General features: G+C 64.1%; 56 protein-coding genes (1 of these 56 only partly in view). 22 read left to right on the top strand and 34 right to left on the bottom strand.

Going from position 1 to position 57,671, the window contains the following annotated elements; genetic code table 11:
- Positions 1-277: 277 nt before the first annotated feature.
- Together H977_RS0122960 and H977_RS0122950 are read left to right on the top strand one after the other, a co-directional pair.
- Positions 278-1,570 (top strand): MFS transporter, encoded by a 1,293-nt coding sequence (locus H977_RS0122960; protein WP_029110064.1) that lies wholly within the window; start codon positions 278-280, stop codon positions 1,568-1,570.
- An 886-nt stretch (positions 1,571-2,456) separates the two neighbouring features.
- The gene (locus H977_RS0122950) at positions 2,457-3,833 is read left to right on the top strand and encodes a wax ester/triacylglycerol synthase family O-acyltransferase (protein ID WP_081681813.1); all 1,377 of its coding nucleotides are present in this window, start codon (positions 2,457-2,459) and stop codon (positions 3,831-3,833) included.
- Between the two features lie 129 nt (positions 3,834-3,962).
- Here the strand turns inward: H977_RS0122950 and H977_RS35395 are convergent, their stop codons facing one another.
- A complete protein-coding gene (locus H977_RS35395) occupies positions 3,963-4,136 on the bottom strand; it encodes an HAD family hydrolase (protein ID WP_155946782.1) in 174 nt (57 codons plus the stop codon).
- 289 nt (positions 4,137-4,425) lie between these two features.
- Between H977_RS35395 and H977_RS0122940 the strand changes: the two genes are divergently transcribed.
- Positions 4,426-5,337, top strand: coding sequence for an SDR family NAD(P)-dependent oxidoreductase (locus H977_RS0122940; RefSeq protein WP_036476908.1), 912 nt, complete (start codon positions 4,426-4,428; stop codon positions 5,335-5,337).
- 221 nt (positions 5,338-5,558) lie between these two features.
- Here the strand turns inward: H977_RS0122940 and H977_RS33745 are convergent, their stop codons facing one another.
- Positions 5,559-6,353, bottom strand: coding sequence for an Emopamil-binding protein (locus H977_RS33745; RefSeq protein ID WP_196808306.1), 795 nt, complete (start codon positions 6,351-6,353; stop codon positions 5,559-5,561).
- A 250-nt stretch (positions 6,354-6,603) separates the two neighbouring features.
- On the opposite strand from H977_RS33745, the gene H977_RS0122930 reads away from it, so the two are divergent.
- The 6 genes from H977_RS0122930 to H977_RS33740 all read left to right on the top strand — a co-directional run bounded on the left by H977_RS0122930 (position 6,604) and on the right by H977_RS33740 (position 13,455).
- Positions 6,604-7,983 (top strand): cytochrome P450, encoded by a 1,380-nt coding sequence (locus H977_RS0122930; protein WP_353588923.1) that lies wholly within the window; start codon positions 6,604-6,606, stop codon positions 7,981-7,983.
- Positions 7,984-7,987: 4 nt separating this feature from the next.
- On the top strand, positions 7,988-8,890 hold the full coding sequence (locus H977_RS0122925; RefSeq protein WP_081681810.1) for a Coq4 family protein: 903 nt from the start codon (positions 7,988-7,990) through the stop codon (positions 8,888-8,890).
- Positions 8,891-9,050: 160 nt separating this feature from the next.
- Entirely contained in the window at positions 9,051-10,199 is a 1,149-nt protein-coding gene (locus H977_RS0122920) for a 3-ketosteroid-9-alpha-monooxygenase, oxygenase component (protein WP_029110059.1), read from the top strand.
- Complete coding sequence (locus H977_RS35390; RefSeq protein ID WP_155946780.1) at positions 10,192-10,347, top strand: hypothetical protein; 156 nt, start codon at positions 10,192-10,194, stop codon at positions 10,345-10,347. Before H977_RS0122920 ends, H977_RS35390 begins: the two co-directional genes overlap by 8 nt.
- A gap of 26 nt (positions 10,348-10,373) precedes the next feature.
- Positions 10,374-12,602 (top strand): MMPL family transporter, encoded by a 2,229-nt coding sequence (locus H977_RS0122910; protein WP_029110058.1) that lies wholly within the window; start codon positions 10,374-10,376, stop codon positions 12,600-12,602.
- Positions 12,603-12,609: 7 nt separating this feature from the next.
- Positions 12,610-13,455, top strand: a complete 846-nt coding sequence (locus H977_RS33740; RefSeq protein ID WP_286162673.1) for a phthiotriol/phenolphthiotriol dimycocerosates methyltransferase — start codon at positions 12,610-12,612, stop codon at positions 13,453-13,455.
- A gap of 37 nt (positions 13,456-13,492) precedes the next feature.
- On the opposite strand, the gene H977_RS36085 is transcribed toward H977_RS33740, so the two are convergent.
- From H977_RS36085 to H977_RS0122895, 3 genes are all read right to left on the bottom strand, one after another.
- The gene (locus H977_RS36085) at positions 13,493-14,062 is read right to left on the bottom strand and encodes a cytochrome P450 (protein WP_051289012.1); all 570 of its coding nucleotides are present in this window, start codon (positions 14,060-14,062) and stop codon (positions 13,493-13,495) included.
- Entirely contained in the window at positions 14,062-14,856 is a 795-nt protein-coding gene (locus H977_RS36080; RefSeq protein WP_196808305.1) for a cytochrome P450, read from the bottom strand. The genes H977_RS36085 and H977_RS36080 overlap by 1 nt, the downstream gene beginning before the upstream one ends.
- 110 nt (positions 14,857-14,966) lie before the next feature.
- Positions 14,967-16,187 carry a low temperature requirement protein A gene (locus H977_RS0122895; RefSeq protein ID WP_081681809.1) on the bottom strand — a complete coding sequence of 407 codons (1,221 nt, stop codon included), beginning with the start codon at positions 16,185-16,187 and terminating at the stop codon, positions 14,967-14,969.
- Positions 16,188-16,390: 203 nt separating this feature from the next.
- Between H977_RS0122895 and H977_RS0122890 the strand changes: the two genes are divergently transcribed.
- Positions 16,391-16,978: an AfsR/SARP family transcriptional regulator gene (locus H977_RS0122890; RefSeq protein WP_029110056.1), complete on the top strand. Its 588-nt coding sequence runs from the start codon at positions 16,391-16,393 to the stop codon at positions 16,976-16,978.
- 151 nt (positions 16,979-17,129) lie between these two features.
- Here H977_RS0122890 and H977_RS0122885 read toward each other — a convergent pair whose 3' ends face one another.
- The 5 genes from H977_RS0122885 to H977_RS0122865 all read right to left on the bottom strand — a co-directional run bounded on the left by H977_RS0122885 (position 17,130) and on the right by H977_RS0122865 (position 23,186).
- Positions 17,130-17,789, bottom strand: coding sequence for a twin-arginine translocation pathway signal (locus tag H977_RS0122885; protein ID WP_155946791.1), 660 nt, complete (start codon positions 17,787-17,789; stop codon positions 17,130-17,132).
- A 2-nt stretch (positions 17,790-17,791) separates the two neighbouring features.
- Positions 17,792-18,712: an Rv1363c family protein gene (locus H977_RS0122880; RefSeq protein WP_029110054.1), complete on the bottom strand. Its 921-nt coding sequence runs from the start codon at positions 18,710-18,712 to the stop codon at positions 17,792-17,794.
- Positions 18,713-18,855: 143 nt separating this feature from the next.
- Positions 18,856-20,361 (bottom strand): FadD3 family acyl-CoA ligase, encoded by a 1,506-nt coding sequence (locus H977_RS0122875; protein WP_081681808.1) that lies wholly within the window; start codon positions 20,359-20,361, stop codon positions 18,856-18,858.
- 13 nt (positions 20,362-20,374) lie between these two features.
- Positions 20,375-21,565: an amidohydrolase family protein gene (locus H977_RS0122870; RefSeq protein ID WP_029110052.1), complete on the bottom strand. Its 1,191-nt coding sequence runs from the start codon at positions 21,563-21,565 to the stop codon at positions 20,375-20,377.
- A gap of 79 nt (positions 21,566-21,644) precedes the next feature.
- The gene (locus tag H977_RS0122865) at positions 21,645-23,186 is read right to left on the bottom strand and encodes an AMP-binding protein (RefSeq protein WP_029110051.1); all 1,542 of its coding nucleotides are present in this window, start codon (positions 23,184-23,186) and stop codon (positions 21,645-21,647) included.
- Positions 23,187-23,244: 58 nt separating this feature from the next.
- Here H977_RS0122865 and H977_RS0122860 point away from each other — a divergent pair, with 58 nt between their 5' ends.
- A complete protein-coding gene (locus tag H977_RS0122860; RefSeq protein ID WP_029110050.1) occupies positions 23,245-23,961 on the top strand; it encodes an enoyl-CoA hydratase/isomerase family protein in 717 nt (238 codons plus the stop codon).
- A gap of 107 nt (positions 23,962-24,068) precedes the next feature.
- Here H977_RS0122860 and H977_RS0122855 read toward each other — a convergent pair whose 3' ends face one another.
- A complete protein-coding gene (locus H977_RS0122855) occupies positions 24,069-24,599 on the bottom strand; it encodes a VOC family protein (RefSeq protein WP_029110049.1) in 531 nt (176 codons plus the stop codon).
- Between the two features lie 99 nt (positions 24,600-24,698).
- Between H977_RS0122855 and H977_RS0122850 the strand changes: the two genes are divergently transcribed.
- Together H977_RS0122850 and H977_RS0122845 are read left to right on the top strand one after the other, a co-directional pair.
- Complete coding sequence (locus H977_RS0122850) at positions 24,699-25,130, top strand: OB-fold domain-containing protein (protein WP_155946779.1); 432 nt, start codon at positions 24,699-24,701, stop codon at positions 25,128-25,130.
- Positions 25,131-25,144: 14 nt separating this feature from the next.
- Complete coding sequence (locus H977_RS0122845; protein WP_029110047.1) at positions 25,145-26,290, top strand: thiolase family protein; 1,146 nt, start codon at positions 25,145-25,147, stop codon at positions 26,288-26,290.
- Between the two features lie 174 nt (positions 26,291-26,464).
- On the opposite strand, the gene H977_RS0122840 is transcribed toward H977_RS0122845, so the two are convergent.
- Positions 26,465-27,070, bottom strand: coding sequence for a TetR/AcrR family transcriptional regulator (locus H977_RS0122840; protein WP_029110046.1), 606 nt, complete (start codon positions 27,068-27,070; stop codon positions 26,465-26,467).
- 190 nt (positions 27,071-27,260) lie between these two features.
- Between H977_RS0122840 and H977_RS0122835 the strand changes: the two genes are divergently transcribed.
- The 3 genes from H977_RS0122835 (at position 27,261) to H977_RS0122825 (ending at position 29,646) form a co-directional block, all read left to right on the top strand.
- On the top strand, positions 27,261-28,553 hold the full coding sequence (locus H977_RS0122835; RefSeq protein WP_029110045.1) for a cytochrome P450: 1,293 nt from the start codon (positions 27,261-27,263) through the stop codon (positions 28,551-28,553).
- A gap of 172 nt (positions 28,554-28,725) precedes the next feature.
- Positions 28,726-29,199 (top strand): hypothetical protein, encoded by a 474-nt coding sequence (locus H977_RS0122830; RefSeq protein WP_029110044.1) that lies wholly within the window; start codon positions 28,726-28,728, stop codon positions 29,197-29,199.
- Between the two features lie 3 nt (positions 29,200-29,202).
- Positions 29,203-29,646 carry an Rv2576c family protein gene (locus tag H977_RS0122825; RefSeq protein WP_051289009.1) on the top strand — a complete coding sequence of 148 codons (444 nt, stop codon included), beginning with the start codon at positions 29,203-29,205 and terminating at the stop codon, positions 29,644-29,646.
- A gap of 81 nt (positions 29,647-29,727) precedes the next feature.
- Here H977_RS0122825 and H977_RS0122820 read toward each other — a convergent pair whose 3' ends face one another.
- Positions 29,728-30,099 carry a hypothetical protein gene (locus tag H977_RS0122820; RefSeq protein WP_036476895.1) on the bottom strand — a complete coding sequence of 124 codons (372 nt, stop codon included), beginning with the start codon at positions 30,097-30,099 and terminating at the stop codon, positions 29,728-29,730.
- 212 nt (positions 30,100-30,311) lie between these two features.
- Here H977_RS0122820 and H977_RS0122815 point away from each other — a divergent pair, with 212 nt between their 5' ends.
- Positions 30,312-30,821, top strand: a complete 510-nt coding sequence (locus H977_RS0122815; RefSeq protein ID WP_036476820.1) for an Rv2253/PknI dimerization domain-containing protein — start codon at positions 30,312-30,314, stop codon at positions 30,819-30,821.
- A gap of 102 nt (positions 30,822-30,923) precedes the next feature.
- Here the strand turns inward: H977_RS0122815 and H977_RS0122810 are convergent, their stop codons facing one another.
- The 11 genes from H977_RS0122810 to H977_RS0122760 all read right to left on the bottom strand — a co-directional run bounded on the left by H977_RS0122810 (position 30,924) and on the right by H977_RS0122760 (position 43,839).
- The gene (locus tag H977_RS0122810; protein WP_029110040.1) at positions 30,924-32,669 is read right to left on the bottom strand and encodes an MCE family protein; all 1,746 of its coding nucleotides are present in this window, start codon (positions 32,667-32,669) and stop codon (positions 30,924-30,926) included.
- Positions 32,669-34,063, bottom strand: coding sequence for an MCE family protein (locus H977_RS0122805; RefSeq protein ID WP_029110039.1), 1,395 nt, complete (start codon positions 34,061-34,063; stop codon positions 32,669-32,671). The genes H977_RS0122810 and H977_RS0122805 overlap by 1 nt, the downstream gene beginning before the upstream one ends.
- Positions 34,060-35,535: an MCE family protein gene (locus H977_RS0122800; protein ID WP_029110038.1), complete on the bottom strand. Its 1,476-nt coding sequence runs from the start codon at positions 35,533-35,535 to the stop codon at positions 34,060-34,062. The genes H977_RS0122805 and H977_RS0122800 overlap by 4 nt, the downstream gene beginning before the upstream one ends.
- Entirely contained in the window at positions 35,535-36,617 is a 1,083-nt protein-coding gene (locus H977_RS0122795; RefSeq protein ID WP_029110037.1) for an MCE family protein, read from the bottom strand. Before H977_RS0122795 ends, H977_RS0122800 begins: the two co-directional genes overlap by 1 nt.
- Entirely contained in the window at positions 36,617-37,642 is a 1,026-nt protein-coding gene (locus H977_RS0122790; protein WP_029110036.1) for an MCE family protein, read from the bottom strand. Before H977_RS0122790 ends, H977_RS0122795 begins: the two co-directional genes overlap by 1 nt.
- Positions 37,639-38,916, bottom strand: a complete 1,278-nt coding sequence (locus H977_RS0122785; RefSeq protein WP_029110035.1) for an MCE family protein — start codon at positions 38,914-38,916, stop codon at positions 37,639-37,641. Before H977_RS0122785 ends, H977_RS0122790 begins: the two co-directional genes overlap by 4 nt.
- 10 nt (positions 38,917-38,926) lie before the next feature.
- Positions 38,927-39,784 (bottom strand): MlaE family ABC transporter permease, encoded by an 858-nt coding sequence (locus H977_RS0122780; RefSeq protein ID WP_029110034.1) that lies wholly within the window; start codon positions 39,782-39,784, stop codon positions 38,927-38,929.
- Positions 39,785-39,797: 13 nt separating this feature from the next.
- The gene (locus tag H977_RS0122775) at positions 39,798-40,592 is read right to left on the bottom strand and encodes an MlaE family ABC transporter permease (protein WP_029110033.1); all 795 of its coding nucleotides are present in this window, start codon (positions 40,590-40,592) and stop codon (positions 39,798-39,800) included.
- Positions 40,593-40,718: 126 nt separating this feature from the next.
- Positions 40,719-40,874: a hypothetical protein gene (locus H977_RS35385; protein WP_155946778.1), complete on the bottom strand. Its 156-nt coding sequence runs from the start codon at positions 40,872-40,874 to the stop codon at positions 40,719-40,721.
- Positions 40,875-41,155: 281 nt separating this feature from the next.
- Positions 41,156-42,370, bottom strand: coding sequence for a CaiB/BaiF CoA transferase family protein (locus H977_RS0122765; RefSeq protein WP_036476815.1), 1,215 nt, complete (start codon positions 42,368-42,370; stop codon positions 41,156-41,158).
- The gene (locus H977_RS0122760; RefSeq protein ID WP_029110031.1) at positions 42,367-43,839 is read right to left on the bottom strand and encodes an aldehyde dehydrogenase family protein; all 1,473 of its coding nucleotides are present in this window, start codon (positions 43,837-43,839) and stop codon (positions 42,367-42,369) included. The genes H977_RS0122765 and H977_RS0122760 overlap by 4 nt, the downstream gene beginning before the upstream one ends.
- A 266-nt stretch (positions 43,840-44,105) precedes the next feature.
- Here H977_RS0122760 and H977_RS0122755 point away from each other — a divergent pair, with 266 nt between their 5' ends.
- The 5 genes from H977_RS0122755 (at position 44,106) to H977_RS0122735 (ending at position 47,804) form a co-directional block, all read left to right on the top strand.
- The gene (locus H977_RS0122755; protein ID WP_029110030.1) at positions 44,106-44,807 is read left to right on the top strand and encodes an SDR family NAD(P)-dependent oxidoreductase; all 702 of its coding nucleotides are present in this window, start codon (positions 44,106-44,108) and stop codon (positions 44,805-44,807) included.
- Between the two features lie 43 nt (positions 44,808-44,850).
- Positions 44,851-45,723 carry a mycofactocin-coupled SDR family oxidoreductase gene (locus tag H977_RS0122750; protein ID WP_029110029.1) on the top strand — a complete coding sequence of 291 codons (873 nt, stop codon included), beginning with the start codon at positions 44,851-44,853 and terminating at the stop codon, positions 45,721-45,723.
- Between the two features lie 34 nt (positions 45,724-45,757).
- Entirely contained in the window at positions 45,758-45,952 is a 195-nt protein-coding gene (locus H977_RS0122745; protein WP_029110028.1) for a ferredoxin, read from the top strand.
- Between the two features lie 31 nt (positions 45,953-45,983).
- Positions 45,984-47,348 carry a cytochrome P450 gene (locus H977_RS0122740; protein ID WP_029110027.1) on the top strand — a complete coding sequence of 455 codons (1,365 nt, stop codon included), beginning with the start codon at positions 45,984-45,986 and terminating at the stop codon, positions 47,346-47,348.
- 117 nt (positions 47,349-47,465) lie between these two features.
- Positions 47,466-47,804 carry a hemophore-related protein gene (locus H977_RS0122735; protein ID WP_029110026.1) on the top strand — a complete coding sequence of 113 codons (339 nt, stop codon included), beginning with the start codon at positions 47,466-47,468 and terminating at the stop codon, positions 47,802-47,804.
- A gap of 5 nt (positions 47,805-47,809) precedes the next feature.
- Here H977_RS0122735 and H977_RS0122730 read toward each other — a convergent pair whose 3' ends face one another.
- The 10 genes from H977_RS0122730 to H977_RS0122685 all read right to left on the bottom strand — a co-directional run.
- On the bottom strand, positions 47,810-49,006 hold the full coding sequence (locus H977_RS0122730) for a cytochrome P450 (protein WP_029110025.1): 1,197 nt from the start codon (positions 49,004-49,006) through the stop codon (positions 47,810-47,812).
- Positions 49,007-49,056: 50 nt separating this feature from the next.
- Positions 49,057-49,836 (bottom strand): spirocyclase AveC family protein, encoded by a 780-nt coding sequence (locus tag H977_RS0122725; RefSeq protein WP_029110024.1) that lies wholly within the window; start codon positions 49,834-49,836, stop codon positions 49,057-49,059.
- Complete coding sequence (locus tag H977_RS35670; RefSeq protein ID WP_196808304.1) at positions 49,833-49,970, bottom strand: hypothetical protein; 138 nt, start codon at positions 49,968-49,970, stop codon at positions 49,833-49,835. The genes H977_RS0122725 and H977_RS35670 overlap by 4 nt, the downstream gene beginning before the upstream one ends.
- A gap of 17 nt (positions 49,971-49,987) precedes the next feature.
- Entirely contained in the window at positions 49,988-50,863 is an 876-nt protein-coding gene (locus tag H977_RS0122715) for a mycofactocin-coupled SDR family oxidoreductase (RefSeq protein WP_029110023.1), read from the bottom strand.
- Positions 50,864-50,887: 24 nt separating this feature from the next.
- On the bottom strand, positions 50,888-52,156 hold the full coding sequence (locus H977_RS0122710; RefSeq protein WP_029110022.1) for a cytochrome P450: 1,269 nt from the start codon (positions 52,154-52,156) through the stop codon (positions 50,888-50,890).
- A 94-nt stretch (positions 52,157-52,250) separates the two neighbouring features.
- Entirely contained in the window at positions 52,251-53,459 is a 1,209-nt protein-coding gene (locus H977_RS0122705; protein WP_029110021.1) for a cytochrome P450, read from the bottom strand.
- Positions 53,460-53,484: 25 nt separating this feature from the next.
- Positions 53,485-54,972, bottom strand: a complete 1,488-nt coding sequence (locus H977_RS0122700) for an aldehyde dehydrogenase family protein (protein ID WP_029110020.1) — start codon at positions 54,970-54,972, stop codon at positions 53,485-53,487.
- The gene (locus H977_RS0122695) at positions 54,965-55,855 is read right to left on the bottom strand and encodes an SDR family oxidoreductase (protein WP_029110019.1); all 891 of its coding nucleotides are present in this window, start codon (positions 55,853-55,855) and stop codon (positions 54,965-54,967) included. The genes H977_RS0122700 and H977_RS0122695 overlap by 8 nt, the downstream gene beginning before the upstream one ends.
- A complete protein-coding gene (locus H977_RS0122690; protein WP_029110018.1) occupies positions 55,848-56,978 on the bottom strand; it encodes a spirocyclase AveC family protein in 1,131 nt (376 codons plus the stop codon). Before H977_RS0122690 ends, H977_RS0122695 begins: the two co-directional genes overlap by 8 nt.
- Position 56,979: 1 nt before the next feature.
- Positions 56,980-57,671, bottom strand: the 3' portion of a protein-coding gene (locus tag H977_RS0122685; protein ID WP_029110017.1) for an ABC transporter substrate-binding protein. 424 nt of this gene lie beyond the right edge of the window; only the last 692 of its 1,116 coding nucleotides appear in the window; its start codon lies beyond the right edge, outside the window — the gene reads right to left on this strand; the stop codon is at positions 56,980-56,982.

Genomic DNA, 57,671 nt, shown 5'->3' with positions numbered 1-57,671 from the left:
CACCCTACTCCGCGATTAAAGCTGCGAGCGAATTCGTGAAACTTCTCTCCCCGCTGTCGCGAGCTCCACGAGCAGCCCGGCTATCAGGTCATATGCCGCACCACCCGTCTCATACTGCACACGAGTGTGCAATTTCAGCCAACTCGATCGTCCACGATAAAGGCCGCATCGAGACCAAATGCACCACCGCGGCAATGCACGCCGGTCGCATCGCCGCCCACGAGTGCGAGAACATGTACGTCTGCCGCCGAGAGAACATTTGACGAAAGGTGCCCGCGTGCGTCCCTGGATCGTGTGGGCCACCGGGCTACTGGCGTACATCATCGCCGTCCTCGACCGCACGACCCTCGGCGTCTCGGGCCTGCAGGCCGCAGACAGATTTGCCGCGAGCCCGAGTGTGCTGTCCACGTTCGTCGTGCTGCAGGTGATCGTCTACGCCGCCGCCCAGGTACCCGCCGGCTTGCTGTTGGACCGCTTCGGATCCCGGGTGCTCATCGTCTGCGGGGCCGCGCTGATGACGGCCGGCCAGCTGGTGCTCGCGCTGAGCGAGTCACTGCCCGCGGCAATCGGTGCACGGGCCATCGTCGGCCTCGGCGACGCATTGACCTTCATCTCGGTTCTGCGGCTTGTGCCATATTGGTTCGAGCCCGCGCGGGTCCCGCTGGTGGCCCAGTTGACGGGCATCTGCGGGCAGCTCGGTCAGGTTCTCTCCGCAGTGCCGTTCCTCGCGATCCTCACCGGATCCGGGTGGACACCGGCGTATCTGTCGGTCGCGGCGTTCGGGCTGGTGGTGATCGTGTTGGCGTTGGCCCTGATCCGCAACACCCCGCATGGTTCGGCGCTGACATCCGAGCCGATCTCTCTGCACACCACCCTGTCCCGCATCAAAACCGTCTGGTTACGTCCCGGCACCAGGCTCGGATTCTTCACCCACATGGGCACCCAGTTCTCTGTCACGGTGTTCGCGCTGATGTGGGGCGTGCCGTATCTGACAGTGGCTCAGGGACTTTCAGAAACCGCGGCAGGTTCGCTACTGACCATCTCGGTGGTGGCCGCCATCTCGGCCGGAATCATGATCGGCGTATTCACCGGTCGCCATCCGCACCGCAGGTCACGTCTGGTGCTCTGGATCATCGCCAGCAACGCCCTGGTGTGGACCGTGGTGCTGGCCCTGCCCGGACCGGCGCCGGTCTGGTTGTTGGTGGTGCTCATCGTCGTCATCTCGGTGGGCGGTCCCGGTTCGATGGTCGGGTTCGACTTCGCCCGTACCTTCAATCCGAGCCATACGCTCGGCACCGCCCAGGGCATGGTGAACATGGGCGGGTTCCTGGCGGCACTGCTGGTGATGCAGGCCATGGGCCTGATCCTGTCCGGCACCGACAGCTACTCCTTCGCGTCGTTCCGCCTGGCCTGGTGCGTGCAATACGCGGTGTGGATCCTGGCCACCATCGGAATCCTGATCACCCGCACCAAGACCCGACGACTGTTGGCCGCCGAGCAGGAACGAATGCTGTTGGAGGGCTTCGACCCTCACCCCGACCCTCACCCCGAAGCTCACCCCGGCAAGTGACTCTCCAGGCGCCGGCCGACGATCTCGGCGGCGTGCCGGTGTCCGACGGCCTCGAACCCGACGACCACCGACAGACACAGGTGCGTGCAACTCCTGTTTCGGACACCGAGTGTGGTTACGGACCGTCACGTCGTCAACGTGATCAAGGTAGCTGACTAGGGTCATTTTCATCCCGATGGAACCCAGCCCAGTCCTCCCATAGCACCACAGCCCCGTGGAGCGGCAGTCTTCAAGTTCTCAACCTGACACGCAGATTCACTAGCGTAGGACGAACGCCCCTGATAACACCACCTCTGAAATGATCACGTTATGACGCTCAGGCACACCATTTTTTTCCGCCATGCATCCAGGTGTGACGTCGGTACAAGGTGACGTTGAAGCACCTTCAAAAGTACGTTTACCACTAAATGTGACCGCCGGTTCGGCGCCAGAGGTGGCTTATCCATCAACGACGGGTAGGAGGATCCTCCGATATCGGCCCAGCTCGACATCGCCGACGAAAGCATTCGATCTCGGTCCAGCTCTACCGACGTGTCATAACATTGACCGATGTCAGTGGAATGCGCGCCTAGAAGTAGCCTGCCGCCACAGTGGCGGCGCCGCCGGCCTGCATCCTTATGCCGGTCCGACCAGACCTAGGTGCAAATCGATGCCGACGCAATCTGATTCGTATTCGCGGATGCGGTGCTGGAGTGGAGGGACTTCCCGTTGCTGCGGCGGCAGCTCGTACCCCTAGATCGTTCGGCGGCTCGAATCTCACTGTCCGACACCCAAATCCGGACAACTTTCTTGCTAACCGCACACGTAGCGTGATTCACTGCTCTTGCAGTGAAGAGACTCCCTTTGTGAGACTCGGAATCGCGAATTCGGGCGGGGGCGCACAAGCATGACGACCATCCATCGGCTCGCTGGAATCGACACGGCGTTCCTGCGGATGGAAGTCTCCGCGCAGCCGTTGCACTCGTGTTCACTTGCGGAACTCGATGTGTCTGCGCTGCCCGGCGGTTACAGCTTCGAGAAGTTCCGAGCCAAGCTGGACGCACACGCCCAGCTGCTGCCCGAGTTCCGCGCGAGGCTGATCGACACCCGGCTGAATTTCGGGACACCGGCGTGGGTGGACGACCCTGATTTCGACATCGACCGGCACGTGCATCGCGTCGTGGTGGCCGCACCGGGTGGCCACGCCGAATTGTGCGAAGTCGCCGCGCGTCTGGTCGCCGAACCCATGGACCGCAGCCGGCCGTTGTGGGATATCACGATCATCGAGGGGATTTCGGGCACCGACCCGCGCGTCAATGGGCGCATCGGCGCGCTCGTCCGCACGCACCATGTTTTCGCCGACGGGGTTACTTCTGGCGACCTGTGGGCCAAGTTGTACGACGAAAGCCCACCGGCCGAACAAGCAGGGGGTTTCGGGGAATGGACCGCCCGACAGGTTGCGATCCAAGGGATCGGGCAGATTTTTCGACGTCCGTGGTTCTTCCTGACCAGCGTGTTGCCGCGAACGGTAGTGGCGCTGTCGAGGACCATCCGTCGGATGAAGTTCGGGAAGGCCATGAGCAGTTGGTTCGCCGCGCCGAGAACCCTTTTCAACGGCGACATCGATCCCACGCGCGAGGTTGCCTACGTCCACGTCGAGTTGAAGGACATCGAGGCGGCCAAGAGCAAGTTCGGCGTCAAGGCCAACGACATCCTGACCGCGATTGTCTCCGGTGCACTCACGCGATACCTCACGGCACACTCGGCGCTCCCCGACAAAGACCTGGTTGCCGGAATACCGGTGTCGCACTACGACCCGAACCGACCGGCTCGCAATCAACTCACCCCGATGTTTTGTTCCATTCACACCAGCCAAGCCGATCCGGTGGAACGGGTCGCAGCGATCGCGAGGACAAATCTAATTGGGCAGGAACATATTTCAGCCATCGGTTCGACCCTTCTCGAGGACTGGGCACAGTTGGTGCCGACCCTCTTCCGAAATGTGGTGAAATTCTTCGAAAAGACCGGTATCGGAAAACGGCAGCCTCCCGTCAATCTGACGTTCTCGAACGTACGAGGGTTTCAGGAGCACATTCTGGGTGCACCGATCATCGTCAACTATCCTTTCGGGCCTATCGTCAACCAGATCGGGCTCAACATCACCGCCTCGACCCTCAACGATGCCGTCGGGATCGGTCTCGTGGGCTGCCCGTCGTTGATCCCGGACATCTGGGAACTGGCGGAGGCTGTGCCGCAGGCACTCGAAGAACTACTGAACGCTTAGCTCGGCCGGGCCGGTCTTGGAGCCCTAAACCGCGAGCAACTCCGGCGGGTCGGCCACCGAATCGGCGACGTGGTTGGGCCCATCACGAATCTGCCTGCGGCTCAACGGGCCAGCGTGTCCTGAGGGAGTTCACAGGAGCGCCAGCACACCGGCCATGCCGACCACCTGTCCGGCAATGTCGTCGTTGGTCAGATCGTCGACAACCATGTACATCGCACCCGGTTCCACCCCTCGGGCGCGCAGCCGACGCCAGTAAACCCTCCGCGGCGGGCGTGCCGACATCGTCGCCTTGCGACCCGACATACCAGGTGTCGGTGCGCAGTCCCTCGGTGTTGCTCCACGCCGAGCTGCGTGCATCACTACGACGGGCACGGCTCGGGCCATCCAGACCTACATTCCACTCAACGTGATGCACTCGTACTCGGCGTCGGCGCGGTTTGAAGTCCCGCACCCGGTCACCGACAGCATCATCATCGAGAGCCTGACCGGCAAATTGTGCATCGAACCAGACTGCTGTGCCGTGGGCTTAGTCCAGCAGCACTGGCTAATCCCGGCCGCTGTACCCCACCTCGAGCGCCGTATCTTCGTACCCGTGGCTACGCAGAAGTGGACCGAAGCCGACATCCCCGACCAGAACGGCCGGGTCGCAATCGTCACCGGAGCCAACACCGGCCTGGGTTATGACACCGCACACGCGCTGGCGTCGCACGGCGCGCACGTGGTGCTGGCGGTGCGCGACACCGCCAAAGGCACCGCCGCGGCCGCCCGGATCACCAAGGCGGCACCCGCCGCCAAGGTCGCCGTACAGGAATTGGATCTGGGGTCCCTGGCGTCAATCCGCACCGCCGCCGACGAATTGGGCCGTGCCTACCCGCGGATCGACCTGCTGATCAACAACGCCGGCGTCATGAACAGAGAAAGCCGACAGGTCACCTCGGACGGATTCGAGGTGCAGTTCGGTACCAATCACCTGGGCCACTTCGCGCTGACCGGACTGCTCATCGAGCACCTACTGCCGGTCCTCGGATCCCGCATCGTCACCGTGGCCAGCAACGCACACAAACGGCGCGCAGCAATCCATTTCGACGATCTGCAGTGGGAGCGCCATTACGACCCGAACGCGGCATACCCTCAGTCGAAGCTGGCCAATCTACTGTTCACATACGAACTCCAGCGCCGGTTGGCCACCAAGAACGAACCGACGATCGCGGTGGCGGCCCATCCAGGCCTGTCCAACACCGATATGATGCGTCACCTGCCCGGCGTGGTCCGACCGTTTCTTCCACTCTTGGCGCAGTCCTCCGCCGCCGGGGCGCTGCCCACGCTGCTCGCGGCCACCGCCCCGACGGTTCGCCGAGGCAAGTACTACGGTCCGGACGGAATTGGTGGGTTTCGCGGCGCTCCGAAACTGGTCCGGTCCACCAGAAAGTCCCATGACGAAGATCTGCAGCGTCGTCTGTGGGCGGTGTCAGAGGACCTCACCGGTGTCGCCTACCCGCTGTGATGCGCAGAGTCGAAGAGCATTAGCACATCACCGCCGGCGTGCCGCGGCGCGGATTGACAACTCCGCAACGGATGGTTGCGTGGTGTGCGCCGCCGACGTCGAAAGGGTGGATCCGAAGAACCCGGTGAAACTTCCTGCCGCCGAGGATATCCCGCGCAGCCGAACCGATAGGCTTACATTGCTGCCCGGCGTGCCGCAGGCACTCGAGGAGCTGGTTGGACTTAGGACGCCGAGCCCGCCGGCGTATGGCGTCTATCGACATCCGGCGAATCGACCCCCGTGCGGACCTGTTCGTGAGTACCGCTGATCCGGTACAGGTAGGCGAGCTGTTTGACGATGAACGGAAGGCAGATGGCTGGCCCGACCAGCCAGGGGCTGTTCATGAACACGAACTTCAGGACGAATCCCCAGAAACCCTGTCCGAGATGTTCGAATGACGCGCGCGCTTCGGAGACGTAGTAGATCCCGAAGGCAGTAAGATTGTTGGCGAGGGCAAGGCAGCACCACCACAAGGCGTTGATGCGCTTGCTGATGTCGTCCCCCGCGGCCAACAACCTGAGCCACTGCACGAGGAGCACGATCCCGCCGATCACGACGAATGTCTCGACCGCGAAGAGGCCCGGATCGCTGGTCAGGTACCGGGTATCAGCCGCCCCGAAGAACCACCACATCCATCCCCAACGGTTCTCCTCGGTGAGATCCATGTAGCCGAACAGATCGCCGACCAGCCAGACGAGCTCCCAGAAGATCTGGCTGGAGGCAGTGATCGGAATCCACACCAACAGGAACTCGTTCGATTTCTCTAACGTCGTGCGCTGCTCACCCGGTGCATCCCACCACGCTGCAGCCATCGCGACGTAGAGGGGAACGGTCAGGGCGGGCCCGAAGATCAGACCCGTGGGTTCCATCGGCCAAACGCCGGTCCCGACAAGGATGACCGGCACCCCGGAGAGCAACAGCCCGAACACCGAGCACCAGAAGTACACCTTCAGACGACGAGGTTCCCACCGTCGCATGAAGCCATGCCGCCCGTCCTTCACGTTTGTTGCCCCCAGTTCCCAGCCGTGCCTCCGGCCAGATTTCATCATGACAGTGGAGGGCGTGCGTTCATAGCACTTCTCCACCTGAGGATCCAATCCTCCTACCCTGCAGCCAATTTCCTGAGGTCCGCAAGACCGTTGTTGACACAGTAGACTCGACGTGTAAACCTTTGCGCTAGGGGCAAACCTGCTACTGCCGATTCTGGGGGTTTCGAGGTTGGGGGCTGTGAGATCGTTGCTGGGCCGTGGGGACGGTTCGGCTGAACGCGAGCCGAGTTATCGTCGACCGCCCGGGCCCAGGCTCGTGGAACTGGTCGTGCTCAGCGCACGGCAGGACATCTTCTACGGCCTTCTGCCCGAGATCGCGCGTCGGCACGGCGACGTCGCGAACGTGCCGGTTCCGGTCCTGGGTTGGACGATGACCCTGCTGAGCCATCCAGACCACGTCGACCATGTCATGACGCGTCACCACGGCCGTTACGTCCGACACCACCTCACCAATGAACTCGTCGTCGGCGAACCCGACGTGATGCCGGTGCTGGAGGGCCAGGAATGGCGGCAATGGCGTCAGTCACTCAATCCGTTTTTCACCGAGAATTCGCTTGCACGGCTTAGTGAGTCGATGGCAGAAGCCGTCGCCGCGGGGATGGACGACTGGCGCAGACACCTCGGCAGCGATCGGTGGATAGACCTCGAGGTGGAACTCGGAACGGTCGTCATGGACGCGCTGATGCGGTCGATGTTCAGCACGGTGCTCGATCGCGACACCGTCGGCCGCTACGTCGAGGCCGCGCGCGATCTGGGCTCGTACACGATCAGCCGCGCACTGATGTCGACGTTCCCCGCGCTGCTACCCCGGCCCTTTCAACGCCGTGGCGAAGCCGCTCAGGCCACTCTCCTCGGTGAACTCGACAAGGTCATCGCACAACGGTTGACGGACGGCCCGCGGGTCTCCCCCGATCTGCTCGACGCACTGATGGGAATGGCATTCAACGGATCTCCGGAACAACGGTACCGGCGGTTACGCACTGAACTGTCCTCACTGATCTTCGCCGGCTTCGAGACTACAGCGCAATCGGCGGCGTGGACGGTCGCCCTGCTGCACGGGAATCCGGCCGCGCTGGCCAAGGCCAACGCCGAGGTCGATGCGCTCGGTGGCGTCTCCTTGCGGTACGCGCACCTTGAGCAGCTGCCCTACCTGCGCGCATGCTTCGACGAGGCCTTGCGCATGCAGGCCTCGCCCGGGCTGATTCGCACCGCCGGCGAGGAGGACGAGATCGGCGGCTACCACATTCCGAAGGACTCGCACGTCCTGCTCTCGCCATACGGACTGCACCACGACACCCGGTTCTGGACTCGACCAGAGCACTACGAACCGGAGCGGTTCCTCGTGGGCAAGATCAACCGAAATGCCTACATTCCGTTCAACATCGGACCGCGAAAGTGCATGGGCTGGCGATTGGCCTATATCGATGGCCTGATGACCCTGGCCGCGATCCTGCAGCGCTACACCGTGGAGCTTCGACCCGGGTGGTCGCCCAAGCCCAAGATCCGTATTTCGACCGGCTTGGTCGGCGGACTGCCCACCCGACTTGCGCGGCGGTGAACCTATGTACGGGTATACAAATCCAGACGGGGTGGTGCCCGACCGGCGTTCGTGGCGCGGGGTTGCCAGGTATTGGTTCAGTGCCACGCGCGCGGTGTGGTCAGCTCCGCCGCACAGTCCGAACATCGGTGGTGCAGCTCGACTGCGCCAGGGTGCGCTCGACGTCATCAAACCCACCGGCGCGCACATGTTCGCAGGCCTCTACCTGCTCTGCGCTCCAGCTTTTGCCCGGCTGTTCTATCAGGTTCGCGCACATCCCCACGGACACAGGATTATTCGAGACAAGCCGGATCTCCTCGCGCTACTACGTGATGACGGATATATGGCGGGGTTGCCGGTCGGGACGCTGGGACACGGCTACCGATCCTTCATGGCGACCTACGGACTCGACAGCTGCCTCTTCCACGAAGCCGACGTCATCCGCCCGCTGGCTCAGGCGCTCAACTGGCACGACGACTTCTTCTACTTCATGGTGCGCCACACCGTGGTACACGACCTCCAGCACGTAGTGGCGGGGTACGGGCCGGATGTCGTCGGTGAAGTACTCGCAATTGGGTTCCAGTCGGGTCAGACTCAGCCTGCAGGTCCACTCGAGAAGATGGGCTACGCCGGCGCGGTGTGGATACCCGGAGCTTCGCTGCGTCACAGGCTGCGCGTCTACCGAACGTCGGTCGAAAGGGGCAGGCGCGCGGACAAACTGGCCGCCGCACCGTGGGAGGACCTGCTCGACAAGCCCCTCGCCGAAGTACGGGCGCTCCTGGGGGTTGCCTCCGTGCGCGTGGACCATCCGTCTGGACTCTGGTTCGCGACGTGGACGCCGCCGTGGATGTCCCCTGGGACGCACTGGGATTACGACGCGGTCCTGTCCGAAGGGGAGGCAGGAGACACGGCAAGCGACAGAAGGTGAGGGTTGAGTCCGAAGGCCTGTCCCCCGAAAGGGACGTCGTCGGCCGCGTAGGGCGCCTCGCAGGGGCTACGACCAAATGCTTTGTTGCACAACGGAGTTATGCGCGTACTGACTTCGCGGCGATCGGCCGTTGGTCTGGAAGAGTGAATTCGGGGGACACATGGATTCTGTTCGCTATATCGAAACCGGGGCGCTTCCCACTAGGTATGCCCGGGGATGGCATTGTCTGGGCCTGGAAAATTCTTTCCGCGATGGCCAGCCTCACGCCGTCGCGGCCTTCGGTACCAGACTAGTCGTCTTCGAGGACGGCAGCGGGCGGCTGAGGGTGCTCGATGCCTACTGCAGACACATGGGCGGGGACCTCAGCCGCGGTTCGATCAAGGGGGACGCCGTCGCATGCCCGTTCCATGACTGGCGCTGGCGCGGTGACGGGCGCTGCGCGTTGGTGCCCTATGCCAAACGGACTCCCAAGTTGGCCCGGACCAGGGCCTGGATCACCTGCCAGGAGAACGGCTTCCTCTACCTGTGGCACGACCATGAAGGCAACCCACCGCCGGACGCGGTGGCCATTCCTCGGATCGATGCGGCGTACAGCGACGAATGGACCGAGTGGACGACCAAGCAGTGGCGCATCGACAACTCGCACAGTCGCGAGATCGTCGACAACCTGGCTGACACGGCGCATTTCTTCTACGTCCACGACGGATTCCCGACCACGTTCAAGAATGTGTTCGAAGGTCACGTAGCGAGCCAGTTCCTGATCAACCGGGGACGTGCCGACACGAATCTCGGTCCGGAATTCGGCAAGTCGATCCTCAAGGTGGAGTCGTCCTACTACGGGCCCGCCTACGTCGTCACGTACCTGCACAACAACCTCAGCGGGTATCGCACCGAGGCCATCCTGATCGCATTTCACTATCCGGTGGATCAGAACTCGTTCATTTTGCACAACGCGGTTTCGGTGCGGAAGCCACTGGGGCTCGATGCCGAAACCACCTCCAGACTCGCCACTTTGGTAGCCGAGGGCGTGACAGCGGGGTTCGAACAGGATGTCGAGATCTTCCTGCACAAGGCGAAGATCGACAACCCGTTGCTCTGTGATGAGGACGGCCCGATCTACCAACTGCGGCGATGGTACGAACAGTTCTATGTCGACGTCGCGGATGTCACCGCGGACATGACGGCCCACGTCGAGTTCGAACTCGACACCGAGTACCCCGTCTCTGTATGGAGCCGAGAAGTCGAGGACAATCTGGCACAGCAATCCGCCATCACCACAACGGGTTCGGCGCTGGCTTCTGATGTCTGATCCGGTGTCGGTGTCTGGTGTGGTCGGGTTCATCGGCCATGCGGTCGGGCTGCGGTTGATGGCCGATGGTCGCACCGCCGCTCCCCGGTGTGCCACCGAAGCGAGATTCGGTGATCCACGGGCACACTGGAACGAGGCGACGGATTGAGGACCAGTTGTACCGAGAGAAGTGACCTGCTGCAGCGACTCGCTCGAGTGGCTTTGGTTGCACGGTGGCGGGTTTTGGCCGGCGCAGCACTGCTCACGGCGGTCCTGGGTCTCTTCTCGAGTTCGGTCGTCGGAAGTCTCAGTGCTGGAGGTGGATTCGATCCAGCTTCGGAGTCCGCGAGAGCGAATGCGTTGCTGGAACAGAAGTTCGGACAAAGCCAGTGGCAGCTCATGATCACTGTCTCCGCCCAACACGATGTGCAAGACGGTCCGGCACGTGCGCTCGGAACGTCGATCGTCGACCAGTTGAGCGCCTCACCGCACGTCGTGAGCGTCGCGTCACCGTGGACCGTACCTACTCGGGACGCCGCAAGGCTGATCAGCAGAGACGGATCGTCCGGTCTGATCGTGGCAGGCATCGAAGGTGACGATGGCACGGCTTCGGCGCGGGCGACCGAACTTGCGAGACAGGTCGTCACCGACCAGGACGGGGTGACGGCGCGTGCCGGTGGAGTGACGATCTTCGCCTCGCAGATCGAAGAGCAGACCAAGCATGACATGTTGCTTATGGAATCGATCGCCATCCCGATCAGCTTTTTCGTACTCGTGTGGGTGTTCGGTGGCCTGATCGCGGCAGCGCTGCCCGTGGCGGTCGGGGTCATGGCCATCGTCGGATCGTTGGCGGCGCTGAAGCTCATCGCGTACGGCACCGAGGTCTCCTTGTTTGCGTTGAACCTATGTGTCGGACTCGGATTCGCCTTGGCCGTGGACTATACCCTGCTGATCGTCAGTCGTTATCGCGACGAACTCGCCGCTGGAAGGCCCCGAGACGATGCGTTGGTCACCACACTGGTGGCCGCGGGACGCACGGTGCTCTACTCCGCGATCACGGTCGCGACGTCCTTGCTGGCGCTCGTGCTGTTTCCGATGCCCATGCTGCGCTCATTGGCGTACGCCGGCGTCGCGGCGGTGGGCTTTGCGGCGTTCGCGGCGGTGCTCGTCGCGCCCGCCGCGATCGTGCTACTCGGTGACCGGATGAACTCGCTCGACGTCCGCAAACTCATCCGGCGCGCATCCCGGGACGACCGCCCGGTCGAGGACAGGATGCTCTACCGCACAACACGTTTCGTCATGCGTCACCCGATTGCCGTCGCCGTCACGGTGGTCATCGGGCTGCTGGTTCTCGGCGCGCCGTTCCTCAACCTGAAGCTGGGTACCCCCGATGATCGGATGCTGCCGCAGTCAGCGTCGGCGCGGCACGTCGGCGATCAGCTACGCGATGACTATGTGACCGATGAAGTGTCGGCGGTCACCGTGGTGATTCCGGATGCGACCGGGCTGCCGGCGGATGCACTCCATCGCTACGCGGCGCAGCTGTCCGGCGTCGCAGGCGTGTCCGCCGTGTCGGCACCGGTCGGCATCTACGTGTCAGGCGCGATGGTCGGACCGCCGTCCGACGGTAGCGGTGTGGCCGACGGCAGTGCGTTCATGACGATCAGCAGCACGGCACCGGCGCTGTCCGACGAGTCCGATGCTCAACTCACACAACTCCGAGCGGTTACGGTGCCGGCCGAGCGGTCAGTGCTCTTCACGGGCATGGCCCAGGGCAACCGCGACAACGTCGAATCAGTGACGAAGCCGTTGCCGAGGGTGCTCAGCGCGTTGGCGGTGACGGTCTTCGTCCTGCTCTTCCTGCTGACCGGCAGCGTGGTGATACCGATCAAAGCCCTTGCGCTCGGCGCGCTGTCGTTGACGGCCACCCTGGGCACACTGGTATGGATCTTCCAGGAGGGCCACCTCGGGGCGCTCGGCACGACGCCCACCGGAGCGTTGTCGACATTCCTTCCGGTGCCACTGCTGTGCTTCGCCTTCGCACTGTCGATGGACTACGAAGTGTTCCTCGTCTCTCGAATCCGCGAATACTGGCTGAAATCGGAACGCACACAAGCGGACAACGAGGCGAGTGTGGCGCTCGGGGTGACGCGCTCAGGCCGCGTCGTGACCGCAGCCGCACTCCTGATGGCCATTCCGTTCGCCGCGCAGATCGGCAGTCAGGTCGCGTTGATCCGGATGTTCGGTGTCGGGCTGACCATCGCCCTGCTCGTCGATGCCACGCTGATCCGGATGGCGCTGCTGCCGGCGTTCATGCAGCTGCTCGGTCGATGGAACTGGTGGGCGCCCGGCCCGCTGGCTCGGTTGCACGGGCGTCTGCACCGCGGCCGGATACCCGTCCCGCCTGAGCCATCCCCGACCTGATCATCCGATGTCCGCCACCGACCCGACCTACGAAAGTTGGATTCCCATGGACCTGGTGTTCCGCGCCGTCTACAACCCGATCACATGGAAGTACTCGGCCAAGCATGCCTATCCGCTACAGACCCGCCGATTGGAGCGCGACGGAACCATATTTCTCGACGCTGGCTACGAGACGGACCCGCCCCTCGGACTGGCACTCGATCCCGCGGACGAACCCGACAGGCCCTCAATCCAGCTGTACCACACCACGGCCACCCAGACCGACATCGCGGACAAGCGTGTGCTCGAGGTCGGATGCGGTCACGGTGGCGGCGCCTCATATCTCACGCGGTATCTGCGACCGGCGTCGTATACGGGCCTGGACCTGAACGGCCGAGGAATCGCCTTCTGCCAGCGCATCCACCAGGCACCAGGATTGACGTTCATCCAGGGCAATGCGCAGGACCTGCCGTTTCCGGATGCGTCATTCGACGCTGTCGTGAATATCGAATCGTCGCACTGCTACCCCGATTTCCCGGGGTTCCTGCGCGAGGTGGCACGGGTCCTCGTCGAAGGCGGCCACCTTCTCTACGTCGACCTCAGGAAGCGCAAACACGTACCGGAATGGGAAGCACAGCTGGCCGACTCACCGCTGACCGTACTGGCCGAGCGCAACATCAACATCGAGATACTGCGGGGCCTGGACACGATCTGGGGCGCACCCACCACGCATGAACGTTTCAAACGGCACACGCCTTTTCTGTTGCGCCAGCTCACCAAAGGCGTGGCGGGTGCGCCTGGGCACGGCCTCCACCGCGCGGTGGCGACAGGAGATATCGCGTACCGGATGTACCACCTGTCGAAGCGCGGTTGATCGATCCGCCCCCGCGCGACCACATTCTTCCAGGGCGCTAGGCGACCCGCCGAGTCAGCAACATCGACGACCCCACCGGCGCTTGCATCGCCCGGCTGAAGTGGTGCTGAGGCCGCCAATCGGTCGGCAGCCTCAGCTCGTAACGCTGAAGTATCGATGCCAGCGTCAGGACCGCGGTGGCATTGGCCATTCGGTAGCCCATACACTTTCGCGGTCCGATGCTGAAGGGCAGGAACGCGCTCTGATTTATGGTGTCATCCTGAAAGCGGCTAGGACGAAACGCTTCCGGGTCCTTCCAGAATCGGCTGTCCCGATGTATCCCGTACGGTGAAAACAGGAGATGCGAGCCGGCGGGAATGGCATAACCTCCGATCTCGTCGTCCTGTATTGCGATGCGCCTGTTGATCGGCACCCAGGACTGAATCCGCTGCCCCTCGTCGAAACAGCACTGCACATATGGGAGTTCGGCCAGATGCCGATAGTCCAATGGCGCCCCGCCGAGTTCATCCACCTCAGCTCTGGCCCGGGTCAGGGCCTCGGTATCCGCGAACAGTAGTGCCACCGCCCAACCGACCGCACTGGTCGTCGTGCTCGCCGCCCCCAGCATCAATGAGACCAGTTCTGAACGCAGGCGCGCGTACTGGTGTTCGGCAGAGCCCGGAAACGGCGTCTGAGCAACGCATCCAGAAGGTCGGTCCGCTCGCGCGGTCCATCGCTTCGACGTTGCGCGATCATCTGGTCAGCCTGCGCGTACAGGAACCTTTTGGCAGCCGCGCCGCGCTTGCGGAACGGTCGCGGGATGAAGAACGGCAACGCATCCATGGAGACCCGGGCAAGCATGTAGCGGTCATAGTCGCGGGTGGCGATGACGCAGCGGGTCAACCGGTCGTTCGGCCACGCGCTGGAGAACATGCTCCGTAGCAGCCCGTCCAGGACGACCAACCCCAGTTCCTCGTGTAGAGCGGCCGGTCGGTGGTCTTCGACGTATGAGGTCCATGCCCCCACCCGATCGGTGATGGCGCTGAGCATTCCAGGGCCGGCGTCGGCCAGCCCGCTCGCCCGGAAATGGGGACTGAGCAGCCTTCGCATGCGCTTCCACTCCTCCCCCTCGAGCAGGCCAAACGGCGTGGGTTCGCCGAAAGCGAGTTCGCGGCTGGATTCGTGCTTGCGGTAGTTCTCGTGCTTGCGGATCAGCACCTGTTCTAGGTGGTCCGGGTGACTGATCAGTGTCATCGTCAGTCCAGGCGCCGGAACCGGGATGTTCACGACATCGCCGTAGCGGCGCGAAACCTCGGGCAGCAGTGTGTATGCCACGTTGCGCGGGTCACCGGCAGCGATGCGGGTGAGTTCGAACAGACTCGGCCCCGGCGCTTGAATCGTCGATTTCGCGGCACCTTTCATCGTCCCGACCTGACCGTGCATCGTTCCCCCATAGTGATTGCCGTCGTCCGGTAGCGGTGATGTTACTGACTTGAGTCAGGGGTTGCGACCTGGTTGGAGAGCCCCGAAGCTCACCCCGGCAAGTGACTCTCCAGGCGCCGGCCGACGATCTCGGCGGCGTGCCGGTGTCCGACGGCCTCGAACCCGACGACCACCACCACCGGCGCCGCGGTGACGACCAACAGACACACCGACATCGACGTCCCCTGCGCCGCCAGCACCACCGCAGCCAGCAGGACCGCCGCGGCGAGCACCAGCAACAGGGCGTGCAGCAGATCCAGATCCCGCACCAGGAGTGAGTAGATGACGAACATCGCCACCAGATAGATGCCCACCGGGATCGCCACGGCCAGCACGGTGCCGACGGAACTCAGCTTCGATTCACCGTCGACGTAATAGGCGGCCACGTGTAATCCCGCGCCGGTGGCCACGATCGCCGCGAACACCGCCAGGTGCAGGTATCCGTACCAGAACGACAGCGTGCGCTGGGCATGGAGCAGGGCGCCGGCCGGGACCAGGAAGTACACCCACCACATGCCGAAGGTCAGCCCGATTCCGGAGGCCACCAGCAGGATCGCATCGGTGGACCAGCCGTGCTCTCCCACCGCCGCAGTCAGGGACGCCACCGTGCCGACCACGCCTTCGCCCAATGCGATGATCGCCAGCAGCCCATAGCGTTCGGCGACGTGATGGGCGTGCCACGGTGTGCCACTCATCAGCCGCTCGGCCACCACGGGGCCACTGACCTCCACGACCATCAGCATCAATGCGGTGACGAAGAAGACCGTCAGTGAGGTCTGCACGAAGATCTGCACCACCCACCCGATCTGCGCGACGACGACCGTGCAGGCGTAGGTCAGGCACGCCGACCGGCGGGGCGGATCCTGCTTGGCGGCCCGTAACCACTGCCCCACCAACGCAATTCGCATCACCACATAGCCGGCCACCATCACCACGTTGTCGACGTGCCCGCCGTGTTCGATCGAGGCGAATACCGGAGGTATGCCGATCGCGAGGATGATGACGCCGACCATCTGCAGCATCGTCATGACGCGATAGATCCAGTCATCCGTGTCATAGGCGGATGCGAACCAGGTGAAGTTCATCCACGCCCACCAGATCGCGAATGCGGAGAACCCGAACCCCGCCAGCCCGGCCGACACGTGGCCCTCGGCCATCAGGTGGGCGAATTGCGAGGCCGCCACCCCGAAAGCGATCACAAAGGTCAGGTCGAACAACAATTCCAGCGGAGTCGCGACCCGGTGCTCTTCGTGCGGATCACGTCCGCTCATCCGGCTCAGCCGATGGGTTTGAACCGGGCTCGGTCTGTCCTCGTTCACACTTATATGTCCTTCTCTCGCCGGATTGCACCGCAATTCCACCCCATGAGCGCACCAGACCACGGATTGGCTACGGCGTGGTGGCGGAAACGTACGCCAAATACAGGTAGTGCACTACTGATGTCACCGCCGCAGCCAGGCTCGAGGATGAGCGTGTGTCCAAGCAATTCACGCTGAACGTCCTCGGCGAGTTCGCCGTATATCGCGACATGGAGCCGGTGGTGTTGCCGCCCTCATGTCGCCGGTTGGTGGCGCTGGCCGCCGTGAAGCGCCGTGAGCTGCACCGCAGCTGGGTGTGTGACCTGCTGTGGCCGGGCAGCCCGCCACACAAAGCGGTGTCCTCCCTGCGCTCCGCGCTGTGGCGATTGCGACCGCTGGGCGCCGACGCCTTGCTCGTCGTACAACATCAGTACGTCAGCCTGGCACCCGAGGTGAAGGTCGACTGGCACGAAGCGCTCGCCATGCACGAGTCGATGGCGCGGCTCGATGGACCGCCCATACCTGCGGTCGCTGGTCCCGCCCTGCACCGGCTGGTGCGAAGCGGTGATCTGCTCGAAGGCTGGCCCGACGCCTGGTGCGCCACCGAGCGCGACCACTACCGGTCCATCAAGCGCGCCGTCCTCGACACGGCCGCCGGCCCCACGCAGAGGCAGGTAACGCGATACTCGTTGGCGGGCTCATCTCACCGAGCCGGTTCGCACGGCGGCTCCCACCACAATGAGAGCGCCGGTTGCCTGCCATGAGTGCTCTACTGCTGGTCCTCGTCGCGCTCAGCGCAGCGCTCACCGCGCTGGCGGTGCACGAAACACAGACATGGCTGGAGCGCTGGGTTTACGAACGTCACGCTCAGGACTGACGTTCCGACGGGGACGCTCCGACGGGTTGGGCCAGCGATTACACCGGGTCGAACGACGAGATCAACCAGTTGCCGTCGATCTTGCTCATCCCGACCTTGACGGCGCTGGCCGCGAAGCTCCCGTTGGGGTTTTCCGCACTCGTCGTGGCCTGATTGACGAACACCAGCACGGTCGCCGAATCGGGATGGATCTCCGAGACGGCAGAACGCACGATTGCGGCTGTGGTCTTCACCGACTTCTGCTTGGCGGCGGGAGCGACGATCTCCTGTGTGAACTGGGTGTAGTACGACAGGAAGTCGCCGGTCAGGTGTGACTTGGCGGCGGAGAAATCCCGGTCGAGGCTGTCTGGGGCATAGCTCAGCAGAGCCACGGTGCCGTCGTTCGCCGCCTTGAGGACCGTCGCCGACGCTGCCGGTCCGGTCTGCTGGTCGGCCCGGAACTGCGCGAAGTACAGCCATCCGGCCAGCGCGGCCGACACGATCAGCGCCACCACGAGTGCCAGCGGGAACCACAGCCTCTTGAGCTTCTGGGCCCACCCTCCCGGCGGCTCAGGAGCATCCGTGTCGCTGTCGCCGGTCGTATCGACCTCTGCCTGCTCCTCGCCAGCGGCTTCGGCGGTTTCCTCGGTCTCGGCGGTCTTCTCGGCGTCGGCCTTATCGGTGTCGGCCTTATCGGTCTCTTTGATGTCCTGATCCAGGGTCACGGCACGAACTCGACTTTCGACAGCTTGATCTGGTCACCTTCGCGGACCATATCGACGGCCACCCGCCACGGCCGGGCCTGTTTGTTGGCCCCGCTCGTGTTGGTGACCTGGGTGTTCACCGCAACCAGCACAACGGCGTTCTTGTCGTCCATGGTGTCGACCGCGGCGCCGGTCACGTTGGCCTCGGTCACCACCTTGGCGTCCTGGGCCAGCTTGACGAAGTCCTTGGACTGCGCCTCGAAGTCCTCCCGGAACTCGCCCGTCGAGTTGTCGAGGATGTTCTTGACGGCGTCCTGGGCATGGTTGAAGTCCAGCGACATGAGGGTGACGACGGTTTGGCGGGCCGCAGCCGTGTACTCGGCCGCCAACTGCTGGCGGTGCTCAGCCTGGCGGTGGTGCCAGATCATCCAGCCACTGAACCCGAGCAATCCCGCGATGACGATGAGCGTCAGGCAGCTCGCCAGCACCTTCCAGAACAGACTCGATACCCGGACCCGCGGCAGCCGCGAAAGCTTGCCCTTGCCGGCTTCTGCTTCTGCTTCGGGCGCAGATACTTCGGCTTTCTCGACGGCTTTCTCGACGGCTTTCTCGACGGCTTCCTCGATCGGCTCGGCTTCGACGGCCTCCGTCTCGGCATCTGCGCCGGTGGTGTCGGTGATCTCAGGTGTGTCGGCGGTGTCGGCATCGACCTCCGATGTCGCCGCCTCGTCGGCCTCGGCCGCGTCAGTCACGCTCTTGTCCGCGGCAACCTCGTTGCGCAACCGGATGGCGCGGGCCCGGGCGCGCGCGGCGGCCGCGACGGCTTCGGCCTCTGCGGCCTCGGCTTCGGCTTGTTCGGCCAACTTCAGTGCGTCGCTCGGCGACGCGTCATCTTCGCTAGTATCGATTACCGGCGACGAAGGCTTGCGGGACGGCATGCCGACCTCCTGTCCGTTCAGCAGCCTGCTTAACGAGAATTACGTTATCAGTTTGCGGTAGTGACCCGAGAGTACATCATCGGCAGCAGGCACTTAAATGGCCATTTAGCTGCGGAAATGATGTTTACGGGCTGTGCGTTCGATTAGTGCGGACTGGCCGTTTCCCGCGCCTCAAGCTGATTCTTCATCACCTTGCCCGTGGCATTGAGTGGAAGTTCGTCGAGAAACTCGACATACCGGGGCACCTTGTAGCCGGCCATCCGCTCGCGGCTCCAGGCGATCAGCTCCTCCGCCGCCACCGTCGAGGCGCCCGGCCCGTCCCGCAGCACCACGAACGCCTTGCCCACCTGCCCCATTCGCTCGTCGGGCACGCCGATCACAGCAATCTGCGCGATCGACGGGTGCTTGAGCAGGAACCCTTCGATCTCGGCCGGGTAGGCGTTGAAGCCACCGACGATGAACATGTCTTTCTTACGTCCGACGATCCGCAACCGCCCGGACTCGGTGAACTCGCCGAGATCTCCGGTGTGCAGCCAGCCGTCATCGTCGATCGCCTCGGCGGTGGCAGTCGGGTCATCCAGGTAGCCCTGCATCACGTTGTACCCGCGCACCAGCACTTCGCCGTCGTCGGCGATGCGTACCTCGATGTCCTCGCACGGCAGCCCCGCGGTGGTGGCCACGTCTTCGGCCGAGTCACCGGGCCGTGACAGCGTGACATTGCCTGCCTCGGTGAGGCCATAGCCCGTCATCAACGTCTGGAACGGCAACTCCTCGCGGATGCGTCGCACCAGTTCCACCGGGATGTCGGCGGCGCCCGTCACGGCGGCCCGTAGCGTCGCCAGCCGCTCGCGGTCTGTGACGGCAAGCAGTGAGTGGTACAGCGTGGGCGGCCCCGGCAGCATCGTGATGCGTTCGCGCTCGATCAGTTCCACAACGTTGTCGATGTCGAACACTGCGACCGGCAGCATCGTCGCGCCACGCAGGAAAGAGGCCACCAGGCCGGCCTTCAACCCGAAGGTGTGGAAGTACGGGTTGATCATCAGGTATCGGTCGCGCTCGCGCAGATCCGCCAGGGTGGCCCACTCCTCGTAGGCCCGCAGCGTCTGGCTGTGGTTCATCATCGCGCCCTTGGGCCTACCGGTGGTACCCGAGGTGAAGATGACGTCGGAGATGTCGGTGGGTTGCACGTCCCTGACGAACGGCGACCCGCTACTCAGGAAGTCCGACTTCAGATCGATGACCGGGACGTCGAGATGCGTCGCGGAGAACGTGAAATCCTGTCCAAGGAAACCGTTTTGGACCATCACCGCCTTGGCGCCGCTGCGCTCCACCACGTCGGCGGCCTCCTCGGCCTTGAACCGGGTGTTGACCGGGACCAGGACGCCGCCGGCGGCCATGATCCCGAACGCCGCGATGATCCACTCTGCCGAATTGGGGGCCCAGACCGCGACCCGGTCCCCTTTGGCGACGCCGAACTCGGCGAACGCACCCGAGGCTTTCCGGATGCGTCCGACGAGTTCGGTGAAGGACAGTCGCAGCGGACCGTCGGCACCAGCCTGATTGTCGCCATAGTCGACGACGGCTTCGGTATCGCCGAAACGGTCCGCTGCACTCAAGACCATCCCGGGGATGGTCTGCCACTGTTCGATGCGTCCGGCCCCTTTAGACGGTGACCAGTCGACTCAGGTTGCCGCCCATGATCTTCGCCTGATCCTCGACGGCGAGGTGCTCGAGCGCGGTCACGTAGTGGGTCGGCTCGGCCAGGCCCTCCGGGTGCGGCCAGTCGGAACCGTAGAGCACCTGGTCCACGCCGATCAGGTTGATCAGCTCGTCGATGCCCTCTTCGTAGAACGGGCTGACGTAGATGCGGTTCTTGATCTCCTCCATCGGATTACCCGGGAACGCCTCGGGGGCCTTCTTGTAGACCTCGGCCATCGAATCGAGCAGCGGGAACATCCACTTCGATCCGGCCTCGACGATGCCGACCTTGAGCGTCGGGAACCGGAACAGCGCGCCGTGAATCACCCACGAGGCCACGGCATCCTGGATCGGGCGCCACTCGTTGAGGATCGACATCGCGTTGGTCTGGAACGGCAGCATCTCCTGCGCCGCGCCGTCCCACTCCGAGGTGTAGCGGGAGTAGCCGCTGTCGGAGGAGTGCATGCCGACGAAGACGTCGTACTCGACGCACTTCTGCCAGAACGGATCAAACTCCGGCAGTGCGAACGAGCGCGGGCCGCGGAATCCGGGCACCGGCGCCGGACGGACCAGGATGGCCCGGGCACCGCGCTTGACCGCCCATTCCAGTTCCTCGATGGCCTTGTCGACGAGCGGCAGGGTGATCACCGGGGTGGTGAAGATGCGGTTCTTGTAGTTGAAGCCCCACACCTCGTCCAGCCACTGGTTCAGCGAGTGGATGATGACGTGGATGGCGACCGGGTCGTCGCGGAGCCGCTCCTCGATCAGGCTGGCCAGTGTCGGGAACATCAGGCTGCGGTCGAGGCCCAGCTCATCCATCAGCTCCAGGCGCGGAGCCGGCTCGAAGAAGGCCGGGATGGACTTCATCGGCTCGCCGAAGAGCTCGCGCTTGCTCTTTCCGTCGGGGTTGCCGAACTTGAAGTACTCCTCCCACGCACCGGGCTTGGCGACATGCGAGAACGTGGGGTTCGGGATGTAGTTGCTGATCTGGCCCTTGATCGCGATCTTGGTCCGGCCGTTGATCTCGACGTACTGGACGATGTCCTTGTACTCCCTGGGGAGGTGCGTCGTCAGCGCCTCGGGTGGCTCGTAGAGGTGATTGTCCGCATCGAACAGCGGAAACGGAATGTCGACCCTATGCGACAGTTGTCCCATGGAAAACTCCTTTGCAATTCGAGAGAATCATATTCTCACTTGATGTTGGCCGCAATGCCCCGCCTGCCCGAAGGGCTGCTCAGCGGGTGATTGCAGCAATCTCCTGACGGATGACGTACTTCTGCACCTTCCCGCTGGCCGTGCGGGGAAAGTCGTCGGCCTGATGTAGCTCTTCCGGCCACTTCTGCCGGGCCACTCCGCCGGCCTCGAAATGGGCTCGCACCTCATCGAGGGTCGGCATGGTGCCGCCGTCGCGCACCCGCAGAACCGCGGCCACCCGCTCTCCCAGTCGTGCGTCCGGCGCCGCCACCACGATCGCCTCGATCACGTCCGGCAGGCCGAGCAGCACCTCCTCCACCTCCAGCGCGCTGATGTTCTCACCGCCGCGGATGATGAGATCGGTGGTGCGGTCGGTGATGGTCAGATAGCCGTCGTCGTCCAGCACGCCGATGTCACCCGTGCGATACCAGCCGTCGGCGTCGAAATGCTTTGCGGTGAGGGCATCGTCGGTATAGCCCAGGCACAGATCGGGTCCGCGGCTGAAGATCTCACCGTCCGGACCGAGGCGGATCTCCACGCCGGGACGCGCATTGCCGTCGGTGTACAACCGCTTGGCCTCTGGCGCCGACGCCCCCGATCCGGTGATCGACGGATGCTCGGTGCTGCCATAGGAACGGAAGACGAAAAGGCCCAGATCGGCCAACCGCCGGGTGACAGCCGCGGGCACCGTCGAGCCGCCAAGGCCGACGGTGGTGAACCGGGCCAGATGACGTTCGTTGAAGTTCGGGTGATCCATCAGGCTGGTGACGAAGTACGGCGGACCGCCACCGATCGACAATTCGTCCCGCTCGATCAGCTCCAGGACCTTGCCCGGGTCCCATACGTCGCACAGGTCGATCGGGGCGCCCTCCAGCACGGGGATCAGGAAGGCGCCGACCATGCCGATGAAGTGCCCGACGGGTGTCGCGGTCAGTTGACGTCCCCGGTCCGGCGGATAGTTCTCGAGCAACTGACGGGTTTCGAAGCCCAGCGTCTGGTGACTGTGGATGACGCCTTTGGGATCGCGGGTGGTTCCGGAGGTGAAGGCGATCAGGGCCGGCGACGCCGGATCCGTGGTCAGGGTGCCACTCATCGGTCCATCGGCGAGGAGATCGGTGTACGAGTCCTGCCCCACGAGGCCGACGATCGGCACGTCGGCGCACAAGTCCGGCTGGAACTTCATCCGGCCGAATTGCTCGGTGGTGATGAACACCTTCGGTTGCGCGGTGGCCATGATGTGGCCGAGTTCCTTGCGCCCGTAGAAGTGCACGATCGGAACGGTCACGGCACCGAGGAAGGCCGATGCCCAGAACGCGACGGCGGCCTCCATCCAGTTCGGTAACTGCAAGGCCACGACATCACCGGGCCCGACGCCGCGGTCCCGAAGACCCGCGGCCAGGCGCCGAGCGGCGTGCTCGACGTCGCCGAACGTGCCCTGGTACGGACGCGTCGCGGAGTGCACACAGAACGTGGCATCGGGACTGGCTGCCAGCCCATCGGCCAGCATCTGCCCCAGGGTTTCGGGTCGCCACCAGCCTTCTTCGACGTACCGTTTGGTCAGCTCAACGGGGATGTCGCGCACATCGGTGATGTTATTCTCATCAGACGAGAATGCCAATCCCGGAACTGGAGAACGTTTGATGGTCGACCTCGAAATCGACGGCGAACTGGCGGTCATCACGATCGACAGGCCTCAGGCACGCAATGCCATCTCGCTGGACACCATGGATGCGCTGAACAAGGCGCTCGACGGCGCGGCCGGCGCGCGTGCCCTGGCGATCACCGGCGGCGGCGACCGTGCCTTCGTCTCCGGGGGCGACCTCAAGGAACTGGCAGCCCTGCGCACCGAACTCGAGGCTTCCGAGATGGCCTGGCGGATGCGCACGATCTGCGACCGCATCGCAGGTTTCGACGGACCTGTGATCGCCGCGTTGAACGGTCACGCCCTGGGTGGCGGAGCCGAGGTCGCAGTGGCCGCGGACATCCGAATTGCCGCTGACGACATCAGGATCGGCTTCAACCAGGTCGCGCTGGCGATCATGCCCGCCTGGGGTGGGGCCGAACGGCTCGCAACACTGGTTGGGCGCAGCCGGGCACTACTCCTGGCCGGAACCGGTCGCATCCTCGGCGCCCGTGAGGCCGAGCAGGTCGGCCTGATCGACCAGGTGGTCCCCCGCGCCGAGTTCGCCGAGGCATGGCGGTCGACGGCGCAGCTGCTGGCCCGGCGTCAGGCCGGTGAGGTGAAGCGGGTCATCAACGGGGTGTCCACCACCGAGGCCGTTTCGGCATTCGCCCGGCTCTGGTGCTCCGACGAGCACTGGGCCGCAGCCGAGAAGGTGATGAACAAAGCCAAGTAGATGCGCCGCGTCGGCCCGCCACCGCGCCGAAACGGTATTCCGTCAGGAAAAGTTCGAGTACCGGCCTGCTGGAATGCTGTTTCGGCGCAGGGAGATCGCCCGGGCGGTCAGCCACCCAACTCCCGGATCGGATCACTGCCGTCCCAGCCGGCGGCCTGGGCCCGGACATAGCCGGCCATGCCCGCGGAGGCCTCGGTCAATTCCATGACCTCGACGATCGTGGCGCCCGTCGGCGGCTCGAAGTAGGCGAATCGAACGCCCTCACCTTCCCCGCCCGACCACACCTCCGGCCAGCCGGCCTCGCGTAGCTTGTCCATCGCCGCATCGAAATCGTCTGTCCAGTAAGCAAGTTGGTGAAAGCCGCCGCCGGCGCCGGCGGTGCCGCCCAGAAATTCGGTGAAGATGCTGGGCGTGTCATCGAGTTGTTGGATCAGCTCAACCTGGAGATCGCCGCTGTTGGAGAGCGCCATCGAGAGCTTCACCTCGCATGGCGCGCCCCGGTAGGTCACCCGTTGCGGCAGATCGCGGATGACGAACCACGGACCGACGCCCATCTTCAACCAGCCCGCTATCGCGTCGTCCAGATCGGTCACCACGTATCCGATCTGGCGGACCTCGCCCGGTAGGACCTCGCTCACTGGCCTGCCTCCCTCCGTATGGCCTCAACTGCGTTCGAGAGCCTAACGCCAGTCGGTTCTCACTAGACGAGAATTGCATTTCCAGTTATCGTCAGCGACGTGTCAACACAGATTGCTCTGGCGCCCGAGATTTCGACGTGGCCCGACGCCGAACCCCAGCTGATCGGCAGCCGTTGCACTGACTGCACGGCCACCGTGTTTCCCGCCCAGTCCCGCTGCCCCAAATGTTCTGGCGGTAGCACCGAAGAGGTCCGCTTGCCCCGCCGCGGCACCGTCATCGCCTGGACCACCCAGGGCTTCCCGCCCGGAGCCCCCTACAAGGGACCCACCGGAAAAGACTTCACCCCCTTCGGCGTCGGCCTCGTCGAACTCGCCGACGACACCGGCCCCGTCCTGCGCGTCGAGGGCCGCCTCACCGAAAACGACCCAGCCAAACTGCAATTCGGCATGGACGTCGAACTCACCATGATCCCCTTCACCACCGACGAAGAAGGCAACGAAGTTGTCACCTTCGCCTTCCAGCCCATCTAGAAAGGCCGCGCAACATGAGCAATGACGTAGCGATCATCGGCGTCGGCCTGCACCCGTTCGGCCGGTTCGACAAGACCGCGATGCAGATGGGTGCCGAGGCAATTCAACTCGCGCTCGAGGATGCCGGCCTGCAATGGAAAGACATCCAGTTCGGCTTCGGCGGCAGCTATGAAGTGTCGAATCCCGATGCAGTGACCCGCCTCGTCGGACTCACCGGCATCACGTTCACCAACGTGTTCAACGCCTGCGCCACCGCGGCCAGCGCGATCCAGCAGACCGCTGACACCATCCGGCTGGGCAAGTACGACGTCGGCATCGCGATCGGTCTGGACAAGCACCCGCGCGGCGCGTTCACCGATGATCCCGCCAAACTCGCGCTGCCACAGTGGTACGCCGAAAACGGCCAGTTCGTCACCACCAAGTTCTTCGGAATGAAGGCCAACCACTACATCCACAAGCACAACATCTCCGAGGAGACGCTGGCGCGGGTGGCCAACAAGAACTTCCGCAATGGCGAGAAGAACCCGAATGCCTTCCGGCGCAAGGAGATCTCGGTCGAGGAGATCATGGCCTCGCCGGTCCTGAACTATCCGTTGCGGCAGTACATGTTCTGCGCCCCCGACGAAGGGGCCGCCGCGGTGATCATGTGCCGCGCCGACATCGCGCACAAGTACACCGACAAGCCGGTGTATGTGCGGGCCAGCGAGATCCGGACGCGCACGTTCGGCGCGTACGAGGTGCACGGCACGTCGGCGCCCCTCGATGAGGACCCGTCACCGACAGTCTTCGCGGCCAAAGCAGCCTATGAGGCCGCTGGCATCGGGCCCGAGGATGTGGACATCGCCCAGCTGCAGGACACCGATGCCGGTGCCGAGGTGATCCATATGGCCGAGACCGGGTTGTGTGCCGATGGTGAGCAGGAGAAGCTGCTGGCCGACGGTGCCACCGAGATCGGCGGATCGATTCCGGTCAACACCGACGGTGGCCTGATCGCCAACGGCGAGCCGATCGGCGCCTCAGGGCTTCGCCAGATGCACGAACTGGTACGTCAGCTCCGTGGCGAGGCGGGCGAGCGCCAGGTGCCGGGCAACCCGCGCGTCGGCCTGGCCCAGGTGTACGGCGCGCCGGGCACGGCCTCGGCCACCATTCTCTCGCTCTAGTTCCTCGACGACCAGACACAGAATCGCAGGATTTCAGCCCATTCCTCGCGATTCTGCGTCTGGTCGCGTAGACAAACTCCGCCGCATCCTCGCGTAGGCGGAAACCTGGTTCTACAATATGGAAATGCGGTTTCCATCGCGGTCACTTCCGGGATACCGGCCGGAGCGGTGATCTCAGGCCGGCAACTCCAGGGGCTGCGGTTCACCTTCCAGGTGGCGCAGCCAGCCTTCGCAGAACTCCAGCACCTCGGCGTGCCCCGACGACATGCCGAGCGCCTGCTCCATGACCATCACCCGCGACACGCTGGCCGCCATGAAGGTCCAGACGACTGGCGGCACCTCCGAGACGTCGATGCCGTATTTGTCCAGCGCCGCGGTGATGGCCTTCGTCTGCGCGTCGCGGAACAGTTCGGCATATCGGCCGATCTCGGCCCGCAGGGCCTTGCGGTGGTTGGCCAGCCCCATGATCTCCATGGTCAGCCGGGTCGCGCTGGGATCGATACCCAACCGCCAGAGCGCCCACAGCGGCTGCGGCGAGTTCAGCGCCTCGGCCTGGATTGCCAGGCCCTCCTCGGCCCGCCGCGCGAACACCGCCAGGAACAGGTCGTCCATGGTGCGGAAGTAGTAGTGCACCAGCTGGGGCTTGAGCCCGGCCCGCTCGGCCACCCTGCGCGAGGTGACCGCGACGTAGCCCTCCTCGATCATCAGCGACTCGGCAGCGTCGAGCAGCACGATCCGGTTCTTCGCGTCGGGTGCCCCGATCCTGCGCGCGGATGCCATACCCGGTCCTCCTCACGGCCTGTCCAGCACAACGTCCGGGTGATCGTAACTTTCCCCCGGCCAGGTGATCTTGACCACGACTCTACCGCCATGCTAAGCAGGTGCTCAGCAATTTCGAAAATCCTTCGCGCGGTGCAGCCCGTCGCGAAACCACCGCAGCGCATATCGATTTCGAGAGGCAGTGCACACGATGACCGATTCCAGCACGACCGACTACGACACTGTCGACTACTTCACCGACCCGTCGCTGGTCCCCGACCCGCACCCGTACTTCGACCACCTGCGCAGCAAGTGCCCGGTTGTGAAGGAACCGAATTACGGCGTCCTGGCGATCACGGGGTTCGAGGAGGCCACCACGGTCCTCAAGGACACCGACCTCTTCTCGTCCTGCATCGCGGTTGCGGGCCCGTTCCCGCCGCTGCCGTTCACCCCCGAAGGCTCGGACATCACCGAGCAGATTGCGGCCCACCGCCCGCAGATGCCGATGTTCGAGCACATGGTCACCATGGACCCACCCGATCACACCAACGCCCGTTCCCTGCTCAATCGGCTGCTGACACCGCGGCGGTTGAAGGAGAACGAGGACTTCATGTGGCGGCTGGCCGACCAGTGCCTCGATGACTTCATCGCCGACGGCAAATGTGAGTTCCTCAGCGCCTACGCGAAGCCGTTCTCACTGTTGGTGATCGCCGACATGCTGGGCGTACCGGAAGAAGACCACGAAGAGTTCCGCACGGTATTGGGCGCGCCACGACCCGGCGCCCAGGTCGGCTCGCTCGATGGCGACCTCGTTTCGAGCAATCCATTGGAATGGCTCGACGACAAGTTCAGCCGTTACCTCGAAGACCGCCGTAAGGAACCGCGGGACGACGTGCTGACGGCACTCGCCACGGCGAACTACCCCGACGGTTCCGTGCCACCCATCATCGAGGTCGTTCGCTCCGCGACGTTCCTCTTCGCCGCCGGCCAGGAGACCACCACAAAGCTGCTCTCGGCCTCGCTGCGGGTACTCGGCGACCGTCCGGACATCCAACAGGCCCTGCGCGACGACCGCAGCCGCATCCCGACCTTCGTCGAGGAAGCCCTGCGGATGGACGCCCCCGTCAAGAGCCAGTTCCGGCTGGCCAAGAAGGACACCAAGCTGGGTGACATCGACGTACCGGCCGGCACCACGCTGATGGTGTGCCCCGGTGCGGTGAACCGCGACCCGGTCCGATTCGAGGATCCACACACCTTCAGCCTCGATCGCAAGAATGTCCGCGAACACATCGCGTTCGGCCGTGGCGTGCACAGCTGCCCCGGCGGCCCGCTGGCCCGCGTCGAGGGCCGGGTGTCGTTGGAGCGCATCCTCGACCGGATGGCAGATATCGGCATCGACGAGGAGTTCCACGGCCCGGCAGACGACCGTCGCTACAACTACGAGCCGACCTTCATCCTGCGCGGCCTGACAGATCTGCACATCACGTTCAAGCCCGTGCGCTGACATACCGGGCCCCGACTCACGAATCCGCGAATCTCGTCTCCGCCGTATTTGCTATTCTCCGAATGCGAGAATGACAATCTCACTGGCGAAGACGAGATTCCGGTTTCGGCACGGTGAGGCGTGATCTCGTTCTATAGTCAGCCGACCAGTGCCGATCCGTGGAGGTGTGCCTGTGAAGTCCAGCTTGATCCGTGTGGCGATGAGTGCCGCGCTCGGATTGGGGACGGCAATCGCCATGGCACCGCCGTCGCAAGCCATGTATTTCGGCAACTACAGCCTCAACATGCCGGACCGCAGGGACTTCCACACCTGGATCTGGTCGGCGATCACGCCCTGCCACGATCCCGGCACCGACAACTTCCAGCATGACTGCATCACCATCATGACCATCCCGCAGCCGGTCGCCAAGGCGGTCTCTAACCGTGGCGATGCTCGGTTGGTCGACGGTCGTTACACCTTGACCATCGATGAGTTCTACGGCCTGCGGTGCGGGGACATCTATTACGGACCCACCATCCCGACCCACGACGTCTACACTTGGGACGCGAACACGCTCGCGGGCGAGATGGTCTCGTCGTTCGACGCCGGCTGCGACGGCGCCCCCGGCGGCTCCTTCACCTACCCGTTCACCTTGACGAGGATGTGATCGATGCGCTACCCGACGGGCCGAGTCCTGACCACTGCAACGGTCACCGTGCTGGCGGCTGGCACAATCGCCACCGCCGCACCGGCATTCGCCGACGACCCGCCCCCAGGGCCGCCGCTGCATCATGTGCAGTACACCGTGACCGCTGACGCTCCGTACTGGGCTCACATCTACTACCGCGACAGCGAGCCCGTGATGTTCTCCGACTACAGCCACAATCCGTACGAGTTCAGCCCGAGGGCGGATGTGGACATCGCGCCGGACAAGCCGTGGGTATTCGACGCCATGCTCGCCGATCCGAACTTGTGGGCCATGGTCCTGGTGCAGAGCGGTGAGTCGCCGAACTTGCCGACACCCGGATTCAATTGCAAGTTGGCGGTCGACGGTGTGGTGGTCAGAACCAACAGCGGCCCCAAGGGTGCGCTGTGTTCCATCCGGAACTGGTAGCCCTCGGTTCACCACTCAACGTCAAAATGCCTGAGGGCGACGCGGTTCGCGTCGCCCTCAGGCATTGTTCGAACGTTCAGGTCAGGCGTCGCCGCGGAGCCAGCGCGTCTCACCGTTCATCGGCACACAACTCAGGAACAGTCCGTCCGGCGCCTGCGCCACGGAGTTCTGTTCGTTGATGCACAAGCTGTTCTCGTCGCGGATACCCACCATGGGCGGCGACCGGAACCAACGCGGCTCATAGCGCCGCGGCGAGCCGCAGAACAACAGGCGGCCCCACCCGTTACGGGCATCGACACCGAAGACGAAGTAGGAGGTGTTGTCACACGGAGCGCCGAGCACCGCGTTGGGGTTGATACCCGGCGTACAAAACGCGTCATTACATGTCTGCGGTCCCGCATTCGCCTGCGGAGCAGCCAACAACCCGGCGACAATCATTGAAGCGGTCGCCATCACCGTCACACGCACGTTGCTACTTTCGCATAGCTGGAAATTAAACTCTCAGTTTTGGAGAATATTACTACGAACGATCCGCCGCAGGTCCCCAGGCTGGCGCCGTGACGAGCTGGCCTGGCCAAATCCATCGTGGCGCTGGCATTGATAGTGATATTCTCCGTAACTGAGAACATGGCTACCGGCTGTCAGGTCGGCCAGAAGGAGCGTTCATGTCTGTCTCCCGGGTAAGCGCTGGTGCGGTGGCGATCGCTACTGCGGCGGTTGTCGGCCTGAGCGGCGCCGCCCCCGCCGGCGCCGCCGAGCAGTGGGGTATCAACGGCACGTTTGCCACATCCTCCAATGGTGAATGGGCCAAGGTCAACGACCGCTACGAGAACCAACCCTCGACACGCAGCACCTGGACCATCTCCACCCAGTGCATCTCGCCGACAGAATGCAGCGGCACAGTGAACAGCGACGCGGGCTGGTCCGCACCGGTCTACACAACGAACGGCCTCTGGTACATCAAGCGCGTCGTACCCAACTGGCGCTTCTGTGCCGACGGCACTCCCGTCGAGGGCATGCAGGTGTACAAGTTCTACCCGGTGGGCTTCGATGGGCACGTGGACCAAGCTTCGTCCGAGTACGCCGGCGAGGACGTGACAAAGGGCCCCAGCGGATCGTGTGGGCGCAATCAGTGGCCCACCGTCCGTATGCCGTTCTACATGAGGCCCGCCTAGGCTCTGCCGCGCTGCGGCACTCGAGCAAAGCGCGAAAACCGAACACAGATAAAAGATCTGGCCCCGGGCAATTGCCCGGGGCCAGATCTTTGCGCCGTCGCGCTACGTCGGCATCAGGTCCTGCCACGACTTGGGCGTGGACACCAGGTCCGTCTGTTTGTACAGATTGCCGTCACTGCCCATGTATTCCCCGGTGCGCGGGTTGTACTTGGCGATCGCGACCGATGGCCCATTTCCTCCGGCACCACCCTTGAACGCGCTGGGCGCCACACCAGGTTGCGTGGGCATGGGGAGCTCTGGCGCATCGGGAAATACCCCTTGCCCATGCGGGACGGGCGGAAGCTCGGTCGTTTGGGGCTGGTCATTCGCGGGCACCGGCACCGCAGCAGGATCACCTGCCGGAGGCGGTGGCACGCCGGGCACCGGCGGCTCCAGGTACATCGGCTGCCCTGGCAGGAGCGGACCCGGACCCGTTCCGGCGAAACTCGGCGCCGGCGGGGCTTCAGGCGCCGCACCCGGTGGCGGAGCGGTCACGCCCGGCGGCAGCGGGGTGCCTCCGAGCGGCCCGAAGATCTTCTCGTCCGGCAGCACCCGCGTGTCCGGGGGCACACCCTGGGCGATCAGGTTCGGATCGAGCGGGTACGGCCCGAGCGCGTGCTGACGCTGCGCCAGCGGCTGGAACCCGTTGGGATCGTTACACAATTTGACCGTCGGAGCCCGCTTGCCCGGATGCTCCATACACGGGTAGTTGCGTGCCCCGCGAACGCCGATCGGAGAATCCTGCGGCAACTTGCAATAGATGTCGTCCGGGGTGTCGATCACCGTGGTGTCGGCCGGGGAGCGCCAGGCTGACGGCGGGAGGAAGCCCACCGTACAGGTCGGCGGATCGCCCAGCCCCAGCGAGAAGTCGGCCATCGGCAGCCCACTGGTGTTATTGGTGTGCGCGTAGGTCTGCAGCTGAGCGACGTACGGCGGCAACAACACCAGCAACTGCTCGATCGACGGGTTGTAGGTGACCGCGATCTGGCCGAACGTGGACAGATTCGCGAGCAACACCGGCAGCGTCGGCTTGATCTGCTCGAGCAGCTTGGTGGTCTCCTGGGCGAAACCCGGTCCGTTGCGCAGCAGCGACCTGATCTCAGGATCGTTCTCGGCGACCTGCCCGGTGATACCGGCCATGCTGGCGGCCCAGGTCCTGATGGAATCTGTGGTCTGCGCCTGCGCATCGAGGAAGGGTTTTGAGTCGTCGATCAACGCCCGCGTCTGGTCGGACACCGCGTTGGAATCCCGGGTGATCGTCGACGCCGAGTCCAGCAGCGAACCGAAGTCGTAGCCTGTGCCGTTGAAAGCGTTGTACGACTCGTCCAGCAGCTGGCTCAGCTTGTCCTTCGGGATGGTGTCCACAAGTTTACCGAGTTGGTCCAGCATCGGGCCGACCTGCTGCGGCACCTTGGTGTTCGACATCGCGATGACCGAGCCGTTGTCCAGATAGGGCCCAGAGTTGGTGTGCGGCAACAACTCCACGTATTGCTCACCAACCGCCGACATGCTCCGGACCTCGGCAGCCAGATCGGCGGGCACCTTCGGCGAGCGGTCCAGGGACAGCGTCGCCTCAGCCCCCTTGTCGGTCAGCTCCACCGAGGTGACCTTGCCGATCTGCGATCCGCGATACGTGACGTTGCCGAACTGGTAGAGACCGCCGGTGGCCGGCAATTCCAACTTGACCGTGATGCGGCCGACACCGAGCAGCGTCGGCACCTGCATATACGCGAACAGCATGACGGCCACACCGACGACAGAGGCGACGGTGAACAGAATCAGCTGGGTCCGGATAAATCGTGTGAGCATTACCCGCCACTCCCTGTCGTCGGTGGAGTAGGCGGTGCCGGTGGGGCCGGCTGTTCGGCAGGAGCCGAACCGCCTTGCTGCGCATAAGGTCCCGCGAACACCGACGTCGACGAACTCGACGGCGCGACAGGCTGCGGCGCTCCCCCGGGCATGGTCATCGGCGCCGGTGGCACCACCGGAAGTACCGGACCCGCGTAGGTGGGAACCGGAAGGTCCGCCGGGGGTGGTCCGTCCGGAGCCGGAGGCAAGTCGTCGGGCGCCGGTGGCAACCCGTCCGGCGGCGGCGGCGCGACCCCGGTCTTGAGCGGGTCGTAGGTGTAGTTCAGGTAGCTCGGGTCCCCAGGCACCGGAACGTTTTGCGCGTCTCCCTGCTCCCAACGGGTCCCCATCATCAGGCTGCGCTTCAAATGCGGAATGGTCATGTCGAAGTAGGCGAACAGGTTGTAGTAATCGCCGCGGATGACTCGGTCCATGAAGCTCTGCGTGAACGGGAAATGCGGTGCATATTCGAGCACCGAATCAAGGTCCGGCCCGACGTTCGCCAAAGCCTTCAGAGCGGGTTCCAGGTTCTTCAGGTTCCTCACCAGATCGGCCTGCGACTCGTTGACGAACTGGTTGGCGGTGCTGCTGAAGGTACCGAGCTTCTGCAGCGCGGTGGTGAATCTCGGCCGTTCCTTGATCAACACGTCAAGCGCAGGCGGAATCTTCTCCAGCGCACGGGTGATCACATCGCGTTGCCCGGCGAAGGTGGAGGCCAGCTGGTTCAGGCCCTGAATGGACGCCACGATGTTGTCGCGCTGGGCATCCAAAGCGCCCACGAACGTATCCAGCCGGGTGAGCAGATCACGGAAATCAGTTTCCCGGCCATTGATCGCGGCGCTGAAGTTGTGGATGATGTCGCCCATTTGTCCCAGACCGCCGCCGTTCACGACCGCGGCCAGCGAGGACAGCGTCTGCTCCGTCGTCGGGTATGTCGACGAGTTGTTCAGCTGAATTGTCGCTCCGGGCGGGAGTTTTCCGTCGGGAGCCTGGCCCGCGGGTGGGTTCAGCGCCAGATGCATGGAGCCCAGAAGGCTCGTCTGTCCAACACTGGCCACCACATTGGCCGGCACCACGACATCCGGCTTGACCGAGAACTCGACATCGGCGTGCCAATCCTTCACCGAAAGGTTACGGACACTTCCGACGACGACGTCATTCATCATCACCGGTGAATTCGGTTCCAGCGTTGCCACGTTCGCGATCTCGACGTGGTAGACGCTGGAGTCCGCGCCCCGGCCCACCGCCCCGGGAAGGGGCAGGGAGTTGACACCTTGGAAGGCGCACCCGCTGGTTGTCAGCGCAACGCAGGATCCGACGGCGATTGCCAGTCGCACCGGCTTACCCCTGATCATGCTGGTGGCGTCCCTTCTGCTGGTGCCGGCGCCTCAGGCGCCGGGGCTTCTGCGGCCAGCGGGCCTGGCGCAGGCCCCGGAGCGGGCCCTGGTGCCGGACCGGGTTGCCCGCCCGTCGGATTGAGCATGTCCGAGACGGTGTTCGGCATGTTGGGCGGGTAGAACTCGCCACCCGGCAACAGCTGCTGAGCACCTGGCGGCGGCACGCCGGGAGCTCGGCCTGTGAACGGAGGTGGGGGCTCGGGTCCCGGATTGTAGGCCGAGATCGACGGCGGAATTTCGGGCGGAGTGGGCGACCCACCATTGCCACCAGGTGCCAGGCCTGGCTCGGAGTACTCGATCTGTTCTGGGCTGGCCGATGGCATCAGGTACGGGTCGATTGGGAACGGCAGGTAGTTGAAGTTGAGCAGCCGCAGCGCGGGCCCGAGATACTGCGAGCACAGTTTCGCGGTCTCCGGAGCGGTCGTGTTCTCGACCGCACCGATGGCGCCACAGATGAACTCAACCGGGTTCGAGAAGTTGTTCATCACGAACTGGCCGACCGCGCTCCCGGTGTCGGGATTATAGATGTTGTAACCGTTCATGAACGCGTTCGGCGCGACGTGAAGCAGTTGCTCGATGTGCATCTTGTTGTCGACCAGGTTCTGGGTGACATTGGCCAGCCGCTGCACCTGCTCCGAGGTCTGATCGCGGGATCCCGCGACGAACCGCTGCACGTCGACAACCGCCACCGACAGGTTCGTCAGCGCCGCATCGAGGTCCGAACGGCTGCCATCGACCACGCTGGTCAGGGTCGCCAGCCGGTTCTGGAACTGCACCACCTGCTGGTTGCTGTCCCGCAACGCGGTGACGAACGTCTGCAGGTTCTTGATGATGTCGACGATGTTGCCGCTGCCCTCGGCCAGGACTCGGGCAACGCCCGACAGCTGCGAAATCGTCTGGCGCAGTTTGTCGCCGTTGCCTGCCATCGCGTCGGCCGTGCTGTTGATGAACCTGGACACGGACGTCCCGTCGACACCGCTTTGCGGTCCCAGGTCGGTGGAGAGCCGCATCAGCTGCTCCTTGACCTGATCCCATTCCACCGGGACGGCGGTGCGATCCAGGCCGATCTCCGAGTTGTCGGGCAGCGTGGGACCATTCGACCGGTAAGCGGGCGCCAGTTGGACATAACGCGCGGCGATCAGGTTCTGGGCCACGATCACTGCTTTCGCATCTGCCGGGATCGGCACATTGTGGTCGACCTTGAGCGTCACGCGTGTTTGGGTGCCCTCCGGCTTGATCGACTCGATCGTGCCGACCTTGACCCCGGACACCCGAACATCGTCACCCGGGTACACGCCGGTGGCAGAGGTGAACAACGCGGAGATGGTCTTCTGTCCAAAAAAGGTCTGACGCAGCAGCACTGCCGCGCCGACGACCAGCAGCGCCACCAGCGCGACCGCAAGCCACTTACCGAGACGACTGCGGTTCATCAGCGTGAACCTCCGGGAATTCCGTTGTAGGGCAAGGGCAATTCGGCTCGTGGACCGGCGTTGTCCGGCGGCTGGCCGGCATTCGTCCCGCGCCGGAACCCGAACGCGTAGTCGAAGAACGGCTGCAACAACTGAGCGGGCTGCAAGTTAGGGACATAGGCGTTGTAGTACGCCCCGTTCGCGAGGGTTTCCGCCTGCGACAACTGGAACTTGTTCAAGTTCGGCAGGGCCTTGCTGATGTTGTCGCGATTGCGCTCCAGCATCGCGGTCACCGAGTTGAGCCTCTTGAGTGTCGGGGCCAACTGTGCCTCGTTGTCGGCGACGAGTCCACTCAGTTGCTGCGAGACCGCCGCGGTGTTGGCCAGCAGATCGACGATGGCCTGGCGCCGGTCGTTGAGAACCCCGAGCAGATCATTGGCATTGAGAATCAACGTGTTCAGCTGATCGCTGCGCTGCGAGAGCACCACCGTCACATCGCTGGCGCTCTTGAGCAGGCTGGCCAGACTCTCATTGCGTCCGTTGATCGATTTCGACAGCCGGCTCAGGCCGTCGAATGTCGGCCCGAGCTTCGGTGCGACCTGGTCGATGGTTGCCGAAAGCGTGTCCAGGGACTGGTTCAGCGAAGCCGTATCGGTGCCTGCCGAATTGGTGGTCAAGTCGCTGACCGCGTCGGTCAGCGAGTACGGAGACGACGTGCGCGAGGTCGGGATCACGTCGGTGGTGCGCAGCGTGCCGGCGCCATCGGACTCCAGCGTCAGCACCCGCTCACCCAGAAGTGAACCGGTGCGGATGTGAGCAGTGGTCAGCGACCCCAGCGGGTACTTGCCCTCGGTGGTGAAGGTGACCAACGCGTCGCCGTTCTGCAGCGACACCTCGGTGACCGAACCGATCTTGATTCCGGACAACGTTACGTCGTTACCGGTGGCGATGCCGCCGGCCTCGCTGAACAGTGCCTGATGACGCACTGACGACGCCCACTGCTGCAACCGTTCGGGCTGAAGCCCCACGGCGATGATGAGCATCATCAGCACGACGCCGATGAAACCTGCCTTGATCAGATTTGATTCGCGGTACTTAAGCATCAGGGCTCCGCGCACCTCCCGCCTTCTTGTTTGATCATCGGGAAGTGCGCAGTGCGCCCCTGCAGATCGGTGACACGGATGGCAAGTCCGCAGATGTAGTACATGATCCAGCTGCCGTAGGAGCCCAGCCGGGCCAGCTTGCGGTAGTTGTCGGGCGCCTTCTGCAGGCCACGGTCGAGGACGATCTGGTGATCATCGAGCAACGGCGCCAGTCGATTCATCTGATCGACGGTGCCCTTGAGTGGCGGCCGCGCCTCGGTGAGAAGGCTTGCCAGCGAGGCGGTCCCGTTGTCCAGCTGTGTCACTGCGGTGCCCAGCGGGTCACGATCCTGCGACAGACCGCTGATCAACTGTTCGAGGCGGTCGACCGTTCCGTCGAATTTCTTGCCGTCCTTGGCGAGGGTTCCGACCACTGAGTTCAGATTGTCGATCAGCTGCTGGATGACCTGGTCGTTGTTGGCCAGCGTATTCGAGAACGACGAAGTCTTGCTCAGCAGCGAATCCAGGGTGTCGCCTTGTCCTTGGAAGATCTGGATCAGCGAGGACGTCAGCGCGTTGACGTCCTGGGGGTTGAGCCCCTGGATCACCGGGCGCAGGCCGCCGAGCAACAGATCGAGGTCGAGCGCACTTGCGGTGCGCTCTTTCGGGATCTGTGAGCCCGCGGGCAGGAGCTTGGTCGAGCCGGGGCTGTCGATCAATTCCAGGTAGCGGTCCCCGACCAGGTTCAGATAGCGCACCGCCACCTTGGTACTGGTGGTCAGTGCGACATTGCGGTCGGTGTCGAAGTCGACCTTCACCGATTTGTCCTGTTGCAGCGAAACGCTTTTCACCGTTCCCACCCGGACTCCGGCAACCCGTACCGAATCTCCGGCCTCGAGCCGTGAGGCGTCACCGAAGAGCGCCGAGTAACCCGAGTACGAACCTCCGCGGTACTCCGAGAACGTCATGAACAGGAAGGCGGTGAGAACGGCCATCACCACCGCGAAGGACGCGAATTTGATGAATGTGCTTCTGCCGCGTTTCATCCCGGTTGTCCGATCTGCATGGTGTTACGTGGCGGGCCGTCCAGCGGGCCGAACAGCGTCTGCTTGAGGCCGTCCGAGTTCAACAGGATGCCCTGGTTGCCGTACTTCCACGGGTTGGCGTTGGTGTCGGTGACGAGATACTTGGCCTTGTTACCGAATCCGATGTACGGCAGGCCCATGCAGTGCGGACCGCCCTTGGCTGCCACCTTCGGCAGGTTCTCCGGGTAACGGTAACGCTCGATACCGAGCGTGAAGGCCACGTTGACCACGACACCGGGTTCTGGCTGTGGCGGCGTGTGAGCCATGTAATTCATGCCCTTCAGCCCGCACTCGAGACCGGGCGCGTACTCGTTGAGCAGATCGGTGGTGGGCGCCAACAGGTTCAGCGTGGTGCTGAGCGCCTGCCGGTTGCCTCCGATGACGTCGTTGCCGGCGTCGGCCAGACCGATCGAGCTGACGAGGAAGTTGTCGAGGTTCTGCTGCTCGGCCACGAGGCTGTCGCTTATCCGGTTGGTGTTCTCGACAGTCCTGAGCAGGTCCGGTGCCGCGTCGCCGTAGGCCTTCGACACGGCCGCCATGGCCTCGATGTCGCCAGTCAGATTGGGCAGGCTCGGCTCGATCTTCTTCAGCACCGCATCGAAATCGGACAGCGACTGCCCCATCGCCTCGCCGCGACCCGAGAACGCCGACGACAATGCGCCGAGAGTCTCGTTGAGTTTCGCCGGGTCGATCTTGTTGAGCACATTGGTGAGTTGTTGAAAGACCGTGTTCATCTCGACAGTGACATGGTCGCCCTGCAGGATCTGCCCGGGGCGCAGTCTTTCCGTCGATGGGTTGTCCGGCGCGACGAGCTGGACGTACTTGGCGCCGAACACGGTGGTCGAGGCGATGTCGGCTTGGACGTTGCCGGGGATCAGGCGCAGTTGCGACGGATTCATCGCCAGGTGCAACACAGCCTTGCCGTCGGGGCGGGTCTCGATCGAGCTGACGGTGCCGACCTGCACACCGCGCATCTTGACCTTGGCGTCCGGGTTCATCACCAGACCGGCTCGGTCCGAGACCAGCGTGACCGGTTCGGTCTTGATGAAGCTGCCACGGAACAGCAGAATCGCCAGGCCCACGATCAGGCCTACCGCGACCACCGTCGCCAGGCCGGCGAGCGGTCTCGCGGAGCCCCGCGCACCGAAGCTGCGCCCGGGGCGTGCGGCCACCGGCGTGGCGCTGCTTGTGGTTTCGGACCGGTGCGCTGGACCGGGACCAACGTTGCGTGTCAAGTCTTCTCCCCTAACCCGACAGGTTGAAGTTGCCGTTGGAGCCGTAGACGGACAGCGACACCAGGAGCGTCACCGAGACCACGACGATCAGCGAAGTACGTACTGCGTTGCCGACTGCCACCCCGACCCCGGATGGTCCGCCGGAGGCGAAGTAACCGAAGTAGGTGTGGATCAGCAGGATGGTGATGGCCATCAGGATCGCCTGTAGGAACGACCACAGCAGGTCGATCGGATTGAGGAAGGTGTTGAAGTAGTGGTCGTAGAGCCCGCCGGACTGTCCCAGCAGCACCACGGTGGTGAACTGTGAGGCCAGGAAGGACAAGATCACCGCGATCGCGTACAACGGCGTGATGGCGATCATCCCGGCCACGATGCGGGTGGACACCAGGTATTCGACCGGCCGGATGGCCATGGCCTCCAGCGCATCGATCTCCTCGTTGATCCGCATGGCTCCGAGCTGGGCGGTCACGCCGGCGCCGAAGGTGGCGGCCAGACCGATGCCGGCCACCACCGGCGCGGCGATGCGCACGTTGATGAACGCGGACAAGAATCCGGTGAGCGCCTCGATACCGATGTTGCCCAGCGACGAGTAGCCCTGGATGGCGAGCACACCACCGGTGGCCAGGGTCAGGAACCCCACGATCACCACTGTGCCGCCGATCATGGCCAATGTGCCTGCGCCCATTGAGATCTCGGCGATCAGCCGGACAAGTTCCTTGCGGTAGTGCATGGCCGCGTGCGGCGTCCCGGCCAGTGCCCTGAGGTAGAACAGCGTGTGATCGCCGATCCGGCTCAACGTGGACACCGGCTTGTTGAACTGCCGTGTCACCCGCGGATACGTCGACCGCAGGATCGTCATGGTTCCCATTTCGTCCCCTGCCTCAGTGCGCCGTCATGCGGATACCGATGGCCGTGACAACCACGTTGATCACGAACAGCGCCATGAAGGCGTAGACCACTGTCTCGTTCACCGCGTTGCCGACGGCCTTGGCGCCGCCGCCGCTGATCGTCAACCCGCGGTAGCAGGCCACCAGACCGGCGATGAGCCCGAACAGTGCGGCCTTGACGCAGGAGATGATCACCTCCGGCACACCGGTCAGCAGCGTGATACCGGCCGCGAAGGCGCCGGGATTCACGTCCTGGATGAACACCGAGAACACGTAACCGCCCAGGATGCCGATGATCACCACCAGGCTGTTGAGCAATAAGGCGACCAGTCCTGACGCGAGCATTCTGGGGGTCACCAGGCGCTGGATCGGGTTGATCCCGAGCACCTCCATGGCGTCGATCTCCTCACGGATGGTGCGTGAGCCCAGATCCGCGCACATCGCCGTCGCCCCGGCACCGGCCACGATGAGCACCGTGACCATCGGGCCCAGCTGGGTCACCGCGCCGAAGGCCGCGCCGGCACCCGAAAGGTCCGCGGCGCCCAACTCGCGCAGGAGGATGTTGAGGGTGAAGCTCACCAGCACGGTGAACGGGATCGCGACCAACAACGTCGGCGCCATCGACACGCGCGCCACGAACCAGCACTGCTCCAGAAACTCCCGCCCCTGGAAGGGCCGCTTGAATACGAACCGGATTGCGTCCAGCGACATCGCGAACAATGCCCCGACCGCCTGCATCGGGCCCGACAGGCTGCGTAGTGATACTCCGGTTGACCATTTATCCGCCATGCGTCAGTGGTCCCTCCAGGCTGATGACTGCCGCCCCCGCAGTCGGTGCGCCGATGTTAAGTGCTCGACGACGCGGTTGCACGAACCGGTCAACGACGGACTGAGCGAACTTCGGCCCGAACCCGGTCACGCCGCAACCTCCATCCCAGAGCGTGCCAACCGGCCGGTCGGGTGCTCGATGTCACCCGAAACAAACTGGGGTGCAATGCCTTTCATCTGTACATCCATTCGTGAACCGGCTGGATCGAAACTGACCGGCAAATGCGGGGTGCGCTCTGGCATCTGACGCACCTCCTGCTTCCGTTGGGTTTCTTCAGTTCACCGGTTGCACCGGCGAAGCCGAACAGACTCGTCCCCACGACCGTCCCCCGAGTGCCTGATGCTATCGGACCAGGCATCTGTCGCGAGGGCAAATAACTCAGAACTTGCTCGGCTGGTTGACAATTGGGACGGCTCCCCTCGCCGGGTCGCACCGCATCACCGTGCATGCCGTGGGCCGCGGGAGAAGCGTCGCACGACAGACGGATTCCGGTGGAAACGTTGAAGGGCATGGTGACGATGGCCTAGGTGACTGCGCCGTCAGTCTTGAGTTCGATAATGCGATCCCAGTCCAAACCCAGTTCCTGCAGAATATCGTCAGTTTGTTCGGCGAAGCCCGGTGCCGGACCGGTGCTCGGCGCCGTGACGTCGAATTGCACTGGGTTGGCCACCAACTCGAGTTCGCCCGCCTGCACGATGTACTCGTTGGCCCGGATCTGGGTGTCCTTGGCGGCCTGCAGGGTGTCCTGCACCGGAGCCCACGGCCCGGCCAGGGTGGCGAATCGCTCGCTCCACTCTGGCAAAGTCCGCTTCTTCATCGCCTCGGTGAGGATCTCGACCGCGTCAGGTGTGTGCTCTGCGAAGGATTCAGCGGTGGCGAACCTCGGGTCGTCGAGGTACTGCTCCAGGTCCATGTGCCGGCAGACATCGGCCCAGAACTTGGTCGGCTGCATCATCACGAACGAGATGTACCGGTCGTCCGCCGTCGCGTACAGCCCGACGAGCGGGTTGATCGGCGAGCCGTGCACCCCGGGCGGCGGGGTCACCATCAGTTGGTTCAGATGCTGGGTCAGCGCCACGGTGTGACCCATCGACCACAGCCCGCTGCCCAGCAGTGACACATCGACGATCGACGGCTCACCGCTGCGCTCCCGCTTGAGCAGCGCCGCCGCGATCCCGCCTGCCAGGTTGGTACCCGAGATGGTGTCACCGTAGGCCGGCCCCGGTGGCGCGATCATTCCCGCCATCCCGGCCGGGGTGATGGTCGCGGCCGTGCCGGCGCGGCACCAGAAGGCGGTCATGTCGTAACCACCTTTGACCGACTCTTCGCCGCGTGGTCCGAGAGCACTGCCACGGGCATAGATGATGTCGGGGTTCACCGCGCGGATGTCGTCGACGTCGATGCCGAACTTCTGCCGGTGACCCGGCAGGAAGCTGGTGAGGAACACGTCGGCCTTTTTCGCCAGTTCGAGCAGTATCTCGCGTCCCTCCGGGACCGACATGTCGAGCCCGATGCTGCGCTTGCCGCGGTTGGCGTGCTCGATGTTCGGGTTCGGATCGCCCTCGACCCGCAGCGGCCCCGTCTGACGCAGGCCGCGCTGCGGGTCTCCGGTGACGGCGTGCTCGACCTTGATGACGTCGGCACCCCACTCCCCCAGTACCGCTCCCGCCGACGGGACGAAGCCGTACATCGCGACCTCGAGGACGCGGATGCCCTCCAACGGGCCACCGGCCGTCACGACAGCACCCGCGCGAACGTCTTGACTTCCATGAACTCCTCGAGTCCGGCGGTGCCCATCTCCCGGCCGATACCGGACTGCTTGTATCCGCCGAACGGACTGTCGGGGCTGAAGTAGTTGCCGCCGTTGATGGAGAAGGTCCCGGTCCGGATCCTCCGCGCCACGGCCAATGCGCGGTCCTCGCTGCCGAACACCGCACCGGACAACCCGTAGATCGAGTTGTTGGCGATCCGCACGGCGTCGTCGTCGTCTTCGTAGGCGATCACCGCGAGCACCGGTCCGAAGACCTCTTCCTGGGCGATCTCACTGTCGGGGTCGACATCGGCCAGCAGGGTCGGGGTATAGAAGAAGCCGGGCTCGACCTTCTGGCCACCGGTGACCAACGTTGCTCCCGCGGCGACGGCCCTTTGGACCATGCCGTCGACCTTGTCGCGCTGCTTCTCGCTGATCAACGGACCCATGTAGGTCTTGGGGTCGGTCGGATCGCCAAACCGCACGAGGCCGAAGTTGTTCTTGATCAGCTCGACGATCTCGTCTTTGTGCTTGGCCGGCACCAGCAGTCGTGAGGTCAGCGCGCAGCCCTGACCGGCATGGGTGACCATGCTGAACGCCGAGAACATCGCGGCGGTGTTGAAGTCGGCATCGTCGAGGACGATCGCCGCCGACTTGCCGCCGAGCTCCAGGAATACCTTTTTCAATGTCTCGCTGGCCGCGGCCATGATGCGCCGGCCGGTCGGTGTCGAGCCGGTGAAGGTGACCATGTCTACGTCGGGACTCGTGGTGAGCACCGCACCGACCTCGGGGTCGGCACCTGACAGCACGTTGACGACGCCGGCCGGGATGTCGGTGTGGTTGGCGATCAACTCGCCGAGGGCCAGCGTGATCAATGGGGTATCCGGTGCGGATTTGAGCACCACGGTGCAGCCTGCGGCGAGGGCCGGGGCGAGCTTGGCCAGGGCCAGCTGGTTCGGATAGTTGTAGGCGATGATCGCGGCGACGACGCCGCCGGCTTCCTTCTCCACCCACCGGTGATGCTGCATGCCGCGGCTCTCGATGTTTCCGAGGTCCTCGGTCAGCGGGTAAGTCTTGAGCAACTCCGCGTAGTACCGAACGATGTCGATGGGCCCGTCCAGCTGGGCACCGGCGCACAGCGCCGCGGTGGCCCCGACCTCGGTGGTCGTGAGAGCGGCGAGTTCGTCGCGGTGCTCGACCAGAGCCTGGTGCAGCTGCTCGAGGCACCGGATCCGGAATTCGGTGTTCGTGGACCAGTCGGTGTGGTCGAACGCCTGCCTGGCCGCGGTGACCGCGGCCTCGGCGTCGGCGACCGTGGCGTCCGGCGCGTATCCGAACACTTCACCGGTCGCCGGGTTGACGGAAGGAAACGTCCGCGGCGTCTCGCGCAGCTCTCCGCCGATCAACAACTTCCGGTCAGCCCGCTGTTCTTCCGCGATGGTGGGCGCTTCCTGCATCATCCTCCTCAGGCGATTCCCTACTGTGATGGAAACTGCATTCTCATCACCGGCGAATCATACATTCGCTCGATGAGAACTCAAGTGAAAGATAGATCAGCTAGTCATGCCCTATTCGCTGCGGATCCGCCATTGCCGCAGGAGTCACGCAGGTTGTGCGCGGATCTTGCGGTGCCCACCGGTCCGAGAGTACGGTTCTCATAATCGGAAGGATGATTCTTGACCGCTGAGAAAGTCCGGCACCGCCCGGCGACCGGAGAACTGCCATGAAGAATGCCGTCGTCACCGGAGGAGGTTCAGGCATCGGAGCGGCCATCGCCGCACGTTTGCGCGCCGACGGCCTCAATGTCGCGGTACTCGACCTGCAACCGTCGGATGATGAGTTCGCCCACGTCGCCGATGTGACCGACCGGGCCGCCGTCGACACCGCACTCAATGCCGTTCGCGCCCAACTCGGTCCGATCTCCGTGCTGGTGAACGCCGCCGGTGTGGACTGCTTCAAACGCTTCACCGATGTGTCGTTCGAGAAGTGGCAGCAGATCATCGACGTCAACCTCAACGGCGTCTTCCACTGCATCCAGGCGGCATTGCCCGACATGCTCGAAGCCGGCTGGGGGCGCATCGTCAACATCTCGTCGTCGAGCACCCATTCGGGCCAACCGTTCATGTCCCCTTATGTCGCGGCGAAGTCCGCGGTCAACGGGCTGACCAAGAGCCTGGCGCTCGAACTCGGCCCCAACGGCATCACCGTCAATGCCGTGCCTCCGGGGTTCATCGACACCCCCATGCTGCGCAAGGCAGAAGGCAAGGGCTTCCTCGGCGACACCGAAAAGCAGATCGCGCAGACCCCGGTGCGCCGGATGGGCAAGCCCGAGGACATTGCCGCGGCCTGCGCCTTCTTCGCCTCCGAGGAAGCCGGCTACATCACCGGCCAGATCCTCGGCGTCAACGGCGGCCGTAATACCTGACGCGCGCGGACGCGCACGAAACATCATCAGCGAAAGGACAATTGTGGGAAGCGTAGAAGGCCGGGTAGCCGGGAAAGTCGCATTCATCACCGGCGCGGCACGCGGTCAGGGCCGCAGCCACGCGATCCGGCTCGCCGAAGAGGGCGCCGACATCATCGCCGTCGACATCTGTAAGAACTACGACACCGTCGGCTATGCGATGGCCACGGCAGAAGACCTCGAAGAGACGAAGAACTACGTCGAGAAGACCGGCCGTCGCATCGTCACCGCCCAGGCCGATGTCCGCAACGAAGCCGAATTGCGGGGCGCGCTGGACGCCGGTCTCGCCGAGTTCGGCAAGCTCGACATCGTCGTGGCGCAGGCCGGTATCGCGGCGATGAAGGGTGAGCCCGCGATGCAAGCCTGGACCGACGGCATCAACACCAACTTCGTGGGCACCATCAACGCCATCCAGGTCGCGCTGCCGCACCTGAAGGAAGGCGCCTCGATCATCGCGACCGCGTCGGCCGCCGCGCTGATGGACGCTCACAACAAGCCCAACCCGGGCGCCGATCCGGGCGGCATGGGCTACATGGTCTCCAAGCGGCTGATCTCCGAATACGTGCACGCGCTGGCCACCGAACTGGCGGTGCGCGGCATCCGCGCCAACGTCGTCCACCCCACCAACTGCAACACGAACATGCTGCAGAGCGAGCCGATGTACCGCTCGTTCCGGCCGGATCTGGAGAACCCCACCCGCGCCGACGCCGAACCGGTGTTCGGTGTGCAGCAGGCCATGAAGGTCAACTTCATCGAGCCCGAAGACATCAGCAATGCAGTGCTGTGGCTGGCCTCGGAAGAGTCGCGATACGTCACCGGCATGCAGCTGCGGGTCGACGCCGGCGGCTACCTCAAGTGGTACGACTACCACGTCTGATTCCGCCTCCAGTGATTCGAAAGGAGTTGGCGTAGTGAAGGTTTCGGTTGATGGCAGCCGTTGCCAGGGACATACCCTGTGCTCGATGATCGCGCCGGACTCGTTCGTCCTCGATGACGTCGACGGTCACGCGTCACCGGTTTCCGATGTCGTGCCCTCCGACCAGGAAGACGCGGTCCGCGAGGCCGCGCACTCCTGCCCCGAGCAGGCCATCGTCATCGAAGACTGATGCCGACCCGAATACCAAGGGAGACAACGCCGTGAGCATCCAAGATGTCACGACCGACGACGACGACCGCAAGAAACACAAGTACCACTTCGACCGGCACACACCGGAATACCGGCTGCAGTTCGAGAAGATCACCGACGAGATGCAGTCCCGGTGCCCAATGGCCTGGACCGACACCTACAACGGCCACTGGGTTGCCGCCGACAGCAAGCACGTGTTCGAACTGGCCCGCTGCCCCGTCGTCTCGAACCATCACGACATCAGCGGGGAGACGCCGTATCAGGGCATCACCATCCCGAAGGCCAGTCGCGCGACGGTGGTCCGCGGCGGCATCCTGGAGATGGACGAACCCGAGCACAGCGCCTACCGCGGTGCGCTGAACCCGTATCTGTCGCCCGCGGCGATCAAGCGATGGGTACCGTTCGTCGACGAGATCACCCGCGCGGCACTCGATGAGCACATCGAGTCCGGCGAGATCGACTTCGTCGAGCATCTGGCCAACGTGGTGCCCGCCGTGTTCACCCTGGCCATGATGGGGATCGAGCTCAAGAAGTGGAACGTCTACAGCGAGCCCACCCACGCATCGGTGTACACCCCGGAGCACTCCCCCGATCGCGAGAAGATCAACGAGCAGCACCGCGAAATGGGCATCGACATCATCAACAACATGATGGAGATCCGGGAGACTCCGCGGCCTGGGCTGGTCAACGCGATGCTGCAGTTGCGCATCGACGGTGAGCCCGCGCCGGACATGGAGATCCTCGGCAACCTCGGCCTGGTCATCGGTGGTGGATTCGACACCACCACCGCATTGACCGCCCATGCCTTGGAGTGGCTGGGCCAGCATCCTGATGAGCGCACCCGACTGAGCGAGGAGCGGGCCACGCTGCTGGACCCGGCCACCGAGGAGTTCCTGCGTTTCTTCACGCCGGCGCCTGGTGACGGCAGGACCTTCTCCGAGGACGTCGAAGTCGAGGGCCAGCAGTTCAAGCAGTACGAGCGGCTCTGGCTGTCCTGGGCGATGGCCAACCGTGACCCATCGGTGTTCGAGCAGCCCAACGAGATCATCCTCGACCGGAAGGGCAACCGTCACTTCAGCTTCGGTATCGGTGTGCACCGTTGCGTCGGTTCCAACGTGGCCCGCACCGTGTTCAAGTCGATGCTGACGGCAGTGCTGGACCGGATGCCCGATTACGTGTGCGATCCGGAGGGCACCGTGCACTACGACACCATCGGTGTCATCCAGGGCATGCGGAACCTTCCGGCACGGTTCACCCCGGGCAAGAAACTGGGGCCCGGCCTGGACGAAACCCTGGAGAAGCTGCAGCGCATCTGCAATGAGCAGGAGTTGGCCCGGCCGATCACCGAGCGCAAGGAAGCCGCCGTCATCGACTGAGGTCGGTTGTGCAAGGACGCCTTGCACGTCTGCCGCCTGTTAACCTCGAATGAGGTCGGGTCCGGCAAACGTGCAAGGCATCGCTTTTCTGGGCGAACAACATGGGGGTTCCAACAGGTGATCAAGTCTTCTTTCAAGTACATCGCTGCCGCTCTGGGCGGCCTGGCCGTCTCGGTTCCACTGTCTGCAGGGTTGGCATCCGCCCAACCCGACTTCAGTGGCGTGGTCAACACGACATGTAGCTACGAGCAGGTCATCGCGGCGCTCAACGCGCAACGTCCTGACCTCGCCCAGCAGTTCAACACATCTCCGTTCGCCCAGGGCGCGCTGCGCAATTTCCTGGCGTCAGGGCCGGCCGAGCGCCAGCAGACGGTGACGCAGATGCAGGGCAGCCCGATGGCAGCGCAGTACTTTGGGCCGATCAACTCGATCGCAGCCAGCTGCAACAACTACTGACATGTTCAGCCGGTCTTGACCGGCATCCGCGCCCATCCCCGCACGCTTGAGGTGTGGGCCATGGTCGCGTATTCGTAGTCGACCGCCCAGTCGGTCCAGCGCTTCAGGACCTCTTCGAAGGCCACCCGCGCCTCGAGCCTGGCCAGCGCCGAACCCAGACAGAAATGCAGACCCTGGCCGAAGCTCAGATGGCTGCCTTTGCGGTGGATGTCGTAGCGGTCCGGATCGATGTACCGGGTGTCGTCACGGTTGGCCGAGCCGTTGAGCAGCAGCATGTAAGACCCTTCGGTAACGGTCTGCCCGTACAGTTCGACATCGGACGCCACGTAACGCGCCTGCACCGGCGACGGTGGTTCGAAGCGCAGCGTTTCCTCGACGGCCGAGGGGATCAAGGACGGATCGGCGGCGATCTCATGGCGTTGGTCGGGGTGCTCCGCGAGAAGCTGACCCATGAAGCCGATCAGCCGGGCCGTGGTTTCGCCCCCGGCTCCGGCGATCATCGCTGTGTAGGCGAGAACTTCGGTGCGTTCCAACTGGCGCCGCGACCCGTCCGGCTCCTCCACCTCCGCGTTGAGCAGTTCGGTCATGAGGTCATCGGAAGGATGGGTTGCCCGCCACTCGATGTACTCGGCGAACTCCGCGAGTGACTCGGCGAAAACCGTCGCACTGACGTCCCCGGCGTCATTGCCGACTGAGATGTTCTTGTCAGTGCGGGCACGGATCTTTTCCTGTCCCTCCTCGGGAATCCCGAGCAGGTAACCGATGGTGCGCATCGGCATGATGGCACCGAGGTCGGTGACGAAGTCGAAGCCGTCGCCATCCACCAGCGGATCCAGTGCGCGAGCACAAAATCCACGGACCAGGTCCTCGACGGCCAGCATGCGCCGGGGCGTGAAGACCCGGGACAGCAGACGGCGGTGCAGATCATGCAGTGGCGGGTCCTCGAACAGCAGGATGCCCGGCGGCACCTCGATGCCGCTGAACAGGATATCCGCGGTTGTCCCCCGCCCCGACCGATAGGTCTCCCAATCGGGCAGGGCCTTGGCCACGTCGTGGTATCGGCTCAGCGCGTAGAAGTTGTACTTGTCGTTGTAGTACAGCGGAGCTTCTTGACGCATACGTCGCCAGATCGGATAGGGATTGTCGTCAATCGCGAAATCGTAGGGGTCGTAATACAACTCCACCGCGGGGTCGACCGTCACCGTCGTCCTACCTTCCAATCGTGCTGTGTGCCTGGTGATTCCCGCAGGCGCTACCTGGGCTGATTCGGCACCCCGGGAAATAGCTGCTCGGCGGGCCCCGCGGTCACCCAACCGCCGAGCTTGGTAACCAGGTGCGGCGCGAAAACCGAGACGTAAACCGCGTGTCCGATTACGATCGCGGCGATCACCGACAGCACACCCGATTGCAGCCGGGTCGCCGAAATCTTGTCGGCCCATATCTCGACCACGTTGCGGCCCTGGGAATCGGTGCGGCCCAACAGATAGGTGAACACCATCATCTGCAGACCCATCGCGATGGCGTCGTAGATCGGGTACTGGTGCTTGGTCCCTTCCCACAGTCCCAGTCCTTCGATCACATAGCCGTAGTAGAACAGGCCGAGCCGCGCGCCGATGATCGCGTTGAAGAACAAGGCCCAGAGGAGTCCCACAGCGAAGCCCACCACAAGCAGGGTCTGCGGTCGACGCCAGTTCCACTTCCTCCACACCCAACGGCCAAGTGCCGCACCGATGATGGCCGGCAACACGAAGTACCCCATGTAGCCGACGGGTACCGCTGAAGGAAGCCCGCCCCAGGTCATGTTGAGCGGCCACCACGACGGCATCCGCGGTAGCGCGGGCGGAAATTGTGCGTACATCGCCCAGTCGTAAGGCGCCTCGATCCAGGAGAACGAGAGTGCCGAAACGCAGAGCAACAGCAGCGGATGCAGGCGCCCGCGCCGGTAACTCAGGTAGATACCGGCAGCCAGGAAACCCAGACCGGTGACGTACGCGAACGCCACTCCGGCGTTGATCAAGAACTGCACGCTCACTGATCCACCACCGGCCCCGATGAGGGTTGCGGCTCCGGCGGTGTGCGACGCGCCTCCGGATCGAAATACAGCACCAGGCCGACGATCAGGACGATCAGGCCAAACAGGGTGCCCAACATGATGATTGCGCCCATTGCACCTCCTCGGAGAACTACTGGGGCCCGTTGGGCCACTTGAGCAGTGAACCGGCGTCGACGCGGATGTGCTGCCCGGTGATGTAGCGGCTCTCTTCGCCGGCCAGGAACACCCCGAGATTGGCCATGTCCTCCGGTTCGATGTACGGGATCGGCATCGCTTGGAACAGGTTGAACAGCGGTTCGGCGTCCTCGCGGGTGGCCGTCTTGCCCGCGGCCTTGAGGTCGGGGCGGAACACCCCGTACATGCCCTCGTTCTGCAGCAGATGGGTATTGCAGTTGGTCGGGTGGATGGCGTTGACCCGGATCATCCTCGGCGCCAGGTGAAGACACATCTCGTCGACATACTCCATGACGATGCGCTTGCTCCAGCCGTACCCGGCTCCGCCCGGACCCATATCCGGGCTGGTGGTGGTACCGCGGATCATGCCCGCGGTGGAACCGGTCACGATGATCGACGCACCGTCGGGCAGATGCGGGATCGCCACTGCGACGGTGTTCATCACGCCGAGCAGATCGACGTCCGAGGCGTCGACGAACCCCATCGGATCAGGATTACCCATCGCCATCGGCAGAATCCCGGCGTTGGCGACGACGATGTCGATCTTGCCGAGATCGGCGATCCCGGCCTCGACCGCGTCGCGCAACTCGTGACGCTCCCGGACATCGGCCACCCGTGCGACGACGCGACGGCCGAGTTCTTTGATCTTGCGTTCGGTCTCGGCGAGGTCCTCGGGTGTGGCCAGCGGATAGGGATTGGACGCGATGTCACGGCAGATGTCCACAGCGATGATGTCGGCGCCTTCCTTCGCCATCGCCACCGCATGCGCGCGGCCCTGCCCACGCGCCGCACCGGTGATGAAAGCGACCTTGCCATCGAGTTTTCCGGTCATCTTGTGCTCCTTCTTCACGAGTGCTCAGCCGAGCGGCGTAAACGTGGTGTGTAGGGCGGCGAGACCACGCATGATGAACGTCGGCTCGTAGGCGTAATCGCGGTTGTCCGCGGGGCCGTGATGTTCCTCGGAGATGGTGATGTCGCTCATCCGGTCCAGAATCCTGTTCAGCGAAATGCGGCCTTCGGCTCGGGCCAGTGGGGCTCCCGGGCACGAGTGGACGCCGCGGATAAAGGCGATCTGCTCCCGCACATTGGCACGGTCGGCCTGGAAGGAGTTGGGGTCGGGGAATTTCCGTTCGTCACGGTTGCACGCCCCGGGCAGCACCATGACGGTCGTCCCGGCGGGCACCTCGACGTCACCGATACGGGTCGTCCTGCTGGCCATCCGAAAGTGTGACTTGACCGGGCTCTCCATCCGGAGCGTCTCTTCGAGGAAGGATGGAATGCGGCTCCGGTCGTCGCGCAGCATCGTCTCGAATCCCGGGTTGTCCGCGATGAACCGGACCGCCGAACTGACCAACTTCGTCGTGGTCTCGGTACCCGCCGCGAACAGGAACGTCGACAGGTTCATGACGTCCTCGATCTCGGGTGTCGAACCGTCCTCGTACTTGGCCTGCGCCAGTCCGGTCAGCACATCTTCACGCGGCGCGCGCCTGCGGTCCTCGATGTAGGCGTAGAACTTGTCATTGAGCCACTGCAGCGGGTTGTGGGTTGTCGGCGCCTCCTTGCCGATCTCCCCCACAGTTTCGAGTGCGAACGCCGCCTTGAACTCCTCGTGATCCTCGGCGGGGACACCCAGCAGATCGGCGATAACCAGCAGCGAGAACGGTTTTGCGTAGTCGGCGAGAAATTCGCAGCCACCCTTGTCGATGAACGTGTCGAGTTGCTCGTCGGCCAGCCGCCACATGAAGTCTTCGTTTTCCTTGAGACGCTTGGGGGTGATCAGCTTGTTCATCAGGCCGCGAGTGCGGGTGTGGACCGGCGGATCCTGCGAGGTGATGTGCTCGGCCATCGGAACCTGCGCGCGGTGCTGCTCGATCAGCTCGGAGACATCGTCAGCCTCCCCCGGCCCGAACGGGAGGCCGGAGAACGGGCCCGCCACCGACACACACGAGGAGAACACCGGGTCCTTGTACACCGCCATTGCCTCGTCGTACCCGGTGACGGCCAGGACGTTGAACGGGGTCGCAGGCGCCACAGGGCATTTGGACCGTAGATGGTCGAAATACGGATACGGGTCAGGTACCAGTGCCGGGTCGGTGAAGAAGTCCACTGTCTCGAAATCGGTCATTTCAAGCTCTCCTGGTCGCTTTTCGTTGCGCGAGCAGACGCGGAATCGCATGTATCCATGCCATTCAGTGCGACTCTGTGTCTGCTCGGCGTTGTCATCCGAACCGAACTGGCAACGAGGTCGGTGACCGGAAGACCTGTCCGCGAATGTGGGGATCGACGCTGTCCGGGTCCAGGCGCAGGTTGGGTAGCCGATCCAGCAGAAGGTTTATGGCGGTGCGCATTTCGAGCCGGGCCAGGTGCATGCCCAGACACACGTGCACACCGTGGCCCCAGCCCAGGTTTCCCTTGGCGGTCCGGAGGATGTCGAATTCGTCCGGGTCCGGCCACCGATCTTCCTGCCGATTCGCCGAACCGAGCATCGGCATCACCGAACAGCCCGCGGGTATGTGCACCCCGCCGAGCTCGGTATCGCAGGTCGTGGTGCGCGTGATGGTCAGCAGTGGCGGGTTCCAGCGCACCGCTTCCTCGATGGCCTGTGGTATCAGCGACCGGTCGGCCCTGACCGCGTCCAGCTGCCTTGTGTCGGAGAGCAATCCGAAGAGTAGATTGCCCAGCGACCGATATGTGGTCTCCACACCTGCAGGCAATAGCAGTCGCAGGAACGAGAAAATCTCCTCGTCGGTGAGCTTCTCGCCGTCGATCTCAGCCTCCGCGAGAAGACTGATCATGTCTTCCTCGGGTTGGGCTCGGCGGGCCTGGAGGATGGGGGCGAAATATTCGCACAGTGCGGCTGAGGCCGCCAGGCCGCGCTCCGGGTTCATGATCCAGCTCAGCAGCGAGATGGACCAGCGCTGGAATTGCGGATAGTCCACTTCCGGCAACCCCAACAACCCGGCGATGACACGGCTCGGATAGTCGAAGGTGAAGTCCTTGACCAGGTCGACCTTGCCCTTGGCGGCGAACTTGTCGATGAGCTCGTTGGCGATTCGTCCGACCAGCTCATCTTCCCAACGCGCCAAGGCTTTCTGCGAGAACGCCTTCGACACGAGCGAACGCAGCCGTCCGTGCACCGGTTCGTCCATACCCAGCATCACCCGCTCACCGAGGACCGGGCCGAACGCCGCGATGACGCCCGACGACGAGAACGTCACGTTGTCGCGCAGCATCTGCTGGGCGTCCTCGTAGCGGTACACGATGAAGACGGGCTTGCCCTGCTCCCCCGGCATGGCCGAGGTGTCGATCCGCTGGACCGGCTCCTCGCGCCGGAGCCTGGCGAGCTCCGGGTAGGGATCACGAACGTCCCCCGACACGGCATCGTCGAAGGAGCCGAAGTCTTCGAGGTCTTCAAATAACTGGGGCATAGCTTCCTCCTTCTCTCGTTCTCCTCTACCGCGCCGGGTACGCGACGGACTTGATTTCGGTGTACTGCTCGAATCCCGCGATGCCGTTCTGGCGCCCGACGCCGCTGTTCTTGTAACCGCCGAACGGAGTGTCGGCGCCGTAACCCGCGGTGCCATTGAGGCCGATGAACCCGGCGCGAAGCCGGCGCGCGACGCCGAGCGACCGCTCCAGCGAGCTCGACATGACGTTGCCCGCGAGTCCGTAGGGGCTGTCGTTGGCGATCCGGATGGCATCCTCTTCATCCTCGTAGGGAATGACGACGAGAACCGGTCCGAAGATCTCCTCCTGGGCGATCGTCATCGAGTTGTCCACATCGATGAAAAGCGTTGGGTTGACCCAAAAACCCTTGGTATACAGATCCAGTGCCGTCGGCGCCTGCGTGCTGCCGACCAGCATCGTGGCGCCTTCGTCGACGCCTTTCCTGATGTAGCCGAGGATCCGGGACTGCTGTTTGGCCGAGATGACCGGGCCACAGATGGTTGCAGGGTCCTGCGGATCACCGGGCGCGATGTTCTCGTAGATTGCCTTCAGAATCGCGACCCCCTCGTCGTAGCGGGAACGCGGCAACAGCATTCGCGTGGGAGCGGCGCAGCCCTGCCCGGCGTGCAGCAAGGGTCCGATGCCGATCAGGCAGGCGGTGTTGAAATCCGCGTCTTCCAAGACGATCGTCGCCGATTTGCCGCCGAGTTCGAGGAAGAGCCGCTTCATCGTCGCGGCACCCTTTTCCATGATCCGCTTGCCCACGGCCGTGGACCCGGTGAACGAGATCATGTCGACCTTGGGCGACAGGGTCAGTTCCTCGCCGACGAGGTGGTCCGATGCAGTCACGACATTCACCACGCCCGCGGGGATGTCGGTGTTCTCGGCGATGAGCCGGCCGAGCCGCGTGGCGTTGAACGGAGTGTCAGGTGCCGGCTTGAGCACCACGGTGTTGCCGGTCGCCAACGCCTGTCCCAGCTTGTTGACGGCGACCTCGAACGGAAAGTTCCACGGCACGATGGCGCCGACCACCCCTACCGGCTCACGCCACACCTTGCGCGTCGTGTTCACTCCGGTGACGGAAACCATGCTGTTCCCGAGATCCGTTTCCCACGGGAAGGTTTCGATGAGCCTGGCCGGGAAATTGAGGCCATCGGCCAGCGGAGCGTCGAGTTGCGGTCCGTGCGTCACCGCACGCGGAGCGCCCACTTCGGAGATGAGTTCCTCGCGCAACTCCTCCAGCTCGCCCTCGATCGCCTCCTGCAGTTGTTCCAGGCAGCGCTTACGTCTCTGATGGTTGGTCGCCCAGTCGGTCTCGTCGAAAGACCGGCGCGCGGAGTCGATGGCCCGGTTCACGTCCGACTTCGAGGCGTCCGAGACCTCCCCGAGGGTTTCTTCGTTCGCCGGATTGACGTTGACGAACGTGCCTGCCTCGCCGTCGACGAGCTTGCCGTCGATCAGCATTCTCGATTCGAATGTCGCCGCGTCAGCCATGGTGTGTGTCTTCTCCTCGCAGTGCGCCGAACCGCGGAATGCCCATCATCAGCCGGGTCATCTGATGCAGACCCGACGCCGGCAGTAACCGGTTGCCGATCAACAGCATTCGGGCATCGGGCCCGACAGCTGTCCTCACGAACGGTTTCGAGCTGGCGAGCGCTTTCACCAGGCCTTCGGCGAACTTCTCGGGTGGCCTGGCCGCGCGCTTCATCATCGCCCGCCCGCGCTTGTCCATCGTGCGGTGGTGGGCAGCGTAGGGCCCGTCCAGATCACGGTCGTCCGTCGTTCCCGCGTCGGTGATGATCTCGGTGTCGTAGGTCCCGGTGACCAGGATCGTCACACCGATACCGAACGGTGCCACCTCGCCGGCCATCGATTCACCCCACCGCTCCAGCGCCCCCTTGACCGCGGAATACGGCGCGGTGGCAGGCATTCCGCGCACACCCGCAGCGCTGGAGATCAACACGATGCGACCGCGGCCGGCCTTTCGCATGGACGGTAGAAGCGCCTTGGTGAGCGCCACCGGGCCGAAGATGTTCGTGGCGAACATGCGCTCCCAGAGGTCGGGGGAGGTCTCCTCGACCATTCCCGCCGCCGAGATACCGGCGTTGTGCACCAACGCATGCGGTGCGCCGACGGCCGCTTCGATCGTCTTGGCTGCCGCGGCGATCGAGGCGGCGTCGGTGAGGTCCAGCTGGACGCCGATCAGCCTGTCGTCACCCTCACCAGCTCCTGTCGCCTCGCGCAACAACGCCATTCCCCGCTCGGGCGTACGCATCGCAGCGACCACGTGCCACCCCTCGCGATAAAGGCGCGCGGTCGATGCGAAGCCAAGCCCGCGGGATGCCCCGGTGATGACGACAGCCCGACGCTCAGCCATCCTGGCCACCCGTCGCGCACCGGTTGCTCTTCGACCCCAACTCGACGTCGGGGTCGCGGGCCGGCCCTTGCTGCCAAGTGGACCACTTGCCCACGGAGTAAGGCCCCTCGACTCCGTTCGCCCGGTAAAACCCTTGTGGGTCATAGACCTTGGCCTCCGGATACGGCCACGGGCAGGCGACGGAGGTGGCCAACCCGCTGGCCTTGATCGCCCAGAACCAGCCGCCGTAGGCGAAGTACGACACATTGATGATCGCGAACATCACCAGGAATGTGCCGAGGACCGGCTTGGTCGGGAACAGCCTTGCCTTCGCGGCGAGCTTCTCCGCCACCGACCTTCCGGTGTCGTCGCGGTACACCAGAATCGCCGCCGGGATCATCACGAAGGTCACCGAGAGCGACTCCCAGATCAACGGGAACTGGAAGGTACTGCCCGGGAACAACGTTCCGAACGGGATGGCCTGCGAGTAGATGTACAGCCCGGTACGCACCAAGCTCATCTCCAGCATGGCGTCGAAGATGAAGCCGATCACCAGCACCAGGCCACCCAGGCTGATCAGCGGGTGCCGGGTGACGAACGCCTCCGCGCCGCGCTTGGCCTGCAACTTGCGCAGGATCCAGATGGCCGGGAAGTAAGGGCCGAAGTAGAAGGTCACGTATCCGAACACGATGAACGGTTCGACGGTCGGCGACATCATGATCAACGGCCAGGATTCCGGCCAGTGCAACAAGATCGGGTTGTACACCGCGTATGGCGACCAGTTCATGATCGGGTCTTGCCAGACGATCAGCGTCGTCACCAGGACCATCAGCAGCACCGGACTGCCTGGGCTCTTCCGCCAGCCACGGATGAACACGACGGACAGGCCCAGGACCATGATCAAGGCGCCGGCCTGCGGGATGACCTGCCAGTGATCGAATCCCGTCAGGAATCCGACCGGCCGGGGCCGCCCGTCGACGTTCGGGTTGGCCACCCGCGGGTCGACGTCGGTGCGCCCGACGGCGGCGAACAACCCCAGGAAGCCCAGCCACGCGACCAGGGAGATCACTCGGCCCCAGTTGGGACCTTTGCGCGCCGGCCGCTCGACCCGGGTGTCGGGCGGTAGCGATTTCTGCGTCGTCACGTTATTCATCCCCGAAACGGTCGACCAGGTGCGAATTGACGCCGTCCACGTCGAGCGCGCGGGCGACCAGATACCCCGATCCCATCCACGCACGCCGGGTCCACTTCCCCAGGGACACCCGGGTTCCGGGTGCGCCAGAAGCCGCCGGCATCATCTTCACGCGTTCGAGCGCTTCTTTGACGCCGCGTGGGCTCAGCGGGTGTGCGTCCGTGAAGGCGCGGACCAGTGTGGCAGCGACGTCGTGGTTGACCACCGACACGCAGTACTCGGGACGGCTGCCGCTGTACCGCTTGGCATACCGATCCAGCCAGGCTTGCCCGACCAGGTTGCCCTCGTCGTACTGATCGACGCCTATCCAGCCCAGAAAGGCGTTCCACATGATCGGGTTGACCCAGGCATTCTGGAATGCGGTGGTGGTGAACCGCGGCGGATCCCAGTTGACCGCCTCTAGCGCCGGGTTGATGAAGACAATGCCGAAACCGAAACCGAGATGCACGATCGCCTCGGCCTTCGACTCGTGCAGCGTGCTGACCGCGGCATTGATGTCCTGGGCGGTCTGGGCGATCGCAGCTTCGGCAACAATCCGAATGCCCTTGCGGGCACATGCAGTTCGCAGATTCTTCAGGTAGCTGTCACCGATGAGGCTCTGCTCGACCAGGACACCGATCTCGGTCAGGCCGCGTTTCGCCACGA

This window comes from Mycobacterium sp. URHD0025 (genome assembly GCF_000426065.1).
GTDB lineage: Bacteria > Actinomycetota > Actinomycetes > Mycobacteriales > Mycobacteriaceae > Mycobacterium.
Note: the sequence above shows the minus strand (reverse complement) of the source record. Positions and strands in the feature narration are given on the sequence as shown.

Excerpts from the sequence above, each read along its gene's own strand:
- H977_RS0122950 (WP_081681813.1), top strand. The coding sequence starts at position 2,457 with ATGACGACCATCCATCGGCTCGCTGGAATCGACACGGCGTTCCTGCGG.
- H977_RS35395 (WP_155946782.1), bottom strand. The coding sequence starts at position 4,136 with ATGTCGGGTCGCAAGGCGACGATGTCGGCACGCCCGCCGCGGAGGGTT.
- H977_RS33745 (WP_196808306.1), bottom strand. The coding sequence starts at position 6,353 with ATGCGACGGTGGGAACCTCGTCGTCTGAAGGTGTACTTCTGGTGCTCG.
- H977_RS0122925 (WP_081681810.1), top strand. The coding sequence starts at position 7,988 with ATGTACGGGTATACAAATCCAGACGGGGTGGTGCCCGACCGGCGTTCG.
- H977_RS0122920 (WP_029110059.1), top strand. The coding sequence starts at position 9,051 with ATGGATTCTGTTCGCTATATCGAAACCGGGGCGCTTCCCACTAGGTAT.
- H977_RS35390 (WP_155946780.1), top strand. The coding sequence starts at position 10,192 with ATGTCTGATCCGGTGTCGGTGTCTGGTGTGGTCGGGTTCATCGGCCAT.
- H977_RS33740 (WP_286162673.1), top strand. The coding sequence starts at position 12,610 with ATGTCCGCCACCGACCCGACCTACGAAAGTTGGATTCCCATGGACCTG.
- H977_RS36085 (WP_051289012.1), bottom strand. The coding sequence starts at position 14,062 with ATGCTGGGGGCGGCGAGCACGACGACCAGTGCGGTCGGTTGGGCGGTG.
- H977_RS36080 (WP_196808305.1), bottom strand. The coding sequence starts at position 14,856 with ATGAAAGGTGCCGCGAAATCGACGATTCAAGCGCCGGGGCCGAGTCTG.
- H977_RS0122895 (WP_081681809.1), bottom strand. The coding sequence starts at position 16,187 with ATGAGCGGACGTGATCCGCACGAAGAGCACCGGGTCGCGACTCCGCTG.
- H977_RS0122880 (WP_029110054.1), bottom strand. The coding sequence starts at position 18,712 with ATGCCGTCCCGCAAGCCTTCGTCGCCGGTAATCGATACTAGCGAAGAT.
- H977_RS0122870 (WP_029110052.1), bottom strand. The coding sequence starts at position 21,565 with ATGGGACAACTGTCGCATAGGGTCGACATTCCGTTTCCGCTGTTCGAT.
- H977_RS0122860 (WP_029110050.1), top strand. The coding sequence starts at position 23,245 with ATGGTCGACCTCGAAATCGACGGCGAACTGGCGGTCATCACGATCGAC.
- H977_RS0122845 (WP_029110047.1), top strand. The coding sequence starts at position 25,145 with ATGAGCAATGACGTAGCGATCATCGGCGTCGGCCTGCACCCGTTCGGC.
- H977_RS0122840 (WP_029110046.1), bottom strand. The coding sequence starts at position 27,070 with ATGGCATCCGCGCGCAGGATCGGGGCACCCGACGCGAAGAACCGGATC.
- H977_RS0122835 (WP_029110045.1), top strand. The coding sequence starts at position 27,261 with ATGACCGATTCCAGCACGACCGACTACGACACTGTCGACTACTTCACC.
- H977_RS0122825 (WP_051289009.1), top strand. The coding sequence starts at position 29,203 with ATGCGCTACCCGACGGGCCGAGTCCTGACCACTGCAACGGTCACCGTG.
- H977_RS0122820 (WP_036476895.1), bottom strand. The coding sequence starts at position 30,099 with ATGGCGACCGCTTCAATGATTGTCGCCGGGTTGTTGGCTGCTCCGCAG.
- H977_RS0122815 (WP_036476820.1), top strand. The coding sequence starts at position 30,312 with ATGTCTGTCTCCCGGGTAAGCGCTGGTGCGGTGGCGATCGCTACTGCG.
- H977_RS0122810 (WP_029110040.1), bottom strand. The coding sequence starts at position 32,669 with ATGCTCACACGATTTATCCGGACCCAGCTGATTCTGTTCACCGTCGCC.
- H977_RS0122805 (WP_029110039.1), bottom strand. The coding sequence starts at position 34,063 with ATGATCAGGGGTAAGCCGGTGCGACTGGCAATCGCCGTCGGATCCTGC.
- H977_RS0122800 (WP_029110038.1), bottom strand. The coding sequence starts at position 35,535 with ATGAACCGCAGTCGTCTCGGTAAGTGGCTTGCGGTCGCGCTGGTGGCG.
- H977_RS0122795 (WP_029110037.1), bottom strand. The coding sequence starts at position 36,617 with ATGCTTAAGTACCGCGAATCAAATCTGATCAAGGCAGGTTTCATCGGC.
- H977_RS0122790 (WP_029110036.1), bottom strand. The coding sequence starts at position 37,642 with ATGAAACGCGGCAGAAGCACATTCATCAAATTCGCGTCCTTCGCGGTG.
- H977_RS0122780 (WP_029110034.1), bottom strand. The coding sequence starts at position 39,784 with ATGGGAACCATGACGATCCTGCGGTCGACGTATCCGCGGGTGACACGG.
- H977_RS0122775 (WP_029110033.1), bottom strand. The coding sequence starts at position 40,592 with ATGGCGGATAAATGGTCAACCGGAGTATCACTACGCAGCCTGTCGGGC.
- H977_RS35385 (WP_155946778.1), bottom strand. The coding sequence starts at position 40,874 with ATGCCAGAGCGCACCCCGCATTTGCCGGTCAGTTTCGATCCAGCCGGT.
- H977_RS0122760 (WP_029110031.1), bottom strand. The coding sequence starts at position 43,839 with ATGCAGGAAGCGCCCACCATCGCGGAAGAACAGCGGGCTGACCGGAAG.
- H977_RS0122755 (WP_029110030.1), top strand. The coding sequence starts at position 44,106 with ATGAAGAATGCCGTCGTCACCGGAGGAGGTTCAGGCATCGGAGCGGCC.
- H977_RS35670 (WP_196808304.1), bottom strand. The coding sequence starts at position 49,970 with ATGGGCGCAATCATCATGTTGGGCACCCTGTTTGGCCTGATCGTCCTG.
- H977_RS0122715 (WP_029110023.1), bottom strand. The coding sequence starts at position 50,863 with ATGACCGGAAAACTCGATGGCAAGGTCGCTTTCATCACCGGTGCGGCG.
- H977_RS0122710 (WP_029110022.1), bottom strand. The coding sequence starts at position 52,156 with ATGACCGATTTCGAGACAGTGGACTTCTTCACCGACCCGGCACTGGTA.
- H977_RS0122705 (WP_029110021.1), bottom strand. The coding sequence starts at position 53,459 with ATGCCCCAGTTATTTGAAGACCTCGAAGACTTCGGCTCCTTCGACGAT.
- H977_RS0122700 (WP_029110020.1), bottom strand. The coding sequence starts at position 54,972 with ATGGCTGACGCGGCGACATTCGAATCGAGAATGCTGATCGACGGCAAG.
- H977_RS0122695 (WP_029110019.1), bottom strand. The coding sequence starts at position 55,855 with ATGGCTGAGCGTCGGGCTGTCGTCATCACCGGGGCATCCCGCGGGCTT.